The sequence below is a fragment of the Oikeobacillus pervagus genome, from assembly GCF_030813365.1.
Classification (GTDB): domain Bacteria; phylum Bacillota; class Bacilli; order Bacillales; family DSM-23947; genus Oikeobacillus; species Oikeobacillus pervagus.
Window position 1 is genome coordinate 1 of the sequence record NZ_JAUSUC010000022.1, and the last position, 53,703, is coordinate 53,703.

General features: G+C 35.6%; 44 protein-coding genes, 6 pseudogenes and 1 riboswitch. Of the genes and pseudogenes, 14 read left to right on the forward strand and 36 right to left on the reverse strand.

Annotated features, from left to right (window positions below; genetic code table 11):
- Positions 1–138: 138 nt before the first annotated feature.
- The 4 genes and pseudogenes from aceA to ligA (J2S13_RS09665) all read right to left on the reverse strand — a co-directional run.
- On the reverse strand, positions 139–1,422 hold the full coding sequence (aceA, locus tag J2S13_RS09650) for an isocitrate lyase (RefSeq protein WP_307257546.1): 1,284 nt from the start codon (positions 1,420–1,422) through the stop codon (positions 139–141).
- A gap of 26 nt (positions 1,423–1,448) precedes the next feature.
- Entirely contained in the window at positions 1,449–3,041 is a 1,593-nt protein-coding gene (aceB, locus tag J2S13_RS09655) for a malate synthase A (protein ID WP_307257547.1), read from the reverse strand.
- A 591-nt stretch (positions 3,042–3,632) separates the two neighbouring features.
- Positions 3,633–4,799 carry a CamS family sex pheromone protein gene (locus tag J2S13_RS09660; protein ID WP_307257548.1) on the reverse strand — a complete coding sequence of 389 codons (1,167 nt, stop codon included), beginning with the start codon at positions 4,797–4,799 and terminating at the stop codon, positions 3,633–3,635.
- A gap of 83 nt (positions 4,800–4,882) precedes the next feature.
- A pseudogene (gene ligA, locus J2S13_RS09665) lies at positions 4,883–6,478 on the reverse strand (NAD-dependent DNA ligase LigA); the annotation flags it as partial.
- A gap of 232 nt (positions 6,479–6,710) precedes the next feature.
- Here ligA (J2S13_RS09665) and J2S13_RS09670 point away from each other — a divergent pair.
- From J2S13_RS09670 to J2S13_RS09685, 4 genes are read left to right on the forward strand one after another with little or no spacing between them, the layout of a single operon-like run.
- On the forward strand, positions 6,711–8,045 hold the full coding sequence (locus J2S13_RS09670) for a tyrosine-type recombinase/integrase (protein ID WP_307257549.1): 1,335 nt from the start codon (positions 6,711–6,713) through the stop codon (positions 8,043–8,045).
- Positions 8,046–8,058: 13 nt separating this feature from the next.
- The gene (locus tag J2S13_RS09675) at positions 8,059–10,230 is read left to right on the forward strand and encodes a tyrosine-type recombinase/integrase (protein WP_307257550.1); all 2,172 of its coding nucleotides are present in this window, start codon (positions 8,059–8,061) and stop codon (positions 10,228–10,230) included.
- Entirely contained in the window at positions 10,227–12,107 is a 1,881-nt protein-coding gene (locus J2S13_RS09680) for a tyrosine-type recombinase/integrase (RefSeq protein WP_307257551.1), read from the forward strand. The genes J2S13_RS09675 and J2S13_RS09680 overlap by 4 nt, the downstream gene beginning before the upstream one ends.
- Complete coding sequence (locus tag J2S13_RS09685) at positions 12,095–12,631, forward strand: hypothetical protein (RefSeq protein ID WP_307257552.1); 537 nt, start codon at positions 12,095–12,097, stop codon at positions 12,629–12,631. The genes J2S13_RS09680 and J2S13_RS09685 overlap by 13 nt, the downstream gene beginning before the upstream one ends.
- A 252-nt stretch (positions 12,632–12,883) precedes the next feature.
- On the opposite strand, the gene J2S13_RS09690 is transcribed toward J2S13_RS09685, so the two are convergent.
- Entirely contained in the window at positions 12,884–13,114 is a 231-nt protein-coding gene (locus tag J2S13_RS09690) for a helix-turn-helix domain-containing protein (RefSeq protein ID WP_307257553.1), read from the reverse strand.
- Positions 13,115–13,376: 262 nt separating this feature from the next.
- Here J2S13_RS09690 and J2S13_RS09695 point away from each other — a divergent pair, with 262 nt between their 5' ends.
- The 3 genes from J2S13_RS09695 to J2S13_RS09705 all read left to right on the forward strand — a co-directional run bounded on the left by J2S13_RS09695 (position 13,377) and on the right by J2S13_RS09705 (position 14,628).
- On the forward strand, positions 13,377–13,796 hold the full coding sequence (locus tag J2S13_RS09695) for a hypothetical protein (protein WP_307257554.1): 420 nt from the start codon (positions 13,377–13,379) through the stop codon (positions 13,794–13,796).
- Between the two features lie 70 nt (positions 13,797–13,866).
- Entirely contained in the window at positions 13,867–14,193 is a 327-nt protein-coding gene (locus tag J2S13_RS09700; RefSeq protein ID WP_110113997.1) for a hypothetical protein, read from the forward strand.
- Positions 14,194–14,205: 12 nt separating this feature from the next.
- Positions 14,206–14,628 carry a hypothetical protein gene (locus J2S13_RS09705; RefSeq protein WP_307257555.1) on the forward strand — a complete coding sequence of 141 codons (423 nt, stop codon included), beginning with the start codon at positions 14,206–14,208 and terminating at the stop codon, positions 14,626–14,628.
- Positions 14,629–14,682: 54 nt separating this feature from the next.
- Here the strand turns inward: J2S13_RS09705 and J2S13_RS09710 are convergent, their stop codons facing one another.
- The 5 genes from J2S13_RS09710 to J2S13_RS09730 form a co-directional block, all read right to left on the reverse strand.
- Positions 14,683–14,898 (reverse strand): DUF6366 family protein, encoded by a 216-nt coding sequence (locus tag J2S13_RS09710; protein ID WP_253426195.1) that lies wholly within the window; start codon positions 14,896–14,898, stop codon positions 14,683–14,685.
- 80 nt (positions 14,899–14,978) lie between these two features.
- A complete protein-coding gene (locus J2S13_RS09715) occupies positions 14,979–16,016 on the reverse strand; it encodes an IS1595 family transposase (RefSeq protein WP_253426183.1) in 1,038 nt (345 codons plus the stop codon).
- A gap of 326 nt (positions 16,017–16,342) precedes the next feature.
- The gene (locus J2S13_RS09720) at positions 16,343–16,528 is read right to left on the reverse strand and encodes a hypothetical protein (protein ID WP_110113995.1); all 186 of its coding nucleotides are present in this window, start codon (positions 16,526–16,528) and stop codon (positions 16,343–16,345) included.
- Between the two features lie 64 nt (positions 16,529–16,592).
- Complete coding sequence (locus J2S13_RS09725) at positions 16,593–18,707, reverse strand: heavy metal translocating P-type ATPase (protein WP_307257556.1); 2,115 nt, start codon at positions 18,705–18,707, stop codon at positions 16,593–16,595.
- A complete protein-coding gene (locus J2S13_RS09730) occupies positions 18,700–19,068 on the reverse strand; it encodes an ArsR/SmtB family transcription factor (RefSeq protein WP_110113993.1) in 369 nt (122 codons plus the stop codon). Before J2S13_RS09730 ends, J2S13_RS09725 begins: the two co-directional genes overlap by 8 nt.
- A gap of 194 nt (positions 19,069–19,262) precedes the next feature.
- Between J2S13_RS09730 and J2S13_RS09735 the strand changes: the two genes are divergently transcribed.
- On the forward strand, positions 19,263–19,898 hold the full coding sequence (locus J2S13_RS09735) for a class I SAM-dependent methyltransferase (protein ID WP_307257557.1): 636 nt from the start codon (positions 19,263–19,265) through the stop codon (positions 19,896–19,898).
- Between the two features lie 378 nt (positions 19,899–20,276).
- Here J2S13_RS09735 and J2S13_RS09740 read toward each other — a convergent pair whose 3' ends face one another.
- A complete protein-coding gene (locus tag J2S13_RS09740) occupies positions 20,277–22,211 on the reverse strand; it encodes an AAA family ATPase (protein ID WP_307257558.1) in 1,935 nt (644 codons plus the stop codon).
- 295 nt (positions 22,212–22,506) lie between these two features.
- On the opposite strand from J2S13_RS09740, the gene J2S13_RS09745 reads away from it, so the two are divergent.
- Both J2S13_RS09745 and J2S13_RS09750 read left to right on the forward strand, forming a co-directional pair.
- The gene (locus J2S13_RS09745; protein WP_307257559.1) at positions 22,507–24,039 is read left to right on the forward strand and encodes an Eco57I restriction-modification methylase domain-containing protein; all 1,533 of its coding nucleotides are present in this window, start codon (positions 22,507–22,509) and stop codon (positions 24,037–24,039) included.
- A gap of 16 nt (positions 24,040–24,055) precedes the next feature.
- Positions 24,056–24,997, forward strand: coding sequence for a BsuBI/PstI family type II restriction endonuclease (locus J2S13_RS09750; RefSeq protein ID WP_307257560.1), 942 nt, complete (start codon positions 24,056–24,058; stop codon positions 24,995–24,997).
- A 144-nt stretch (positions 24,998–25,141) separates the two neighbouring features.
- Here J2S13_RS09750 and J2S13_RS09755 read toward each other — a convergent pair whose 3' ends face one another.
- Both J2S13_RS09755 and J2S13_RS09760 read right to left on the reverse strand, forming a co-directional pair.
- Positions 25,142–25,414, reverse strand: coding sequence for a CPCC family cysteine-rich protein (locus tag J2S13_RS09755; RefSeq protein ID WP_307257561.1), 273 nt, complete (start codon positions 25,412–25,414; stop codon positions 25,142–25,144).
- Positions 25,415–25,481: 67 nt separating this feature from the next.
- Positions 25,482–25,664, reverse strand: a complete 183-nt coding sequence (locus tag J2S13_RS09760; protein WP_307257562.1) for a hypothetical protein — start codon at positions 25,662–25,664, stop codon at positions 25,482–25,484.
- Positions 25,665–25,804: 140 nt separating this feature from the next.
- Between J2S13_RS09760 and J2S13_RS09765 the strand changes: the two genes are divergently transcribed.
- The gene (locus J2S13_RS09765; protein ID WP_307257563.1) at positions 25,805–26,164 is read left to right on the forward strand and encodes a hypothetical protein; all 360 of its coding nucleotides are present in this window, start codon (positions 25,805–25,807) and stop codon (positions 26,162–26,164) included.
- Positions 26,165–26,463: 299 nt separating this feature from the next.
- Positions 26,464–26,604 (forward strand): hypothetical protein, encoded by a 141-nt coding sequence (locus J2S13_RS09770; protein ID WP_307257564.1) that lies wholly within the window; start codon positions 26,464–26,466, stop codon positions 26,602–26,604.
- Positions 26,605–26,810: 206 nt separating this feature from the next.
- Here J2S13_RS09770 and ligA (J2S13_RS09775) read toward each other — a convergent pair whose 3' ends face one another.
- From ligA (J2S13_RS09775) to J2S13_RS09815, 9 genes and pseudogenes are all read right to left on the reverse strand, one after another.
- On the reverse strand, positions 26,811–28,802 hold the full coding sequence (ligA, locus tag J2S13_RS09775) for an NAD-dependent DNA ligase LigA (protein WP_307257565.1): 1,992 nt from the start codon (positions 28,800–28,802) through the stop codon (positions 26,811–26,813).
- A gap of 188 nt (positions 28,803–28,990) precedes the next feature.
- Positions 28,991–29,410, reverse strand: a pseudogene (locus tag J2S13_RS09780) (DNA ligase LigA-related protein); the annotation flags it as partial.
- A 34-nt stretch (positions 29,411–29,444) separates the two neighbouring features.
- A pseudogene (locus J2S13_RS09785) lies at positions 29,445–30,878 on the reverse strand (3'-5' exonuclease); the annotation flags it as partial.
- A gap of 111 nt (positions 30,879–30,989) precedes the next feature.
- Positions 30,990–32,819 (reverse strand): annotated as a pseudogene (locus J2S13_RS09790) (reverse transcriptase domain-containing protein).
- A gap of 634 nt (positions 32,820–33,453) precedes the next feature.
- Positions 33,454–34,227 (reverse strand): annotated as a pseudogene (locus J2S13_RS09795) (UvrD-helicase domain-containing protein); the annotation flags it as partial.
- Positions 34,228–34,252: 25 nt separating this feature from the next.
- Positions 34,253–34,957, reverse strand: a complete 705-nt coding sequence (gene pcrB, locus J2S13_RS09800) for a heptaprenylglyceryl phosphate synthase (protein WP_307257568.1) — start codon at positions 34,955–34,957, stop codon at positions 34,253–34,255.
- Positions 34,958–35,134: 177 nt separating this feature from the next.
- Positions 35,135–35,437, reverse strand: a complete 303-nt coding sequence (locus tag J2S13_RS09805) for a YerC/YecD family TrpR-related protein (protein WP_307257569.1) — start codon at positions 35,435–35,437, stop codon at positions 35,135–35,137.
- 26 nt (positions 35,438–35,463) lie between these two features.
- Positions 35,464–36,489 carry a DUF3048 domain-containing protein gene (locus tag J2S13_RS09810; RefSeq protein ID WP_307257570.1) on the reverse strand — a complete coding sequence of 342 codons (1,026 nt, stop codon included), beginning with the start codon at positions 36,487–36,489 and terminating at the stop codon, positions 35,464–35,466.
- Positions 36,490–36,810: 321 nt separating this feature from the next.
- Positions 36,811–38,550 (reverse strand): adenine deaminase C-terminal domain-containing protein, encoded by a 1,740-nt coding sequence (locus tag J2S13_RS09815; RefSeq protein WP_307257571.1) that lies wholly within the window; start codon positions 38,548–38,550, stop codon positions 36,811–36,813.
- 129 nt (positions 38,551–38,679) lie between these two features.
- Between J2S13_RS09815 and J2S13_RS09820 the strand changes: the two genes are divergently transcribed.
- Complete coding sequence (locus J2S13_RS09820) at positions 38,680–38,952, forward strand: YgaP family membrane protein (RefSeq protein WP_307257572.1); 273 nt, start codon at positions 38,680–38,682, stop codon at positions 38,950–38,952.
- Positions 38,953–39,023: 71 nt separating this feature from the next.
- Positions 39,024–39,137, forward strand: a complete 114-nt coding sequence (locus tag J2S13_RS16900; protein WP_370874013.1) for an EYxxD motif small membrane protein — start codon at positions 39,024–39,026, stop codon at positions 39,135–39,137.
- On the opposite strand, the gene purD is transcribed toward J2S13_RS16900, so the two are convergent.
- The 14 genes and pseudogenes from purD to J2S13_RS09890 form a co-directional block, all read right to left on the reverse strand.
- Positions 39,115–40,383, reverse strand: coding sequence for a phosphoribosylamine--glycine ligase (gene purD / locus J2S13_RS09825; RefSeq protein WP_307257573.1), 1,269 nt, complete (start codon positions 40,381–40,383; stop codon positions 39,115–39,117). The genes J2S13_RS16900 and purD overlap by 23 nt on opposite strands.
- A gap of 352 nt (positions 40,384–40,735) precedes the next feature.
- Entirely contained in the window at positions 40,736–42,271 is a 1,536-nt protein-coding gene (purH, locus tag J2S13_RS09830; protein WP_307257574.1) for a bifunctional phosphoribosylaminoimidazolecarboxamide formyltransferase/IMP cyclohydrolase, read from the reverse strand.
- Entirely contained in the window at positions 42,268–42,870 is a 603-nt protein-coding gene (purN, locus tag J2S13_RS09835; RefSeq protein WP_307257575.1) for a phosphoribosylglycinamide formyltransferase, read from the reverse strand. The genes purH and purN overlap by 4 nt, the downstream gene beginning before the upstream one ends.
- Before the next feature lie 101 nt (positions 42,871–42,971).
- A complete protein-coding gene (purM, locus tag J2S13_RS09840; protein WP_307257576.1) occupies positions 42,972–44,009 on the reverse strand; it encodes a phosphoribosylformylglycinamidine cyclo-ligase in 1,038 nt (345 codons plus the stop codon).
- 265 nt (positions 44,010–44,274) lie between these two features.
- A complete protein-coding gene (purF, locus tag J2S13_RS09845; RefSeq protein WP_307257577.1) occupies positions 44,275–45,693 on the reverse strand; it encodes an amidophosphoribosyltransferase in 1,419 nt (472 codons plus the stop codon).
- On the reverse strand, positions 45,669–47,897 hold the full coding sequence (purL, locus tag J2S13_RS09850; protein WP_307257578.1) for a phosphoribosylformylglycinamidine synthase subunit PurL: 2,229 nt from the start codon (positions 47,895–47,897) through the stop codon (positions 45,669–45,671). The genes purF and purL overlap by 25 nt, the downstream gene beginning before the upstream one ends.
- A complete protein-coding gene (gene purQ, locus J2S13_RS09855) occupies positions 47,881–48,564 on the reverse strand; it encodes a phosphoribosylformylglycinamidine synthase subunit PurQ (protein WP_307257579.1) in 684 nt (227 codons plus the stop codon). Before purQ ends, purL begins: the two co-directional genes overlap by 17 nt.
- Complete coding sequence (gene purS, locus J2S13_RS09860; RefSeq protein ID WP_307257580.1) at positions 48,561–48,815, reverse strand: phosphoribosylformylglycinamidine synthase subunit PurS; 255 nt, start codon at positions 48,813–48,815, stop codon at positions 48,561–48,563. The genes purQ and purS overlap by 4 nt, the downstream gene beginning before the upstream one ends.
- Positions 48,803–49,528: a phosphoribosylaminoimidazolesuccinocarboxamide synthase gene (purC, locus tag J2S13_RS09865; RefSeq protein ID WP_307257581.1), complete on the reverse strand. Its 726-nt coding sequence runs from the start codon at positions 49,526–49,528 to the stop codon at positions 48,803–48,805. Before purC ends, purS begins: the two co-directional genes overlap by 13 nt.
- A 111-nt stretch (positions 49,529–49,639) precedes the next feature.
- Positions 49,640–50,932 (reverse strand): adenylosuccinate lyase, encoded by a 1,293-nt coding sequence (gene purB / locus J2S13_RS09870; RefSeq protein ID WP_307257582.1) that lies wholly within the window; start codon positions 50,930–50,932, stop codon positions 49,640–49,642.
- 27 nt (positions 50,933–50,959) lie between these two features.
- Entirely contained in the window at positions 50,960–52,087 is a 1,128-nt protein-coding gene (gene purK, locus J2S13_RS09875; RefSeq protein ID WP_307257583.1) for a 5-(carboxyamino)imidazole ribonucleotide synthase, read from the reverse strand.
- Entirely contained in the window at positions 52,080–52,568 is a 489-nt protein-coding gene (gene purE / locus J2S13_RS09880; protein WP_307257584.1) for a 5-(carboxyamino)imidazole ribonucleotide mutase, read from the reverse strand. The genes purK and purE overlap by 8 nt, the downstream gene beginning before the upstream one ends.
- A gap of 174 nt (positions 52,569–52,742) precedes the next feature.
- A riboswitch (purine riboswitch) is annotated at positions 52,743–52,842 on the reverse strand.
- A 79-nt stretch (positions 52,843–52,921) separates the two neighbouring features.
- Complete coding sequence (locus J2S13_RS09885; protein WP_307257585.1) at positions 52,922–53,119, reverse strand: NETI motif-containing protein; 198 nt, start codon at positions 53,117–53,119, stop codon at positions 52,922–52,924.
- A pseudogene (locus J2S13_RS09890) lies at positions 53,116–53,316 on the reverse strand (DUF2179 domain-containing protein); the annotation flags it as partial. The pseudogene J2S13_RS09890 and the gene J2S13_RS09885, both read right to left, overlap by 4 nt.
- Positions 53,317–53,703 lie beyond the last annotated feature (387 nt).

Consider the following 53,703-nt stretch of genomic DNA (forward strand, 5'->3'; position numbering starts at 1 on the left):
ACCTCACGATAGCCACCTTGTCTTTCGCTAACAGTTCCTACTGCCAAGCCTGTAGTGGACTTTCACCACCAAGTATCCGCCCATGCAGGGCGCACCTAAAAATAGGGTCCAAATCGAACTTGGACCCTATTTCTTCTATTATTTATTTGTTTGGAATTGCTCTTCTTCAGTAGAACCTTTAAGAGCTGTTGTAGATGATTCTCCACCAGAAACAACCATCGATACTGCATCGAAGTATCCTGTTCCAACTTCACGTTGGTGACGAGTTGCTGTGTAGCCATCCTTTTCAGCATCAAATTCTGCTTGTTGAAGTTCAGAGTAAGCACCCATTCCACGATCTTTATATCCATTAGCAAGGGTGAACATGCTGTAGTTAAGAGCATGGAACCCAGCCAATGTAACAAATTGGAATTTGTATCCCATTTTACCAAGTTCAACTTGGAACTTTTCAATTGTTTCATCATCCAATTTCGCTTTCCAGTTGAATGATGGAGAGCAGTTATAAGCAAGAAGTTTGCCAGGGAATTTCTCATGAATTGCCTCAGCAAAACGACGAGCTTCTTCTAAGTTTGGTTCTGAAGTTTCGCACCAGATTAGATCTGCATATGGAGCGTATGAAAGACCACGAGCGATCGCTTGATCAATACCAGCCTTTGTACGGAAGAAACCTTCAGATGTACGTTCACCAGTAATAAATGGAGCATCAATTGGATCCACATCACTTGTGATTAAATCAGCAGCATTCGCATCTGTACGAGCGATTAATACTGTCGGAGTGCCCATTACGTCTGCTGCAAGACGTGCTGCGATTAGGTTACGAACCGCTGTTTGAGTAGGAAGAAGCACTTTACCACCTAAGTGACCACATTTTTTCTCTGAAGAAAGTTGGTCTTCAAAGTGAACACCAGAAGCTCCGGATTCAATCATACCTTTCATTAATTCAAATACGTTTAATTGTCCACCAAATCCAGCTTCAGCATCTGCTACGATTGGAGCAAAATAATCAACAGAATTGTCGCCCTCCATATGAGAGATTTGGTCTGCACGTTGTAACGCTTGGTTAATACGTTTTACAACATGTGGAACACTGTTTGCTGGGTATAAACTTTGGTCAGGGTACATTTGACCAGCAAGGTTTGCATCAGCAGCTACTTGCCAACCACTCAAGTAAATTGCTTTTAGACCAGCTTTTACTTGTTGTACAGCTTGATTACCTGTAAGTGCACCAAGAGCGTTAACAAAGTCTTCTTCGTTTACAAGTTTCCATAGTTTTTCAGCACCACGTTGAGCTAATGTGTATTCGATGTCGATTGAACCGCGAAGTTTAATAACCTCTTCAGCCGAATAAGGACGAGTAATCCCTTTCCATCTTTCATCCATTTCCCATGATTCTTGAAGTTTTTTAACGCGTTCGTTTGTCATTGTAAATCCTCCCCTAATAAGTATATTTATAGAATTTTGTAACCTGGTATAGTTAAAAATTCTTCAAAAGCATCATTTAAAATTAATTGATCAAAGAGTTGTGTGGCTTCATGAAATCTCCCGGAAGCAAATGCTTCTTCCCCAATGTCCTGTTTGATTCTTTGCAATTCTTCCTGCTTGATTTGGTTATACATCTGTCTGGTCACTTTTCTTCCGTCATGTAAAACCCCCTTCTGATGTCTAATCCATTGCCATAGTTGTGCGCGGGAAATTTCTGCAGTTGCTGTATCTTCCATTAAGCCATAAAGAGGTACAGCCCCATGTCCGCATAACCATGATGCTATATATTGAATCCCAACATAAATGTTGAGGCGGACTCCATTTTCAGTAATCTTTCCTTCAGGGAGAGCCAGCAAATCTGTTTCAGAAACATGAACATTTTCTAGTTTCTTTGTTTCAATTTGGTTTGCTTCTGGCATTTCACGATTGAACACTTCCATCGCAACTGGAACTAAACTGGGGTGTACAACCCATGTCCCATCATAACCATCCCTAGCTTCCCTTTCTTTATCAGCTCTTATTTGTTCAAACGCTTGCTGATTCTTTACTACATTGTCTTTAACCGGAATTTGTGCGGCCATACCGCCGATCGCTGGTGCCTTGCGACGATGACATGTTTGAATCGTTAACAATGAATACGCTCTCATGAAAGAAGAAGTCATTGTTAGATTTGATCGATCCGGCAAAATCATATCCTGGTGATTTCTGAATTTTTTGATATAACTAAATAGATAGTCCCAACGTCCGCAGTTTAATCCCGCAGAATGTTCCTTCAATTCATAAAGGATTTCGTCCATTTCAAAAGCCGCAACAATAGATTCTATTAACACAGTTGCTTTGACGGTTCCCCTTGGAATGCCAACATACTTTTGGGCGAAAACGAAAACGTCATTCCATAGCCTAGCTTCTAAATAGGTCTCAAGCTTAGGTAAATAGAAATAAGGACCGCTTCCATTTTCCACTGTACGCCTAGCATTATGGAAGAAGAATAAACCAAAGTCTAATAAGCTTGCCGAAACCGGCTCACCATCTAGTAATATATTCTTTTCTTCTAAATGCCAACCGCGTGGACGTACCATTAATGTAGGAATTTGATCATGAAGTTGGTGTACTTTTCTATTTGGGTCTTTAAATGAAATTGTACGATTTACAGCATCTCGTAAGTTAAATTGACCCTCTATGATATTTTCCCAAGTAGGAGAAGTTGTATCTTCAAAACATGCCACGAAACACTTCGCCCCTGAGTTCAATGCATTGATCACTATTTTTCTCTCAACGGGACCAATAATTTCAACACAACGATCTTGTAAATCTGCTGGCATTGGTGCAATCTTCCAGTCACAGTCTCGAATATGTTTGGTTTCTTCTAGGAAAGTAGGCATTAGTCCGTTATCAAGATCTCGCTGTCTTTCCCGTCTTTTCTGTAACAGGTTCCTTCTCCTATCACCAAAACGTCTCTCCAGCTGTTCAATGAATTGTAATGTCTGAGGTGTTAATATTTCTTCATACCTAGGATGCATGGGGCCAACAATTTGTATGCCTGCTGTTTGAGTAGTCATCGTAAATTTCACCCCCTTTGTTATATCACAGTCAATCACCTTTGATTGTATTATATAACAGGATTCAGAAAAATGGAACCTTAATTTTCTAATAATTTTTAATTTATTTAACTTTCTATGAGTTTTTCACTTGGTGAATTAAAATAGACCACATAGGGTGAAGGTAATTTCTCTAAGGCGTTAATCTAGTAACTTTTGTTTGACTAGGATCAATCATTGATGTAGGATGGTTTTCTATTTCTTTCATTATGCCCTTAAATCAATTATTTCTGAAAATAAATATAGAATGAGGTTTTTCTGAATGATGTTGTATATTTTTTCACATATATAGCTAGAGAGTGTTAAAAATCGTTTATTTCCAATTATTTTATCACAAAAGCACAAAAAAATTATTTATTTTTTTGAATATTACAAGTATTCCAGACGAATAAAGTGAAGCTTCATTCAGTTAGGGATGAAGAAAACCCCCACCTATCTTCTTTGTTTCCAAATCATATCAGGTGGAGGTTTTACGGCCAATTAGCCTCTGACCCAAAATAATAAAATTTGGACCAGAGGCCAAGAGTTAAAAAGGATATTGTTTCGTAAATTCTAATGATAAATATGCACGAAAGGTTCTTTCTCATTCTGTTTTTTCACAATTAAAGCTTCCGGGCCATTTACAGATGTGATACTGACTTCTATTGGGATATATGCTGGGAAATGCTCTAAAATAAGGCCCGTAACAAACTGTGTAAAACCAATGGATTCCGCTTTTCCATAAAATTGAATGGGAATCTCAATTTTCAAATCTGATAATTGATCTCCTTTATAAAAGGCACGACCAATAACCCCATTATAGTTCTGGAAGTATTTCTCCACATCTTGTTTGAAATTGAAGAAATAAGTAATGTCATCACGGTGATCTTTCTCTGCTTCTGGTGATGGGAAAAGGTAATATCTTTCGTCCATCTTCTCCCAACCGTTAATATTCACTTGCCCACTATCCAAGTGAGTATAAGCAAAAAAATGACCCGGTACTACAGAATTACTTCCTTCCTGTTGGAAAAGGGCAATCGTAATAGGAATACTTTTAAATTCCTTTCTTTCTCTAAGACGATTTGCCACTTCTTGAGCTATTTTCTTTCCTTCCTCTTCCACTTTTTTCTGGGATAGCTCAACATCAAATGTAGCACCATATTTTTCCTTCTGATAATAATGGATAGAGTTTAAAGCTAACCCAATGACCGCTCCCTTTAATAAAATTTTCTGATCATCGGATTTCATTAAATAATTATGTTCCATAATATGTGCAAGATAAATTGGATTATTCTTATTCCGATCTTCGATTGAGCCTTTTTCATCATCTATAGGATTTAACCCCAAGTTTTCAGAAGGCTTTAATTTCTTTTCCTTCAGTTGGCTATCTGTATATTTTCGCTTGAGCCAAGATGAGATCGTTTTTTCATCTAAATATTGCCCTTCCTGAAATAGATATTTTTCTGGTGAAAAATTCTCCTGGGCAATTCTCATTAATCCTGTTTCAAACTCCACAATATCATATCTTGTATTAATATTGGAGACAACCATTCCCCTCGCTTTTCCAGGGCGGAAAGGCAAAATATTCTTGTAATAATTTTTAGAAATTTGGTAATGAGGAATAATCGCCTTTTGCTTCTTTTCATCCCCACTAATGATTTCTTCTTGTTTTTTAAAACTCGGAGCACAACCGCTTAATAGAACCATTACTGCTATTGCAACCGATAACCATTTCTTCATAACGGCACCTCTTACTTAACAAAATGAGACGAAACTATTTCCCCAACCATGAAATTAAATTGGTCTATATAGCCGTCGAATGATCATTCTTTTTCCAACTCTTCTAAAAGCCGCTTCTCATTCCAAATTTCAATCCCGAGCTCTTCTGCCTTTCGAAATTTGGAACCGGCTTCTTCCCCTGCAATCACGACATCTGTTTTTTTACTTACACTTCCAGCCACTTTTCCCCCAAGCATTTCAATCTTATCCTTTGCTTCATTTCTTGATAATTGTTGCAATTTTCCTGTAAGAACGACTGTTTTCCCTGCAAAGAAAGAGTTTTCTTCTTCGATTCTCTCTCGTTTTGGACCTTTGTAAACCATATTAACATGAACTGTTTTCAGCTCTTCGATTAACTGATTAACTTCTGGTTGATGAAAATAGGAAACAATCGCATCCGCCATTTTTTCTCCAATTTCATTAATAGATGTTAATTGTTCCATTGTAGCCTCTTGTAAGTTTTCAATCGTTTCAAAATGTTGTGCTAAAGTTTTTCCCGCTTTTGCTCCTACATGACGAATTCCCAGACCAAATAAGAGCTTTTCTAACGAATTTGACTTGGATGCCTCGATAGCGTTCACTAAATTTGTCGCCGATTTATCCCCCATACGCTCTAGTTGAATCAGTTGTTCTTTCGTTAACTTATATAGATCGGCAACATCCCGGATAAGTCCCTTTTCAAATAATTGACTAATGACTTTTTCTCCTAACCCATCAATATTCATTGCATCACGGGAAACGAAATGAATCAATCCTTCTCGAATTTGTGCTGGACATTTCGGATTCATACAGCGAAGGGCTACTTCCCCTTCTAATCGAATAAGTTCACTTTCACATGCTGGACAATGGGTCGGCATCTCGAATTCTTGCTCTTCTCCTGTACGTCGCTCTTCAATGACATTCACCACTTCGGGAATAATATCTCCCGCCTTTTTAATGATAACGTAATCCCCTAACTTAATGTCCTTCTCTCGAATTAAATCTTCATTATGCAGGGAAGCTCGTTGTACAGTCGTCCCTGCTACTCTTACCGGATCTAATATAGCCGTTGGAGTAATTACCCCTGTCCGCCCAACGCTCAGCTCAATTTTCAGCAATCTTGTCACAACTTCTTCAGCCGGAAACTTATAAGCAGTTGCCCATCTTGGACTTTTGGCTGTATTTCCGAGCTTAAGTTGTTGTGCGAGCGAGTCGACTTTTATCACGATTCCATCAATTTCATACGGAAGATTTGGACGCTTGTCCACCCAACTGTTTACAAAGTCAATCACTCCGTCGATATTCACAAATGTTCGACGTTCTTTATTCGTTTTTAGCCCTAAATCATCCAACAAATCTAATCCTTCACTATGCGAGAGAACCCCCGTTTCGCCGATCTCTCCAATCCCATATAAATAAGTATCTAAATTTCTAGAAGCAGCAATTCGAGGATCTAACTGCCGCAGGGAACCTGCCGCAGCGTTTCTCGGATTAGCAAACGGTTCTTCTCCTTTTTCCTTTCGTATTTTATTCAATGATTCAAAGGAACTTTTCGGCATAAATGCCTCTCCCCGTACTTCCATTGAATACGGTTTTTTTAGACGTAATGGAATTGACCGCACTGTTTTCAAATTGTTCGTAATATCTTCCCCAATATAGCCTTATCAGTAAAATGTTTTTTGTACAAACGTAACAAAAGCCTTAAAATACTACACTTTACTAAATCATTTTACATTATAACGATTTAGACAACCAAATGAAATACGTTATATACTATTTACCGTAAAAATACGACTAATTCCTACAGAAAAATTTTATGGGTAAAAGATAAATTGTCAAATTATATCGAGGATGCTAATATTATTTACAAAATATTCTTTAAGGTGAAAATTTATGTATATGATAACTGAATTTAATTCTCTGGATGGTATCTATTATGAAAAAAGATTTATTACAGAAGGTGGAGAGGTAATTTTAAAAGATAAAGTACATTTTCAAAATGCAAAAATTCATTATGAAGGTACAGAATATGTCTTCCTATACGACATAAAAATGAATCCAATACCTGAAGTTTTTGATTACTTAAATTTTGAACTTGAAGGTGCTTCTCCGAACCATCGATATACCGCATTAAATGCCTTGAAATTCTTATATTCTTTTTTAGAACTGTACGATTTGAAATTAGATTCACTTTCAAAAAATGATATCCTGAATCTATTTTCTTTTCTTGAAGGAATCTCAAGAAAGGGAACATTATATCAGTTAGAACTTTGTACCTTACGAAGTCCTTCAACTATTAATACTTATAATGCTATATATAGGAACTTCTTTTTGTATTTAGGTTATGATAATTCTCCTATCCTTAAGAAAAGTACAAATTATAAACTTATATATAATGACGAAACAGATTCTCCAATGAAGATATATAAGTATGATGTAAGTCTTGAAGATTACAAACCTGAAATTAGCACTCCAATGTACATACGTGTTGATGAATTTAAGAAAATTCTGGAGGTAATTAGAAACGAATATACGCTCAAAGAGGAATGTATTGTACGTTTAATGTTTGAAAATGGGTTACGTCTTGGTGAAGTTCTGGGAATTACAAATGAAGACATTGTTGTAAATGATAGAGGTAATTTTTTATATTTACGTAACCGTTGTTCGGATTCATCTGACCAATTAGCCAAAGGGCGTATGATTCCTAAAAATAAAAAAGAATATCAAATGAAGAAATATAAAACAAAGGACATAGGATATCAAGTTGTTAATTTAAGTGATGTTTTATTGGATAAAATTAATGATTACGTAAACGAATATCATTTAAATGACAGTGTTAAATTTCAAAAAAATTATCTGGAATACACATATGCTGACTCGGTTGAAGACGAAAATACAGATAATTTCTACATATTTATAAACAGTATAGGAAAACCTTTAAGCCAGAATTTATGGGGTAAAACATTAAGAAAGATTTTCAAAAAAGCTGGATTAAATGTCGACAAAGAACAACGAGAAAATAATTTAAGTCATCGATTTAGACATGGGTATGCCATGTTCATGGTCCAATACAAAAATGTTGATGCACTTACCTTAAAAAATCTTCTAAGACATAATAACATTAATTCTGTTAAACATTATTATCGCCCAACCGATGAAGAAGTTATAAAAAAGAGAACAAGTTTAGTTGAGTCCATTTATGAAGTAATACCAGAACTAACCATTTGAAGGTGAATAAGAAATGACTACGAGTCCCCCAAGCGTATTTGCTTTTAAAGATAAAAAGATACAGAAAGTAATAGATTTATTTTTCAATAAAACAAGAGCTAAAGGAAATATAAAATATTCCAGTTTTGACGTTCAAATTGTGAATAAAGTTATAGACCTTATTCCACAAGATATTGATTGTTCATCTATCACTTGGGAGTTTTTTCAGGAACTATTTAATAAAAGTATAGAGAAAGAGATGCAAGATTGTACATGTAGGTTAATATCGGAATTAATAAAAAATGATTGCTACAGTGGCGATTATATAGAAATAGTAGAAACATTCAAAACTGTACACACCAAAAATTTGGTCGAGGCACTATTCTTGATTTTCTCTAAATCCCTATTACCGCATAATTTAATTGTTTTTAAGAAGAATACACGTACCTCTTGTTATGTAAATGATTGTACGAATCTCTTTCTATCATTCTTACTCAGAGATTTTGTTGTTCATAATACTACAGCTCATAGTCATGAGTTTTATAGAAATTTTCAAGCAAGTCTTGCTGATACCTTAATAACTAAGATAACTGATTTCAATGCAAGAACTTTTAAAACACAATACTATTTTTATAAGAATTTCAAAGAAAGAGTTCCTCTGCTAACTTTACTAAAAAAGTTTTATCTTAAACTACTAAGTTCTCCTGAAGGGAAAGACATATTGCATTGGAGAGACGGTATAGATGGTAATATGCTTCAAACAGTAAGTTTTAACAGGAATTACGAAGAGGGATTTCTCCCTATCCCTTTAAATCCATTTGACCCAGTTCCAGCATTTGATAAATGGTTAATAATGCCAAACGGTGCTGAAAATAAAACAACTAAAATAAACAGCTTTTCATATAAACCCATCAACTTCTCCTTATGTGAAGATGAAATTTTAAAAGATTGTGTAAAACATTGGTTTTGGAATTCTAAAGTTAGTTTAACCGCAAGAATTGACCAAGCGTATGTAATTATTAAATTCATAAACTTCATATATGATTTGAGGAATAAGTTCAGCATTAAAAGAATGACACAATCATTTGATGAACAAGATTCTATTAGTGTAGAAGAAATATTCTCCTACGTACAATTTGTAAAAAACAATAATAAAAATGTTCAATACATTTCAAATGTAAAAAAATTCCTTGATTACCTTAATGAAAACAATCTTTATTATGTAGAGCCAAGTGGATTTAAATATTTGGTCTCTAAACCAAGGGAAATGAGAAATTCCGCAAGAGATATTTCAAATGAAAATCTAATGAAAATCGAAGCAAAGTTAAAAGAGAATGCACATGACAATTATTTAAATACCCTTTACTATATCGTTTTCCATATTGCTATTGCCACAGAATTTAGGATTTCTCAGATTATAAATCTAAAAGTGAATTGTTTAATAAAGGGTGTTAAAAAGGATTATTACTTGGAATCGAATACGAAAGTTTCAAAAGGAAAAAAAGTAAAAATACCTATTACCCCTTATACTCGGAGATATATAGAAACTGCTATAAAATTCACTCAAGAAGTAAGAGATAAATGTCAAGATATTTCCATTAAGGAACACATTTTTATTCACGAATATTCAAATTTGTATTTTAAGGTAATAAATGTCCGAACTTTCTCTGATTACCTAAAACGAATCTGTTTAGAATTAGGCATTGAACCTTTTACAGCACAAAATTTAAGAGATACTTATATGACTAAATCATTAGAATATGCCATCAAGAATAACTTATCAGATTTGGAACTAAAGGCTTTGACTAACCATAAAAATATTAGCACAACCACTAATCACTATGTTGCTGAAAAGATTAATGATTATCTTGAAGCAACACATATGGTTGTTATAGGGAATCCAACTATAAAGGGAAATATAGTAACTGAAACAGACCATAAGCACGAAGACCTTGTAAATGACCAATGTGGATACTGTCCTTACGAATCTTGTATCAGAAGAGATGATAATTTAGATTGTTTAATGTGTTCAGGTTTCATAGCTACTGTTGATAGGATACCTTTTTATGAAGAAAAGATTAGAAGTATCGATAGTGAAATTAAATCAGCTAAACTACCTACAGATAAAGAACGTTTAGTCACCATAAAACGACTTTATCTTGCTTATTTAAGGAAGTTATTGGAGTTAAGGGAGACTACAGGATGAATGGTACTTTAAAAGAGATTAACAATATCCAGTGGCTATTTTCAGATGAATATGATGATTCGGTGTTAAAAGGTGTAACAACGAATAGAATTTTCAATCATATAAAAAGAATTGATAAACTACCAATTGTTTCGGGAGAAATTTACTTTTCAGATGATGTATGGGATTTCAATTCAGTCACACTTAAACGTGTTCCAAAGAGAAAATCTACATATGATTTTACAAAGGTAGATGATGCTTTTAAAGAACAAGTAAAGTTCTTTGCTCTGACTAAAGTGTGGGAAGATAAGGATAAGATTCAAACTATCTACAAAACTCTTGGGAATATAAAAGATTTTGTAAAGTATCTCTCAACAAATGATATTTATTCTCTTGAATATGTAAGCCTTCAATCGGTTAAAAAATACTTTGATTCTAAAAGTCACCTCGCACCTAATACTATTCGGAGTTATAAAAATTGCATTAATGATTTTTTTCAATTCTATTCAAATAACTACCATAAAATTGATTGGATTGAAATAAACAAATATCTTAGTCTTACCAAAAGAGACAGTCAAGAACTTAAAGCACAAAGGGAATCTAACAAATGGGATACCATTCCAGATGACTATTTTAACAATTTAATATCTTGTCTCAGTAATATCATGGATAACGAAAATGCCCCAATTGACGATAGAGGGATTTCTGCAATGGTCATCATATTATCTCAAACTGGACTAAGAAATGGAGAGATTTGTGATATTCCATTAAATAGTTTAGAAAGCGTAAAAATCCTAAATGGAACGAAAACAGCCTATTACATGCGATATAAAACAACAAAAGGTGTAAAAGGAAACGGTAATTTTAAGGAAGTAAATACAATCATGACAGATTTAGCTTGTCGGGCTTATTACACTTTAGAAAAAATTTATGAGGACAGAAGAAAAGAAATAAAAAGTGGTCTGCTATTTGTACCTCTAAAGGCAAGAACACTTCCTGTAACTGAAAATGCTTTATCCAGAATGTTAGTAAATATCTCCTTAAAATATGGTGCGGAAATCGGTTGTATTAACGTAAAAGATAAGTACCCAAAACTAAGTCATCAAAATATTGGAGTTTTGATGAAGCGTAATGCAGTAAGTAAAGAATATCTTAAAAACTACAAACCGACAGATACAATAAGCACCCCTCGCCCACATCAATTCAGGGTGAAATTGTGTAATGAGTTTATTAATCAGGGTGTTTCAATATTTTACGTTCAAAGACACATGAATCATTTAACAAAGGAAATCACCTATGGTTATTATAGACAGGAACAGGACTTAGCCAAAGAGAAGGAATTAGCTGAATCTGTAATGAAAATGCTTGTTACAGGCGAATCACAGGTTATGGGCGAAGGTAGAGATACTTTAATGCTACGTATAAATGAATATATTGAAAAGTCTAATTTAAATGTAGCTACAGATTTAGATGAAATCATTAGTGGATTAACAAAGAAGATGCCCATTAGAGCGAAGAATGGGGGTATCTGTATAAAGAGTGGTCCTATTAGAGAGTGTAGTAAAAGCGATGGAACGGATAACTTGTATTGTGCATACGGTATGTGTACTAATCTATTTCACTCTTTTTTTATGATAGATATAAATTATGAAAAATATACTACTTTATTAAAAACCATTAAATACAATCAAGACAAAGGATTCAAAAAGGCAGTTGAGAAAGAAACCAATAAGTTGAAATATATTGTAGAGAAGTTTCTTATTCCAGAACTTGAAGAGTTGGCTAAAGAGACCAAATTAAAAGGTGAATTGCCCATCAAAGAAAAGTTCCCACAAGTATCCTTTTTTATTGATAACTATGAAACTATCTATAAGGAGGTTAAGGCATGGTTGAATTAGTTGATACTATCACTCTTACCTTAGAAAAAATGAATGTCGATACTGAATTAGTTGAACCGAAAAGTTGGGAACAACTAAAAAAAATAGAAAGTGTGTTAAGTGAAGCATTCAAAGTACAAGAAGAATTAAAAAATGCTATCAAGGACACCAGACCTTCCGTTAATAAAACAGCGACAAAGTCAAATATCGCTCGACAAACTTTTTATAATAATAACCTTTTAAAACAATATACTGAATTCAGAATAAGTGAATACAATAACTCTGACCCTATTAAAAAAAATGAAAAACTTTTGGAGAGAATCGCAGAACTCGAAAATAAAATAAAACTTATGTCAGAGAGAGATGTCAGCCTGGAACTCATGCGAAGAAAAATCACGTTGTTAGAAAATAATTTAAAAAGTATTAAGAAGGAAAACAAAGAACTTCACGAGAAATACAACAACTTAAAATACAAGAATAAAAATGGCAATAATGACCTAAGTCCAAATAACTCCAAGGTTACAATATTTCCTAATTTAAAATAGTATCAAAAGCCATTTAAAGCTATTTAGAAGAAGAATAACATATGTTGTAATACTTTTTTATTCGAGAGCTAAAAATCTCGTTATATCGGCTTGTAGAGGCTGTGAAAATGTCCTAAATTATAAAATACTAAACTCATAAAGTAGAACCGCTCAAACTTAAAATTTGGGTGGTTTTTTACTTCACCAAGAAAGAAACCTTTGAAAGACGCTCAGGCTGCCGAAAACATTCGGCAGTCTAAAAAAGAATAAATTCTATACTTTCTTTTCTATTTTACAGAAAAGTTCTGAGGTCTTAATATCTAAGCCTTCGGCTATTTTGACGATGTTTATCAAAGAAACATTTCTTGTTCCTCGTTCCACCTCACTAATATAAGTTCTATGAAGACCTACAATTTCTGCAAATTTTTCTTGAGAAATATTTTTCGAGAGTCTTAGTTCTTTTACAGCAAGTCCAAATTTGATTTTGATATATTTATCTTCCATAAAATCAATTTAAGAAAATGCACACTATATATCTACAGACTATGAGTGACATTTTGTAAAAAGTTGACTATAATAGATAAGCATTATAAAAATATCTTTTCCTGAAGTAAGAGGTTGATTATATGAATAGCATAATGCTGATTATCGTAAATGATATATATTTTAACAAAAAACACTTTATTTCCTTCGGGGAGTAAAGTGTTTTTTGTTATCCTATCTTGCTTGAAGGAATAAGTAAATTATTTTTTACAGGAGGATTAATTTGAAAATAGAAAAATGGGCAATAGAAAAGGAAAATAAAAACACAGCATATTTGTGTATTTCTATGAGTGGAGAAGGAAGAAATTTCAACTCACTTATGAAAAGTATTGAAGCAATGAAAATCCAGAGGAAAATAGGAGAACTTTGTTCTTATTATTCTGATGATGGGAAGTTACAATGGCACAGAAACAGAGTATATATTGATAGGAGACATCAAATCAATATCTTTATGATGAACGGTAATTTGCAGATTGTAATTGGTGAAGTTACCTTAAGTATTCATGGCTTTGAAGCTAAAAGTAAGGTTAAAGAATTTGCAAGATTAACAATAGCAATTACTTTTGAAGCAATAAGTCCTTTGTTGTGTGTTAAACCTTCAGAACTACTTAATTTTATCGTCATTAAAGACATAAGGAAATAACTATGTAACGGATATGAGACTGGATTTCTTATTTTGAACGATGATGTCATTAGAAGAGGGGGAAATCTTTTTGGACAGGATGGATGAATTACTTAATTCATGGCAATTAAATCGTGCCTACAATAAGTTTTGGGAAGACAAAGGTGACTCTATCCAAAGCATATATGAAACAATTGAGAATCAATTTAAAGATATTTTCTTTACTGGTTATGAGACAGGGCACGAAGATGGCTACTTTAGTGGTAAAACAGATGCTAAGGTTAAATTAATGGTTAAATTGGCGGTTCATACAAATTTAGACGATAACACAATACTAAAAGTCCTGGAAAAAGAAAATGAAGCACATTTCATAAATGGACTAAAAGAAATTAGAGAAAAACAGAAGAATGAAGGTTAAGGAGAGTTGAAAATGGAACTTATTCCTCGCAGAGAACCACAAAAAATAACTTATCAACAATACGAAGAAAATACCCCAGAAAAAACAGAAATGTACCAGAACGATATCTTCTTTGACGAAGCAGAAAGAATAAAAATGCTTAATCTCCTTATGACTAATGTTGGAATGGAAACAATGGTTAAAAACTTGTCCAGGGAAACCCAAAGGGAATTGATAGATATTTTGGAAGAGGTAGAGATGGAAAGAAAATGTGTGGAAATGGTTGAACAAGAAGTATTAAAATTTGGTCGTCAAATCAAAACAGACCATGAGTACAAATTTGATAAGCAAAATAACACTTTATATATCTTTTTTCGTGTGTTCGACACTAACTCCATTTGGTCTATTAAATACACTTTTAACAAGGCTCTGTTACAGCATACTGTTGTTTTATAGTAAAAATAAAAGAGATTCAATCTGAACGAACCTCCTTTCGTAGAAATTATGAAATTAATTGAAAAAGAATTTGTAAATACTGTAACCTACAAAAATAATTAATAAAAACAATATCAAACCGCCTATTTCTTTCCAAGTCATTCCACTGGTGTTAGGCATACCACTTTGAGTTTGATTAAAAGAATCATTAAATGTTCCAGTAGGATGATTTTTTTGTTCTTCTTGCTGTAATCTCTCTTGTTCTTTTATAAATTTATTGTGTTTAGACATTTCGCCACCTCCTATGTGTTCTTATATTAATTATACGGATGATTAATAATTTAGTTTCATTTGAATTGTTAATTTTTAAATTAACTAACTGCTCCGAAAGAAATGTTTGAATTTGTTTTATTAATCGGATGAATACAACTTTCCACAGCAAATTTTCGAATACTATGACTATCCGTTGAAAATGATAGTATGTCTAAGAAATTGAAGTACGCCAAATAGTGTTGCAGATACTTCGTCGCAACACCTTTAAACCGTAATATCCATTGTTTTAAACGCTGATGATAATTGTTTACATTTTGTATATGGTAAATCCCCTTAGTTCTTTCCAAACCTGTTTTAAAGCGATAGTGAGGTAAACCAATTTCAGTTGCGTAGGTTTTAAATGCTCTCCACGCATCAGTACAAAGAATATTTGTGTCGTTCAATTTTGGAGAAATTATACCCCCTAATTGGGATTTTTGAATACGACCACGACCAAGCACCCCAACGAAAGTATTTTTCGTTCGGTCACGAGCAACTAAAACACACACTTGTTCTTTACTAATCCCTCTATATTGAGAACTTCCTCCACGTTTACGAGGCTTACGTCCTTGAATGTGACGACTACCTTTCTCTGAAAACAGGAAATACGTTTCATCTATTTCCACAATCCCATTGAATACATTAATATCAATTTGAGCAAGAGCAGACAGTATTTTATGTCGCCAAAAGAATAGAGTTGTATGAGAAATATCTTTCATTCTTTTAGCAGACTCACGAAGGCTTAAACCTAACAGCATACATTCAATAAACTCTAACCAACGATTCGCCTTCTTTAAACGGTAAATAGGTGTTGCATTCGTTTCGGTAAATGTCTTTGTACATTCTTTACAACGATACCGTTGACGCTTAATTTTTCGCAATCCATTAGTTGCTTCAAATTTGCCAAAACGAATAACATTGTTGCTTTGACAATGAGAACACACTAAACCTTCCTTTGTTTTAGATTCATTTATTTCTTGGAAAACAGGTCTTGTATCGAACATAGGTGTTATCAAGTATTTAAGATGATTTAAGACACGTTCTTTATCGTGTGCAGATAATAATTGAATTTCACGAATAATATCAGAAACTTTCATATTAAGCACCCCCAAATTGATAATTACATTAATTATAACAAGTACATATGTTCTGGTCAAAAAACAACAGTTTCATTAAACAGAGCCTTTAACAAAGAAAAAGATGAATTTATAGAAGAACAGCGTTTCCAGGCGTTTGCATGTGCGGATACTTTACTTAGATTATTAGAGAGAAAATAAAAAGAACAAATCATGGTATAAAACACCTGTTTTAGCAGTTTAATTGATTATGAAATCATATCGAAATGGGCACGAAAAAAGGTAGTGGATACTAATCCACTACCTTTAGTTTTTTATGACTTCTCTCTCGTATTACTCAACAATTATTATCTATCCCATTCATCTCCGCAATCAGGACATTTCCATTTAACCGTCTGGTCCTTCAAAAGGTCGTATATGCCAATTTTTCTTGTGAAATGAGTCGCTCCATAGGATTCCTGTTGCTCTTTTGGTATTAGTTCCCCTTGTAGATTAGTATTACAGTGTGGGCAATTTTCCATATTATCCTTCATATAAACTACTCCTTAACTGATACGGAATAAGCGACTTTTCTGCAACTATTTTATCCCAAAAACGCTATTCCTTTACTCTTAATAGTCTTAAACTATTTAAGGTAACAATTAATGTTGCACCCATATCTGCAAAGATGGCTAACCATAATGTCAACCAGCCAGGAACAATAAGTACCAAAGCAAGTAACTTAATGCCTAATGAAAACGTAATGTTTTGCTTGATGATTGCCAAGGCTTTTCGACTAAGTTTAATTGTATATGGAAGTTTACTTAAATCATCAGACATTAAAGCAATATCCGCTGTCTCTAATGCAGTATCCGTTCCAGCTCCACCCATTGCTATACCCACTGTTGCAGATGCAAGGGCAGGGGCATCATTTACTCCGTCTCCGACCATTGCTACTTTATCATATTTGTCACGAAGCTGTTTAATATAAGCTAACTTATCTTCTGGTAATAGTTCAGCCTGTATTTCCATAACACCAACTTCTTTACCGATTGCTTTGGCTGTTCCTTCATTATCTCCTGTAAGCATGACAGTCTTTTCAATACCGATTTGATGAAGTTTACGAATTGCCTCTATAGAACTCTCCCTTACTTCATCTGCCACTGCAATAAGAGACATAATTTCTTTAGAAGTTCCTAAGACCATTACTGTTTTTCCTTGTTCTTGCAGATTAGTTATTCGTTGTTTAATATTCTCTTCTACACTATATAATTCCTCGAACAAATTTGGGCTACCGACATAATAAGTTGTTCCATCGACATCTGCTTTTACACCTTTTCCTGTAATCGACTGGAAATTCTCAACATTTACATCTTTGTAAGGTAGATTATCGGCATCGGCTTTTCTGATTATGGCTGAAGCTAACGGATGCTGTGACCCTTTTTCAATTGCAGATGTAATCGTCATTATTTTTTGTTCTTCATCATTGAAAGGGACTATATCTGTAACAGAAGGAAGACCTTTTGTAAGTGTTCCAGTTTTATCAAATGCAATAACTTTTAATGCCCCTGTTTCTTCTAAGTGAATTCCGCCTTTAATCAAAACACCATTTTTTGCTCCATTTCCTATGGCTGTTACAATGGATACTGGTGTTGAAATGACCAACGCACATGGACAACCTACAACAAGAACTGCCAAACCTCTATATATCCACTCTTGCCAATCACCGTTTAAGAGTAGGGGAGGAACTACTGCCAGTAATAGGGCAATAATAATAATTCCTGGTGTATAATACTTTGCAAATTTGTCTACAAACGCCTGGGATGGGGCTTTTTCCGCTTGTGCTTCCTCCACCATATGAATGATTTTAGAAAGAGTGGTATCCTCAACACGTTTCGTGACTTTTACTTCTAATAATCCTTCTTCATTTAACGTACCAGCATATACCTCTTCATTGACTTTTTTTACGACTGGTACAGATTCACCCGTAATGGCCGCTTGATTGATAGTAGATGTTCCTTTAACAACAATCCCATCCATTGCAAGTTTCTGACCTGGTTTTACTATCATTATGTCGTCAATTTGAATGTCATCAACTTGAACCATAATCTCTTTATTTCCTCTGCGAATAAGAGCTTCTTTTGGTGCAATATCCATTAGGGATTGAATAGAATTACGAGCTTTATCCATTGAATATCTTTCTAATGCTTCACTTATTGCAAACAGGATAACTACAGTTGCTCCTTCGCCCCATTCTCCAATAGCTGATGCTCCTAATATGGCTACAGTCATCAAGGTATTCATATCAAACTTTAAACGTATTAGATTTTTAAGTCCTTTGATAAATAGGGAATAGCCACCAATCAAAATAGAAAGTGCATAACCTATAGTCGGAAGAAGGCTTTCCTCACCATATTGTTTTGTCATCAACCAACTAATCAAAAGTAGGAATGCTGAGATATACACTTTTATGTTTTCTTTTTGCTTCCAAAATGGTTCTTGCTTAACGAGTTGTTCTCTTTCATTTCTTATCTTTAAATTTTCAAATGCCCCTGCTTTTTCTAACTCTTCAATAGTTGTATTTCCAATAACTTCAACTTTTGATGCACCAAAATTTACTTTTGCATCTTGAACTCCTTCAAGTGCTTTGACGTTGTTTTCAAATATTGATGCACAATTTGCACAAGTAAAACCTTGTACTCTATACGTTTTCGTTTGTTGTTGTTCAGACATGTGTCTTCACCTCCTGATTATGCTCCAAAGCAATAAGGATTAACTGTTTAATATGGTCATCGTCTAATGAATAAAAAGCCAATTTTCCTTCTTTTCGATGCTTTAATATAGCAAGTTTATGAAGGGTACGAAGATGGTGGGATGCTGTTGCTATAGATGTACCTAAGATATTGGCAATATCACAAACACACAGTTCATCTTCTCGGCAAAGAGCATACGCAATCTTAGTACGATTTTCATCACCAATTACTTTAAATACTTTGGATATATTACTGATATCTGCCTTCTCGATTTCCTCTTGAACTCGATTCACTTTCTCTTCATCGTAACAATAAATTTCACATGTATCCTTTTTACTCACATTCATTTCCCCTTTCTCATTCAAATGTATATTTGAATATATTATAACTCTAACCCTTTTATTATTCAAATGTAAATTTGAATGAAGTGTAAAAAATTAATCTTCTTTTATGAAAATTCCACAAAATAAAGGATTTTATTAGTATCCCAAAGAATACAGATACTCAGTAAAGTTGTTAGGTGAGGAGTCCTAAAATGAATAGCTCATGGAATCAAATTATCTATAAGGTATGGTCGCCATTTTATGACCAATTTTTCAATAAAGGAATTTTTTTGAAAGCAAGAAGAGAGGTATTTAAGGATTTAGAATGGGTTCAGGGTGAAAGGGTACTCTTAGTAGGTTGTGGTACAGGTGCAGATTTAGAGTATGTCCCACATAATGATATCGACATAACAGCCATTGATTTTTCCAGTGACATGCTGGATAAAGCAAGAGAAAAGTTTCATCATACAGATATTACATTCATGCAAATGGATGCACAGGATTTAACATTACCCGATGAATCTTTTGACATTGTAATAGCAAGTTTACTTCTTTCTGTTGTCCCAAATCCTCATAAGTGTATGGAAGAGATGATTAGAGTAACGAAACCTAAAGGGAGAATATTGATATTTGATAAATTCGTTCCTGAGAACCAAGAACTATCTCTTTTCAAAAGGGGAATAAGACCGCTTATCTCCTTGTTGGGTACAGATATTGGATTGAGATTTGAACAAGTGGCTAACCCATTTTCTAAGCAATTATCCATACAAACGGATTCACCTATTATGCTAAATGGTATGTACAGAAAGATTATTGGAATTAAGACCCAGTATAATGAAGTTAATTAGGAAGTTCGATTACTTTTCTTTCAAATAAAAAGAAAGAGCAGGATACTCCTGCTCTTCTCATTATCATTAAATCTAATGACGAGGGCCCCAAAGCATGATGGAATCCCCGATTAATAACTTTCTTATCGATGTTTTCAAGGGGGAATTGCCTTATTATGCTGTAGTACATTCACAGGATTGGCAATTAGATTAACTAATGCTCAGAATTAATGATAAATAAACGCAAAGTACCAATAGAACATAATCAATCTTATGTTTCAGACGTTTTTTATCAAAGCCATTATCCCACGAGATAGAAAGAATAATAAACACTCCAATAATTTCAGTAATTCCTACAAGAATAAATATAATTATCCTATTATTTATTCAATAATTGACTTATTTACCTACTATAGAGTCAATTATTTCGCCTAAATGACTTATCACTTCATTCATTTTAGAACTAACAAGAACTGAATAATCTAATTGGTTGATAAAGTATCCTATCGGGTCACTTTGATTATTCCAATCATCTATAAGTCTTTTTCTTAATTCCTTGAATTCAACATCTGCACTATAGTATTTATCTAAAATAAGCTCGATAATCTCTTCTGGCTTATCTAAATTAGAGAACATTATTTTAGGCTTATAGTTACTCCTAAAGGTTTTCTTATTTATAATTCCTTTTCCTTGCCTTAGACTACATAATACCTCTTCATATTTTTGAAAATATGTATCATGTAAAAGAGAGGATTCCTTTTCGTTAAACCCAAATACATGTTCCAATAATATAGGAGCTAAAAAATAGGATTCTATTGCATATTCTGATAAGATTTTAAACTGTTCTTCATTTATATTCAGACCATTTGCTTTTCCTTTTTCCATTAAATCCTTTTTTCTGTCTTCGATATACTCTCCATCCGAATCAGTAATTACCCAATAAGGAGCTTTCACAGCATCCTTATGCAATATTTGAGCGTTAGCGTAAAAACTCATTTTATCAAAGCCATCAGTCTGAATCATATCAATGTACTTTTCAGTAAAGTCCGTCTCCAAACCTTTTTGTTTTGCAATTTTATTGATAAGGAGACTAAACAATCGAGCATCATCTTTACCCTCTACAAATATAACAGCCTGTTTGTTTAATATATCGGATATTTGCACACCTAACTCTTGTATGATATTTTCTACTGACGCTTCTACCAATAAAGTGACTCCCTTATCCTTATTAACGCAATGTATGTTTCCTTTATCAATCTTACTTATGATTATTGGCGAATGAGTAGTTAAAATGATTTGATTTTTTTCACTGATTTTTAGCAATGTACTAATCATTTTTCTTTGTAATGAGGGGTGCAAATAAACTTCGGGTTCTTCTATCAATAAAATAAAGTCGTCATCTTTCTTAAGTTTTATATAAGTCTGTAAAATGGACAATATCATCATACTTTGTAAACCAGTTCCGCAAGAGAGAATATCTATCTCTCTACCTGGTACATCCTTATCCTCTAAAACTGTCTTATATTTAAAATCAAATTTGAAAGAGTTATCAATCTTAACTTTTACAGATAAAGAATCAGTATTAATAGCATTTTGAAAATTCTTCGTTAAATCTTCCGATAGGTATTTACATTTTTCTTCTTCTTTTTTGGATATCAGTGTCTTTATTTCTCCATATGATAGCTTACCATCTATTTTAGGCATTTCTATGTAATCCTCAGAATCATTTTCGCTTTGAAGTAAAGATATTAGTTCTTTTAAATTGGATTTTGTACCTGCTGTAGTTTCTTTGTCTGGTGTTCTTATTGCAGAAATGACTTTAATAGGTGGTAAAAATTTAAATAAATCAGATTTAGCGATGTTAGTATTTTCATTTATCTTATAAGTTGCTTTTCCTTTTTTTGAATATGAAAAAGTAACTGTAATTGTGCATTTATTCGGGTAATCAATATTATACTTTTCATTTACTTCTTTGAATTTCCTATCTCTATCACTCTTTAATTTTTCTAATTGTTTCTTTGCAAACTCACTATCTTCAATTCGCTCTTTTATTTTTAAATTTGTTTTTGCAACCATAGTTTTATACCCAAAGCATCTTTCAATATCGTAATCAGAAATGTCATCAAAGATAATTGTCACTTCAATGTCTTCATCAGTTCCTAAATGGAAATTATCTGCCTCAATAGCCTTTTCTCCATAAAAGCATTGAATAGCATCTAAAATTGTTGATTTCCCAAAGTTATTTTTGCCAACGATTGCTGTCAATGAGTCTATATGAATCCTTAAATAATTAACTGATTTATAATTCTTTATTTCTAAATAGCTCAGCCTCATTTAAAACACTCCTTCAAAACTCAATTTCTTAGTAGTATTGTAACATATTTCCTTCTATTTCACTTTTTCTCTCAAACTCCTTATCACTATAAAAAAGAAACAAGACCTCCAATCTCATTTCTCTTTTTGAAATTCATTTTATACATTATTAGGAGTTACCATTTACTGACCGTCAGCAGAAGGTTGTCCCACTTGCTTTTGGAATTTTGAAGCAATCGTAAGTTCTTTTAACTGCATGTTTTTTCTATGTTAAAATAAGAAGATGTTAGATTATGAATCATTTTGAGGTGCAGTTATGTTAGTTAATCAAATTTATGATAAAACCATCGACTATGGAAAAAGAGTAGGAAAGAACATCCGAAAGAAAATCGGACAGTTCTTCACTCCCCCTTCGATTGCAAACTTTATGGCAAGTTTGATGGATTACAATCAATCAAGTATCCGAATTTTAGATACAGGGGCAGGAACGGGAATACTTGCTGGTGGATTATGTCAAAGGATTTTGGAGCATAACACCATTACGCATATACACATTGACTTATACGAAAATGATGAAAATGTTCTCCCTCTCCTAAGAGAGAATATGGAACTTATTCGTACAGTTTTGGAGCAGAATGGAAAGACCGTTATTTATACCATTTATGACCAGAATTTCATTTTAAGTAATGACGACTTCTGGAATGGTAGAGAAGAGAAATCAGAAGAAGAATTATACGATGTCATAATCAGTAATCCTCCATATAAAAAAATTGCCAAAGCCGAACCTGAATCAGTTGTTATGAGTTCAATTGTACATGGTCAACCCAACATATATTTCTTGTTTATGGCAATGGCCGCAAAATTATTAAAACCTAATGGAGAGATGATTTTTATAACTCCACGTAGTTTTACCTCTGGTCTATATTTTCGGAAGTTTCGTGAGTATTTCTTAAATACCGTTCGGCTAACCAATATTCACCTTTTCCATTCCAGATTAGATGTATTTGAAGGAGATAAGGTACTTCAGGAAGCGATTGTATTAAGAGCTATTAAAACCACAGAAGTAACTGATATGATTACTATTTCTGCCTCTGAAAATATGTATATGGAAGAGAATTTTATCCAACAAGTGCCTTATGGCACTGTCGTAGATATGGATTCGGACAACTTGTTTATGCTTATTCCATCAACAATAGAAGAGATTGAATTACTAACCCTTGTTCATTCTTGGGAATATAATTTGATATCATTAGGATTTCGTTTAAAAACTGGGCCAGTTGTTGATTTTCGAGCATTAGATTTAATCAAAGAAGTGCCAGAAGAAAATACAGTTCCACTTTTATGGGCGAATCACTTTATTAATAATAGAATTTCTTTTCCTGTTCCAGTATCAAAGAATCCACAATATATAGTGGATACAGAAGAAAGTCAAAGCGTATTATTGGATAGCAAAAACTATTTATTGGTTAAGCGATTTACAAGTAAAGAAGAACGAAGAAGAGTACAGTGTTCCCTCTATTTTGCTGATGATTTTGTAAATGCAAAGGTTGGAATTGAGAACCATTTAAACTATATTACGAAGTTAGAAGGAGAAATGATAAAAGAAGAAATGTATGGATTATTTGTTCTTTTTAATAGTTCATATATTGATACGTACTATCGAATATTAAATGGCAGTACCCAAGTAAATGCTACTGAAGTAAATGCTATCCCTCTTCCTTCCTTAAATGATATTAAAAGAATGGGTAAAAGAATATTGGAAACAAACTCCATTACAACAGAAACTTGTGATACGATTATAGAAGAAATGTTTTTAGTCAACACAAGACAGGGAAGAAACGCAGGATAAAAAGGGAGTTTTTACAATGGGAAAGCTACAAGAAGCTAAAGACATATTAAAACAATTAGGTATGCCACCAAAACAATACAACGATAGAAGTGGATATGTATTTTTGGCATTGGCTGGAGTAAAAGAAGAGGACAGTTGGGCTGATGCCTCTATTAATTCCTTACGGATTGTAGATATGATGGAGTTTATGGCAAAGCATTACGGAAAAATATACAAACCTAATAGCCGAGAAACGATTAGAAAAGAGAGTATCCATCAATTTGTAGACGGTGCGATTGCAGTTTCAAATGATGATGATGACGAAAGGGCTACTAATAGTCCGAAGTATTCTTATCGTTTAGCTGATGAAACTTTGGAAGTCATTCAAGCATATGGAACGGTTGAGTGGGAAGAAAAGTTGGGTGAATGGTTAGAGAACCATGAAACCTTAGTAAAGAAATATACACAAGTTCGAGAAATTGCCATGATTCCTGTAAAAGTTAATGAAACGGAATTACACTTCAGCCCAGGAAAACACAATGAATTGCAAAAAGCGATAATCGAAGAATTTGCTCCAAGATTTGCCAAAGGTGCAGAAGTTTTATACGTAGGTGATACAAAGAAGAAAGACCTGATAAAAAATCGTAAGAAGTTGCAAGAGTTGGGCGTTCTTATTACCGACCACGATAAACTTCCTGATGTGGTTCTTTATGTAGCCGAGAAGAACTGGCTTTATTTTATAGAAGCGGTCACTTCTGTGGGACCAATTTCAATGAAGCGAATTAATGAAATCCAAGACATGTTAGAAAACTGCAACTGTGGAATTGTTTATGTTACTGCCTTTTTAGATATGTCTTCTAAAAATGGATTCAAAAAATTTATCGACCAAATAGCTTGGGAGACAGAAGTTTGGGTAGCAGATGCTCCTGACCACCTGATTCATTTAAATGGAGATAGATTTTTTGGTCCTCGTAGTTAATCAACCGTAAGAGGCTTTTTCTTTTCATAACTATATTATCTAATAACTTTAATGTGATTTTTTAAAACCCCCCTATTACCAATTATTCTTGTCCTCTTGGGACAATATGTAGTTGAAAGAGTAGGTAATCTCTAAATGATTAGCCTACTCTTTTTTATTTTTAAATGGTTTCCATTTTGGGTCTCTTATATCTTTTTCATTTGGTTTGCGAACAACCTTTAAAAATGCTTTTTCACATGCACCAAATTCAGCAAAATTTGATTGGGCTTGGCGAAGTGTTACATTACCATTAGCTCCACCTACAAATTCAGGTTCAGTTCTGGATATAGGCTCGTCTTGCCAATTGCAGATACTGCAGATATCGTGAATTTCACTATCAAGGGAAATATAACCACAACAAGGGCAAGTATATTTCATAATACACCACCATATTGATTTCTAAGTAGGGAATAAAGGTAAAAAGTTGGTCGGTTCTTTTATGGATTTATTTAGAAATAAACCTCTTAATCTCTTCTTTTGTTAATTCCTGTGGAGCAATGTCTCTTGCTTTGCAATACTCATACAGTGCTCGAACTTTTACTCTTACTGACTTAGGGTAGCAGAATATCCCATTTGGAAAAGCGTCATCAAACCGTTTCATTTCTTCAATCATTTTTTCACTCGGCATTTTCTCACTCACCTTTCTTATATAATAACACCAATTATTATATTTTTAACCAGAAAAGGTTTAGGCAGAAAGAGGAGAGTTTATCTTCTTGCCGAATACTTTTTATTGGAGGTATGGATAGTAACGAAAGGAAGAAATGTATGGAAGAGGTCTCATTTGAAGATTTTACTAAAGAACTAAAGAAGGAATACGAATATCAAAAGAATGGTGGGACAAGTTACAGATTATCTTCATCTTCTCTTGCATTGGTCACAGCAATTGAAACCAATAGTGTAAAAGCGTTTTTAGATAAAGATGTTGCTAAACAAACCGTATCCTATTTATTGCCGACCATTTCTAATGAAAAAGTAGAGGATGTAGCAAAACTTTTGAATATGATTGCAAAAGACATGCATCGAAAAAAGAATCTTCCGAAAGAAGTACAAGAATATGTACAACGAAAGCGTGAAAAACAAAAGCCTTTGTCATTAAAAAATCATAAGAGTAATAACAGTAGGTAAGTCTATATATAGGAATAAGATGGTTAATATACTGGAAATTTAATCCTTGTTATTGTAATCTAAAAGGGGACAATGATACTGGACATTTATCATTAGTCCATTTAAACGAACTTTAAAAGTTTGGTTCATTGAAAAAATTGGATTGTTTACGAGAACTACCAGGAAGACCACCTTTTTGCCTTTTGAGGAGCTTGGGGTGGTTTTTCCCTTTTCTAATTTCTAATCTTTACACTTAAGTATATGTAAAAGTTGATTTAGGAAATGAATTGAAGAAAATACATTTATAACGAGGTGTTCCAATGTCTTTAAAACGGAAGCCAAAAAATCCTATAGTTAATCCCAATAGAAGACCGATGTCTGTCTCACATGAATCTGATTTGGATAAAGTACGAAAAATGAATGAAAAAGCTCTTAGACTTCTTGCGAAATTAGGGTATTAAAGGGGAATTAAAATAATGGATAAAAAGAAATTTATAGTGAAATCAAGAGTGTATTGTCCTCTTCCCACTCCTTCTCCAATGACTATAAAACGAGAAAAAGAAATAACTGAGCTTCTTCGGAGATAGTTCTTTATTTATGTATAGAGACTATTAAATAACGAAATAGAGAGCGAAATAGGTTCGCTCTCTATTTTATTTACTATTTTTTATTTCAACATATCCATGAATTCTTCTTCATTAATTATCCTAACCCCTAAATCTTGAGCCTTTGTTAATTTACTTCCTGCCTCTTCTCCAGCTAAAACGTATGATGTTTTTTTAGACACACTACCTGAAACCTTACCACCGTACATTTGAATCATTTTAGTTGCTTCATCTCTTTTTAAAGTTGGAAGTGTCCCTGTAATTACAAATGTTTTACCTGAAAATCTATCGTCACTACTAATTTCTGAGGATTTCGATTTTACATTTACACCTGCTGATTTTAATTTAGCGATAAGTTGATGATTCTTTTCTTGATTAAAAAAGTTTAAAATACTTTTCGCTACTATATCCCCAAAATCAGGCAATGCTATTAATTGTTCATAAGTAGCATTGCTTACTGCATCAATATCGGGAAAATTCATAGCCAATACTCTTGCAGTTTGTTTACCTACATTTTTTATTCCAAGTCCTGTTATTAGCTTTTCTAAATCATTTTCTTTTGACTTTTCAATAGCTTTTAAAAGATTATCTGTTGATTTTTTTCTTCCAACTACACCTTTTTCTATTAGTTCATCACGATACTGTTCAAGGTAATAGATATCTCCAATATCTTTGATAAAGCCTTCTGAAATAAGTGATTCAACAGAACTCGGTCCAAGTCCTTCTATGTCCATTGCACCTTTCGATGCAAAATATACTATACCACCGAGTTGTTGTGCAGGACACTCTGTATTGATACAACGTGTATCAGCCACATTTTCATCTCTTACAGTAGGTGAATTACATATAGGACAATTTGTTGGTATGGTGTATTTCATGGCATTAGCTGGTCTCTTCTCAGGTATGCTTTTTATAACTTCTGGAATAATATCACCAGCTTTTTGAATAACTACTGTATCACCAATTTGAATATCTTTTAAATTAATAAAATCTTGATTGTGTAGAGTTGCTTTTGAAACGTCTGTTCCAGCTAATTTTACTGGCTCTAAAATTGCTAAAGGAGTTAATCTACCCGTACGACCTACCTGTATCTTAATATCTTTGATAACTGTTTCTTTTTGTTCTGGAGGATACTTATAAGCAATAGCCCATCTCGGAACTTTACTTGTACTTCCTAATACTCTTCTATCGCTTAAATTATCAACTTTAATAACTGCACCATCTATTCCAAAAGGTAATTTGTTTCTTTCTTCACCAATTGATGATACTGCTTCCCATACTTCATCTGCTGTAGAGCAAATTTTATAATTAGGTATAACCGTAAAACCTTGTGTTTTCAGCCATTCTAAAGTTTCACTATGAGATGTAAAATCTTTACCTTCTGAAATTTCAAGATTAAAGACAAACATATCAAGATTACGTTCCCTAACTATACGTGAATCTAACTGTCTTAATGTTCCTGACGCTAAATTTCTTGCTGTTTTATACTTCTTACCGCCTTTATTTTTTTCTCTTTCCAATACCATTTCAAAAGACTTATTGGACATGTAAACTTCCCCACGAACCTCTAAATATGGTAGTTCTGTTGGGATACTTTTGGGTATAGTCTTGATTTCTAATACGTTCTCGTAAACCGACTCCCCAACCTCACCATTACCTCTGGTTATACCTTCAGTTAATTTTCCGTTGTGATATCTAAGCATGACAGTTAAGCCATCGATTTTCATTTCTACTACAAATTTAGGATTAGTAATTTGAGACTTCACCTTGTTTACAAAATCATATATTTCTTCTTTTGAAAATGCATCCTGAAGACTTATTACTGGCACATCATGGGGTACTTTCCTTAGTTCACGTTTAACTGTTCCTCCTACTTTTTGAGTAGGGGAATCTGAAGTGATATACTCTGGATGTTCATTTTCTAATGTTTTTAATTCCTGCACAAGCTGGTCATATTCATAATCAGTAATTTCAGGTTGTTCTTTATCATAATACAAATCATTATGGTACTTTATTAGGTTACGTAGCTCTTCAATTCTTTCTTTTATATTCATGCTACTTTACCTCCAACTTGTTTAAGCACTATAGGATTTATTCTATTCATGTTGAAAATACGTTCATAGTTACCGCTACCCGCTACGGGACTACATCCTCCTACTTGTCTAATTATTAATGGTTGTAATTTACTCCTATTGTAAGGAATATCCCATACTAAATTAGACAAATTATATTTTCCTGATAACACTCCATCTCCACGAGTGGCTCCCTGAACGAATACACCCTCTTCATATCGAAGGGATACAGCCAGTCCATCGATTTTCAATTCACAAATATATGTGAAATCTTCCTGCAACCCCTGACGGACACGACGATCAAAATCCCTAAGGTCTTCCTCATTGAAAGCATTGCTTAAGCTTAACATTGGAATCCGATGTTCGACTTTTGTGAATGATTGTAAAACCTCTCCTCCAACACGCTGAGTAGGCGAATCTGGTGTGATGAATGAAGGAAATTTTTCCTCCATTTTGATTAGTTCTTGCATTAATCGGTCATATTCTGCATCTGGGACAGAAGGGTTGTCTAGAACATAATATTCATAGTTATATTGATTTAATAATTGATGCAGTTTTTGTACTTGTTTTTCTGCAGTTTGTTGATCCATATCGACAGCCCTTTCTTTCAATAATCCAAACTGATTACTTCTTTTCAATTGGCGCAAACTTGGCTAGAAGCCGTTTGATTCCAACAGGACTTGGAAAGGCAATATCTAGTTCCATTCCTTCACCATGACCTTTCACACTGACAACTGTACCCGTTCCCCATTTTTTATGCGAAGCTCGATCTCCCACTTTCCAATCTTCTTTTTCCCCACCAGTCGAGGTCGGTTGTGGGCGCATGACCGGACCACGGATTGGCTTGCTTGATTTAAATGAAGTTGGTACTCTTTTTTCGATGATATGTGTGTTGATTAAATCATTAGGAATTTCACCAATAAATCGTGATACAGGATTCAGATTGGTTCGCCCATATAATGTTCTCATCTGAGCGTTCGTTAAAAATAATTCTTCTTCTGCCCGAGTAATTCCTACGTATACGAGACGTCTTTCCTCTTCCATCTCTTCCTCATCCATCAATGAGCGGCTATGTGGGAAGACCCCTTCCTCCATTCCGATTAAAAATACAACAGGAAACTCGAGTCCTTTTGCAGAGTGGAGAGTCATTAGAACAACTGAATCTTTTGGATCTTCATCTTTGTCTAGTTGGTCAATATCTGCCACTAATGCAAGATCGGTTAAAAAGGCGACTAAACTTTTATCTTCACTACTATCTTCAAAGTTCTTGGTAACAGATAGAAATTCCTCAATGTTTTCCAGACGGCTTTGTGATTCTATTGTTTTCTCCGCTTTTAACATTTCTCGATATCCTGACTTATCAAGGACTTCTTCGACTAATTCTGTAACAGATAAATATTCTTGCATTTGTGTGTAATTTTTGATGAGATCTTTAAATTGTATAGCAGACTTTGTAATTTTCGGACTTAATCCGATAAAATCGGCTTCCTCTAATGCTCTATAGATGGAAATATCATTATCTTGTGCATACCGAGCCATTTTGTCAAACGAAGTGGCACCTATTCCACGTTTCGGTACATTAATGATCCGCTGCAAACTGATATCGTCGTCTGGGTTTGCAATTAAGCGCAAATAAGCTAATAAGTCTTTAATTTCTTTTCGATCATAGAACTTAATTCCGCCGACAATGGAATAGTCAATATTCGATTTGAGCAGTACTTCCTCCATAACACGTGATTGGGCATTAGTTCTGTATAGTATGGCAATTTCGGAATATTTTCTTTTGCCACTATCTGTCATCTCTTTAATTTTTCCGGCAACAAACTGGGCCTCAGACTGCTCATTATTGGCATGATAATACGTAATATGTTGACCTTCCTCATTATCTGTCCAGAGTTTCTTCGGTTTCCGATTGAAGTTATTTTGAATAACTTCATTCGCCGCCCGTAAAATCGTTTTCGTTGAGCGGTAATTTTGTTCGAGTAAAATAACATTTGCTTGTGGATAATCTTTTTCAAACGACAAAATATTCGCAATATCCGCCCCACGCCAGCGATAGTAGGGTAAGCACCCAGCGCCTTACTGTATTTCGACAGTAGGTTTCTAAGCACTCCCCTCCGAACCGTACGTACTCCTCTCAGAGTATACGGCTCTCCACTTACATCCTATTTATCCTCTGTGAATTTTAATGTGGCATTCTTGGCATACAATCAGTGTTTTACGTCGTTTACCAATCATTACTTTTTCTCATCGTTCTTTCCCTTTTAAATTCTTCATTTTATTCAAATGATGAACTTCATATTTTAACGATGGGTCGTTTTGTCCACATAATTCACATTCTTTAGCTTTTAAACGTTTTTCCATTTCAGTCGTATTCTGATATTTGTGCCAGTTTGGTATCACATCTACATCAGCTTTACCTGCTGATTCTTTTGTGACAAGAGGGTCCTTAAAGAAGTAAGCTATTTTCTTTGCCTTTTTGGTTTCATAAGGAATGCCCCAGTATTTACCATCTCTATATTTTTCTTTTACTTTTCCTATGCTTGTTTTAAATTTGCCTGCCAATGTTTTTAAACAGCTATATTCCATGACGTATCGTAGTTGCCACATTTTATGTGTTACGTTAAGAGCGAGACTATAGTAATTATATAACCCACGAAGTTCCGAGTTATAGGATTCAACTATTTCTAATGGAGTTAGTTTAAGTAATGGTGGTCTATGGAGTATTTTCCATTCCTTTGCATTAATATCTTTAACCATTTTATGTTCCGTGATCACTTTCTCAATCGTTCCAGAAGGGACGAAAAATGTGATATTGCCACGGTACATTCTTTTGGTTTTTCCATTTTTGTCTCTTTTTGTATCATGGTTCCTATTCACAGTAATTTCATAACTAAGAAATCTTGCTCTATTTTTACTATTCGTAATGAGTGTCTTTTCCTCTGATAGTTCTAGCTTGAGATGTTCCTTTAGAAATCGACTCATTAATTCTTTAAGCGATTCACAGTCTTCTTTACTACCATGTACTCCTAAAATGAAATCATCTGCATATCTAACATACGATATACTTTTGAATCCTTCATTTTTAGAATCGTAGTAAGGAAGCTTTAACATGTAGTTTCTAATTTCCTTACGTGTTTTTATCATTTCTTCCCTTTTATCAGGTTCCGTTTCTAGGTCAATTTTCTTCCCTAGCCTCCGGACCCTTGCTTCATTTGTGCGATATTCAGTATTTCTATTTCGACTTTTGGGTTTGCCAATTTGAAACTCACTTCTAAGTGTATTCATAACGAATTTATCGAACTCATTCATGTATATATTGGCTAGAATGGGGCTTATGATACCTCCTTGGGGGGTACCGCTGTACGTTTTATGGAATCGCCAATCTTCTAAGTAACCTGCCCTTAGAAACTTCCAAATGAGTCTGATGAATTTCTCATCCTTAATTCGTTTTCTTAATACATTGATTAGTGTGTGATGATCAATATTGTCAAAAAAACCTTTAATATCGCCTTCAATGAACCAGTTGACCCCTGTAAAAGTTTGTTTAATTTGTATGAGTGCTGTATGACAACTTTTGTCAGGTCTGAAACCATGCGAACACTCTAGGAAATTAGGCTCATATATCGCTTCAAGTAGCATTCGGCAAATTTCTTGTACGATTCTATCCGTGAATGTAGGAATACCTAGTGGTCTTTTACTACCATTTTTCTTTTTACTACCATTTTTCTTTGGAATATAAGTGCGTCTTGCTGGTTTTGGCTGATAGCTTTCATCTCTCAGACTTTCAATAATTCGTTCGATTCTTTCGTCTCCAAAACCATCCGCTGTTTCACTTGTTACACCCATTGTTGCACTACCATCATTATCATAGATTTTTGCATAGGCTTTATAATAGAAATTTGCATTATAGAGATTTCTGTACAAACGATCAAAAATGAAATTTTCGTCTTTCGCTTGTTTGGATAAATTGTATAAGACATTTTCAGAACTTTGCATAGAGCATTTCGCTCCTTTCTTCTTTGTTCATACAATGTAAGTTGCTTCCCTTCGCCATGTACTAGGCTTTCCCCAGCTCGGACTACTATGGAAGCTCCGTTACCATATTGGATATTCAGCGTCATCTTCCTTGTCTTCCGACTTAGAATTTATCACCTTAATGGCATTTCGCATAGCTAATTCTTTAGCGTTCCAACTTAGGTAATCCCCATTTAGTACATTACAGTTTGGCTCAATAAGTGATCGGAAGGAACGTTCGACCTTTTCTTGTTTCTACAAGCGCGTCAATCCTTTTCTGAGAACACAAGGAATTAGTATCAATTTATTACTATTCCTCATCCGTATCCGAAACCATTTATTTCGTCTACGAGGATTGATATTAGGTGTCAGATAGATTTCCTAACAGGCGATCATACTCCCGCTCAGTCTATTCTTCAAGCAGTTTAGCCTTCTTCCTTATACTTATCTTTTATATCTCGCCATTCAGTCGCAACTTTCATACCTCAGTTGACTTATGACTTTACAGACATGCTACACTCCCTTTTTGGTTTCCCGCCAAGATAAGTCTGTTGATATATTAGCTGTTCTCTGCTAATTCACCGCCAATTGGTGAAAAACTGTAATGCCCTTATAGGCGCACAATTGACTGATCCGCATCCCCAACGACACATAAATTTTGAAAACGAGACGCAAGCATCTTCACAAGCATGTACTGAGCTCGGTTCGTATCTTGATATTCATCGATATGTATATATTGAAATTTCCGTTGGTAGTACTCTAATACTTCTGGTACTCGATCGAATAGTTGGATAGTTTTCATGATCAGGTCATCAAAATCTAGGGCTTGGTTTTTCCGCAGCCTTTTTTGATATTCTCCGTACACATCACTGACGACTTGTTCGTAATAACTTCCTATTGTTTTCGAAAATTGCTCTGGACTAATTAATTCATTCTTTGCGGAACTAATCGAGCCTAAGATTGTACGTGGGTCAAATTTTTTCGGATCAATATTTTTATCTTTCAATATCGATTTAATGACGGATTGTTGGTCTGTAGAATCCAGGATTGTAAAATTACGATTAAAACCGATTCGGTCGATATCTCTTCGTAAAATTCGTACACACATGGAGTGGAATGTAGAAACCCATATTTCCTCTGCTGCTCCTCCCATGAGTTTTCCAATCCTCTCTTTCATTTCTCTAGAGGCTTTGTTCGTGAAAGTGATCGCTAATATATTGTAAGGATTTACCCCTTTCTCCACCATTAAATAAGCAATACGATGAGTTAATACTCTTGTTTTTCCCGATCCTGCCCCAGCCATGATGAGTAAGGGTCCGTCTGTTGTCTTCACAGCCTCTTTTTGTTCCTTGTTTAAACCGCTTAATAAGCGTTCGGTTAAGTATTGCATATTTTCACCACCTGAAATTTTATTTTTATTCTTTTTGTACTTGCATATTTTTTACAGCATCGACTGTTTTTAATGCTTCATTCAAATTCGTATATAATGAATTTCCTACGACAATCACATCTGCAAATTGTGCCATCTCTTTCGCTTGTTTTACAGTTTGAATTCCACCACCATAAAAGAAAGTCGTTTCTGATAATACATTACGTACTTTCTCAACAATTTCAGAGGAACCATATTTCCCACTGTATTCTAAATAAAAAATCGGAAGCCGGAACATTTTTTCTACCATCAAGGCATAGGCAATGATATCTTCCGAATCAAGTGCTGTTTGAGCTTCTGTTAATTGGGCCGCTTTACATTCTCCATTTGCAATGCAATAACCTTCAACCAAAATGGTATCCCAATCCATTAATTCTCCATATTCTTTCATCGCCTCATGATGAAGTCCTGCTACCCATTTTGTTTTTGGACTATTTAAAACGGATGGAATGAAATATAAATCAAACCCAGGAGTAATTGATTCCATATTAGAAATTTCAAGTACACAAGGGACAGTATATCGGCGGACCCTAGCCATTAAGTCTAGGACATTTTCTAATGTGACTCCATCCGTTCCTCCGATGATCACAGCGTCAGTGCCTGATTCACATATTTTTTCTAATGCTTCATCACTTAGTGGCTTATTGGGATCTAATTTAAACACATGGCGCCATTCCTGTACATCATACATCAACATCCCTCCTATTCATTCTCTCGCCATTACATCATTATAGCATTAGTTTTCCTTCCCTAAAAACCATATCCATGAGAGAGAAGATGCTTTCGTAAACAATAGGACGAATAATTTTTTTAAAAGAAAGGAAAGAAAAAAGGACCCCCTATTGGAATCCTTTTGGTATTCTTTAGATCATTTCGATTTCTCTTCCTTAATTCGATCAAGGACTAGCAGGTAGGCATCATTTCCAAAGTTTAAGCAACGTTTTACTCGGGAAATGGTAGCGGTACTAGCTCCCGTTTCCATTTCAATTTTATGATAGGTTTTTCCTTCATGAAGCATTCTTGCAACCTCTAATCTTTGCGCTAAAGACTGAATTTCATTTACCGTACAAAGATCATCAAAAAAGCGATAGCATTCTTCTAAATCTCGAAGTGAAAGAACCGCCTCAAAAAGTTGATCTAACCCTCTTCCACGCAATTTATCAATTTGCATAATTATTTTCGAACTCCTTTTAGTTTTTAATTATCAAACATAACTGCCTCATTCAATCCATGTGAAGACGGGATAATATGTATCCATGTTTTTCCTGGAACTAACCCCGCCGGCTTTCCATCTAAATAAGGGAGAATTCGTCCATTTACATTAGACCACTCAACTTTATTCATTACGCCTTTTTGAAATAAAAACCCTTCTCCGCCTTGAGTTAAGTCAATATCTAACCGACCTTCCTCATCAATAATTTGATGGTTTGTTTCCACAATAAAAATATTGGACAATTCTAGAGGCATTTTTGATTCTCGGTCGATCGTCTTTTCCTCTCCCGAAAATCTCTCATATACATTCTTTTCAGGTATGTATTGATATTTTGATTGGAACTCAGGATGATTCGAATATGAAACACGGAATGATTCTGCCTTTTTCCCAGATAACGTCTCTAACTGTTCTTTCTTAAGGAAATATAATTCTGATGGCGGCTGATCAAGGACATATCCCTTTTCATTTGACCCCTGTTCCACTTTATCAAAAGAAATATAGGAATTGTGAGGAGCCTTTCGCGATGAGTCACGTTTAAATAAGGTGCCATCGTGCTGAATCCCGTTGATTTGATCAATCTCTCCTCTTCTTAACATCTCTTTTGCTTCTGGACTGTACCCGTGAGCAATAAAGATACTGTCATACCCTTTGGCAAGATCAATAAGGTAATCTCTAGCACTTCGAACAGGTCCTACTTGTTCAGGATGCTCACTTTGAAAAATCGCAAGAAACCTTGTCAGCTTTCCTTCGGCCGATACTTCATAAATGATATCTGCTTTATCTAATCCCGTCTGCGGGCGAGCTTTCACATGATTATTAATAACAACGGCAATCGCACGTTGATCGGGCTTTTTATTTGTTTTTAAACCTGTTAAAGGTGTGGTATAAAAGGCTTCTTCCTTCTCTTCTTTTGAATGGTGATTTTTCTTATTTTTTTCACTTTCCGCACTTTTTCCACAGCCTGAAAAAATTAATACAAACATACATATTAACAGCAGAATCTTCTTCATATATTTACTCCTATCCGAAAAAATCAATACGCTTGTCCAATCATCATAAGCTGTTTCTTTTTTCCATTAGAAAAGTATGATTTTCTATCGTCACAGTCGTTTGTAGGTGAATAGGAAGGTGTAGGAACAACAGAAATCGTTAAAACATCCTTACAACATAAACAACTGCCATAGAAAATGCCTATACATATTGGACATGACCGGCTCTCGCTGAAATCTTTCTCTGTTGAATGAACAATCACTTTTCCATTTTCCGTAAAAGGAAATATTCCATCATTGAGAGGCTCCACTCAATAATGGAATCATTGCTCCTTTATTATTTTAACGCATTATAGTTGGAAAGAGTATTGTTTTCTTCATTACATCGTACATTCCTTTAGGAGTAATGCGAATATATGGTAAATGTGTAGAGGATAGGAATAATAATGTGTAGATAGGATCTGAAAAACGGAAGCCACGTCCCATAATGAGCTCCTTCATTTTCTTCTCCTCTTCAATTAGTTCTACCATCGGTTTGTCGGACATTAAGCCAGCAACATGAAGAGGAATTTCATGAATGACTTCATTTTTTTCACATAAAACAATTCCGCCGCCGATTTCCTTCAGCCGATCAAAGGCATGCTTCATTTCCTTTTTACATTTCCCGATTAAAATAATATCACCAGTATTAGAAAAAGAAGAGGCAAGTCCTTGTACATTTGTTGCGAAACCTTTAATGGTCGAGTTAATTCTCCATTTCCCATGTCGATCTAGAAGCACTAAAAAGCTTTCATCATCATGATTTCCAAGATCCTCCACCGTAATATCCTTTTCGATGGAGTAAGGTTTTGTAATGACTGAATTCATTAATTTGATTCCAAATGGCATCGAAAACTGTAGGTCATCTGCCGTTAACTCCCAGTCTAAATGGAGAGGTCCCATGCCAAAGTTTCCCCATTGAATGGAAATGTTTTGTTTGATTTCCTGACTTTCTTTCCGCACCCATTGCCCTTTAGACAAGACCGCAACTGGACTTGGATTCATTTCATCCTTTAGAAAGTTAATATTCGCTACACGTCCAGGTGCAATGACCCCGTGAAGATGATCAATCCCATAATACTTCGCCACATTGTAACTTGCCATATGATAGGCATCAATGACTGGAATTTCGTGTTCAATCGCCTTTTGGATCATCCAGTCCAAAACACCCTTTTCATAAAAGGACGGGGTAGATCCATCCGTATTAAACATCATCATATCATATTGATCGATACCCATTTCTTTCATGTCCTTTAATAATACTTCTAAATCTGGTCGAATAGAGGAGTTTCTTAAAGAGACCATATAGCCTTGCATTAAACGTTTATAAACATCCTCCCCATTTAATGCCTCGTGATCTGCATCCACACCTAACAAAGTCATCTTTGTCAAAGTTTTTTCACTGGCACCAGGAAAATGCCCTTCAACCTTTTTACGTAAACGCTTTGCCTCTTGAATCCAATGAAGCATCATATCGTCACCATTTAGAAGCTTGGGCCATCCGGTAAGCTCTCCACCTTGAATCACTGCCTCATGTTCTAACCATGACTTCACTTCAGAATTAGAAAATATGTTCTCTTCATCCACTAGTTCTGTCTGTGAATCAAACCGACACCACCAATACATAGTAGCTGGAATATCCTTCAGTTCATTCAATAAAGAAAACGCTTTCTTTTTCTCTAATAATAAAAATAACATTAAGTTATCATTAATAACTGTTGTTGTCCCTGTTTGTGCTGCATATTCAGCAAGTGTTTGGGGATTATAAAGTTGAAACGGGTGAACATGAGGTTCTATATATCCTGGAACTAATGTATAGGGCTCACAATCCATGATCTCGCCAGATACTTTTTTAGGCATTTGATCACCGACATAAATAATTCGATCTTGGTAGATCCAAATGTTTGCTGTCATCCATTTTTTTAAAACAGAGTGTAAAAACCGAGCATTTTTTAAAACAAGTGTAGGGAAAACATCGCCATCTAAAACAGACACATGTGTTCTAAGTTGTTTACTTTTCCATCGATAACGTTGTGCTAACATATCCAATGCCTCCTAAAAAGGGCTCTCATTTCAATTTTTTAGGTTAGTTATTATAGTAACATATTTTATCTTGTAATTGAGAAAAGAATGAAAATAATTTTTTAAAAATTAGAAAGCGGAGGAAATTCTATGAAGGTTAAACCAAATATAGGGATCATAAATGCACTGATTCGAATTACATTAGGTCTCACCATTCTTGTATGGAGCACAGCAAAATATTCAAAAAGACCGACTTGTGATTCTTATTTACTTGTAGCACTTATGGGCGCTATGAAAGTAGGGGAAGGGATCCTACGTTATTGTCCTTTAACAGATGTGTACAAAAACCAAATGGAAACAACCAACTCGCAATCTGAGCAAACGCAATCCGAAGAGTCGAATTTATCGATTAATCCATCTTAAAAAATCAATTAAGTCGCAAGGTGTGGGCTTTGCCCACACCTTGCGTTAAAGAAAAAGGAGATGAATATCCCATGTTTTTAGAATATTTAACAGATATGTCTTTTGTTCTTGTTATGTTAATTGGAGGCATTATAGCGATTGGATATGCCTACTTCCGAAAGACTAGAAAGAAGCGCGTTCAATAGCCCGCTTTCCAATATCTTTACGGTAGAAAAAGTCGTCTGATTGGAAGTTCGCCATTTGCTCATAAACCTTTTGTTGTGCTTCTTTAATCGTGGCTCCTTCTGAGGCAACTAATAGTACTCGGCCACCATTTGAACATATTTGTCCATTTTCGTTCTTATATGTTCCTGCATGTAATACAGAAGCATCTGTTATTTCACTCAATCCTGTAATTTCCATTCCCTTTTCATATGCGTTTGGATAACCTTTCGCGGCCAAAACAACACCTAATACAGAGTTTTGCTTCCATTGTAATTGTGGATCTTGGTTCTTTAAGACATCTAAAAATACTTGAGCTAAATCTGATTGCAAACGCGGAAGGACCACTTGTGTCTCTGGATCACCAAAACGGGCATTAAATTCAATTGTTTTTGGTCCTTTTTCTGTTAACATTAACCCAGCAAAAATGACTCCAGTAAAAGGTCGTCCCTCTTCAACCATAGCCTTTGCGATAGGCTTTAATATTTTTTCAACAGACTGATCGATGATTTCTTGTGAAATATGTGGGATGGGTGAATAAGCTCCCATTCCCCCTGTATTTGGTCCTTGATCTTGATCATAAGCACGTTTATGATCTTGAGCAGCCTGCATTGGATAGACATTTTCCCCATTCACAAAGGCCATAAGAGAATATTCTTCCCCTTGTAAAAATTCCTCGATAACCACTTTCGATGATGCGTCACCAAATTTTTTCCCAACAAGCATTTCTTCAAGTGAACTCAATGCTTCCTCGACTGTCATGGCGACCGTTACGCCTTTCCCTGCTGCAAGGCCATCAGCTTTTAATACAATAGGTGCACCTTGTTCTTCAATATAATCCTTAGCTTGTTCATAAGAATCGAATGTTGCATAATGTGCAGTCGGAATATGATATTTCTCCATCATATCCTTCGAAAATGATTTACTGCCTTCCAAAATAGCCGCTTTTTCATTCGGACCAAAAACGACAAGGTCTCTTTCTTGGAAATAGTCCACAATCCCCGCTTCTAATGGGGCTTCCGGTCCAATAACCGTCAGATCAATCTTATTCTGTTTAGCAAAATCAGTAAGCTCTGCAAAGCTCATTTCATCAACATTAACAAGTGTGGCAACTTGAGCAATTCCTGCATTTCCAGGTGCACAAAATACCTCTTTAACAGATGGACTTTCTGCAAGCTTTTTACAAATAGCATGCTCCCTTCCACCACGACCAATAACAAGTACTTTCAAGCCATTTCACCTCTTATCATTTTGACAATTAAACAGGAGGCCATTGTGTGAAAAACGAATAAATGATTCCCTCACAATGGCTTCCAATAAAACATGATGTTCATGTTTGGTTCTTTATTAAGTTAATTAGGTTATAAAATGAAACTTTATTTAGTGCGAGGTTCTTCATCCCCGACTGAATATTAGTTAAACTTATCGGACCTTTAGGGGCCCGTGAATCCTCTACCTATCTTCTTTGTTTCCAAATCATTTTGAGGTGGAGGTTTTACTGCCCATTAAGGTGGGATAAAAATGACTAATCACCGATATTGTAACCTTTCACTTCAAAAAAACCTAATTTTGTGAAAAGATCTTAATGTTTAAAATGGCGGACTCCAGTAAATACCATCGCAATTCCATATTCATTCGCTTTTTTAATTGAATCCTCATCACGAATGGATCCACCTGGTTGAATGATTGCAGTGATTCCCGCTTGTGCCGCTGCTTCTACTGTATCATCCATTGGGAAAAAGGCATCGGAAGCTAAAGCCGCTCCTTTTGCTTTCTCACCCGCTTGTTCTAGCGCAATTTTTGCAGCACCAACGCGGTTCATTTGCCCTGCACCAACCCCTAGAGTCATTTCATTATTAGTAACAACAATCGCGTTTGATTTAACATGCTTCACTACTTTCCAACCAAGTTTCATGGCATCCCATTCTTCAGCGGTTGGTTCACGATCTGTTGCGACCTTCAATTCCGCATTATCTAATGAATACGTATCAAGATCCTGCATTAATAATCCACCTTCAACAGATGTTAGGACTCTTTCTGCTTTCCCTTGTTGATCAAATGGAACAGTAAGAAGGCGAATATTTTTCTTCGATGTTAAAACTTTTAGAGCTTCTTGTGTAAAAGAAGGAGCAATGACAATTTCTAAGAAAATTTCATGAAGAGATTCAGCAAGTTTGACATCTACTTCTCTATTTAAAGCGATAATTCCTCCAAAAATGGAGACCGGATCTGCTTTATACGCTCTTGCGTAAGCTTCCTCAATCGTACTAGCCGTACCAACACCACAAGGATTCATATGTTTAACTGCTACAGCTGCAGGGTCTTTGAATTCTTTTACAATTTGAAGGGCTGCATCCGCATCGCGAATATTATTGTACGATAATTCTTTCCCATGTAATTGTTTTGCACGAGCAATCGAAAATTCTGAACCAAGTGGCTTTTCATAGAATGAAGCTTTTTGATGTGGGTTTTCCCCATAGCGTAAAGATTGCTTCAATTCATATGTAAAGGTAACTCTTTCTGGTTGTTCTTCTCCAGCAAGATCTGTCATATATTGTGAAATTAAAGCATCATATGATGCCGTATGACGGAATACTTTGGCAGCTAATTTTCTGCGTGTTTCCAGACTAACTTCACCTGTTTCTTTCAGTTGTGTAATCACTTTTTCATAGTCTTGTGAATCGACTAAAACCGTTACATATTCATGATTTTTCGCTGCTGCACGAAGCATTGTTGGTCCGCCGATATCAATATTTTCAATGGCATCCTCTGGTGTTACATCGGGCTTTGCAATCGTTTGTTGGAATGGGTATAGATTCACACAAACGATATGAATAGGGGAAATATTTTGCTCTTCTAATTGTTTCTTATGATCTTCTTTATCATGTTTGGCAAGTAATCCCCCATGAATAAATGGGTGAAGTGTTTTTACACGTCCTTCTAAAATTTCTGGAAAACCAGTTACAGCTTCTACCCCAATGACTGGAACATTATTTTCCTCTAGTGCTTTTTTTGTGCCACCTGTAGATAGGATTTCATAACCTAATGCTACTAATTCCTTTGCAAAATCAACGATTCCACTTTTATCCGATACACTAATTAAGGCACGTTTCTTCATTTGTTTTGCTCCTCCTCTTTCTTAGAACGATCCAATTGTTGAATCATTTGATTCACCACTTGAGGGTAAAGACTATGTTCTACTTGTTGAATTTTCCCCTGCAAGGTTTCATGTGTGTCATCTGGTGTAATTTCGACTGCCTTTTGAGCAATAATCGGGCCAGTATCCATCCCTTCATCAACAAAGTGAATCGTAACACCTGTTATCTTTACTCCGGCTTTTAGAGCTTGACCGACCGCATCTTTACCAGGAAAAGATGGCAATAAAGATGGATGAATATTGACGATCCGATGAGAATAAGCTTCAAGAAGAGTAGGTCCAACTAATCTCATATACCCCGCTAAAACAATGAAATCCACATCTCTTTGTTGTAACTCGTTAATAATTTCTTTTTCAAAATCCGCTTTTGATGGATAATTTTTTGCTTGGAAAGTAAAGACAGGAATATGAAGTTCATTAGCTCTTTGAACGACAAAAGCATTTGGTTGGTCACAAACGACTAATTCAATTGTTCCTTCAATTAAACCGTTATTGACAGCTTCCGCCAACACTTGAAAGTTACTCCCATTTCCAGAGGCAAATACGGCAAACTTTTTCATGATATCCTCCACTTTAAAAAACTTATCGAACCATTTCCTTTCCCACCCAGTCCTCAAATCAATCAAGTTAAAGGTGAAGCCCGTTTCCTTTAAAGACAAGATTAGAATGAACGTTTGGAAAAGGTAAGTCCCTCTTCATTTTTTACGGTTCCAATTTTATATGCCTGTTCTCCTAAATCAGAAAGTTTCTGTAATACTTGATCCGCCTCATTAGGTGACACAATCATGACGAACCCGATTCCCATATTGAAGACATTATACATTTCACTTCGTTCTAATTTTCCGTATTTCTCTAACACATTGAAAATAGCAGGTATTTCCCAGCTGCCCTCTTCAATTTCAGCTCCAAAACCACTTGGCAATCCTCTAGGAATGTTTTCAATAAAGCCCCCACCTGTAATATGAGCCATTCCTTTAACATCAAAGTTTTTGATGATTTCCAGTACAGGTTTCACATAAATTTTGGTCGGAGTAAGTAATACTTCTCCTAATGGCGCATCTAAACCTTCAACTTGTGAATCTACTTTAAAATCATTTTGTTCAAAGCAAATCTTTCTCACTAGTGAATACCCATTACTGTGAATTCCACTAGAGGCGATTCCAATGAGAACGTCGCCTTGTTCAATCCGATCGCCTGTGATCATTTTTGACTTTTCCCCAACACCAACAGTGAAGCCAGCAATATCATATTCCCCATTGTCATACATTCCAGGCATTTCAGCTGTTTCTCCACCAATTAACCCACAATTGGCTTGTTCACAACCATCTGCTACCCCTTTGACAATTTGTTCGATTTTAGCAGGCTCTGCATGACCGCAGGCAATATAGTCTAGAAAGAAAATAGGCTCTGCACCTTGAACTACAACATCGTTCACACACATAGCCACACAATCAATCCCTATGGTATCGTGCTTATCCATCATAAATGCCAATTTCAGTTTTGTACCGACTCCATCCGTTCCAGACACTAAGACAGGCTCGCGCACATTTAATTGGGATAAATCAAACATTCCTCCAAAACTCCCGATTGATCCCATTACTCCTAGACGCTTCGTTCGTTCAACATGTTTTTTCATACGTTCAACTGCTTCGTATCCCGCTTCGATATTTACTCCAGCTGATTCATAAGCCTTTGACATGAATGGTCCTCCTACTTTATAGTTCATTCTTATATTTTGGAACAGCTCGTCTCTTCTAAAAAAAGCTGTTTTTCTAATGGCTTCTTTAGAAAGCATCACCACTATTATGAGGTAGAAAGATTTAAACGTTAGTATGGACAATGGGCGAATTACCATTGCCCCAAATCCCGCATGAATCTTTCCACCTCAAGTGGTGAACAAAGAGAGCCTCACTTTGTTCTAAAGTTTATGAAAACATTCTTACAATATATCATCCACACCATTTTTATGATTTTACCGTTTTGGATTGGTCATTTTCCGCTGGATAAATTTCGGTTGGATACTTTCCAGAGAAACATGCTAAACATTGTCCACAGTTAGAATCTGTACTTTCACGACCAATGGCCTTTAACAGCCCTTCTTCGCTTAAAAATGTTAAGGAGTCCGCCCCAATAATTTCACATAACTCTTCCGGTGAATGGAAAGCAGAGATTAATTCCTCTTGAGTCGAAGTATCAATTCCATAAAAACAAGGATGCTTAATTGGCGGTGAACTTATACATACATGGACTTCTTTTGCTCCCGCTTCTTTTAATAGCTTGACAATACGTTTACTTGTTGTACCACGTACAATCGAATCATCGACCATAATGACCCGTTTCCCTTCGACTACTTTTCGAACAGGAGAAAGTTTCATTTTGACCCCTTGTTCACGCATTTCCTGAGTAGGTTGAATGAAGGTACGGCCCACATATCGGTTTTTAATTAATCCCATCTCATAGGGAATTCCTGATTCTTCCGCAAATCCAATAGCAGCAGAAATACTTGAATCTGGCACACCTGTCACAACATCCGCTTCAATATTCGTTTCTTTAGCAAGTTGTTTACCAAGACGTTTTCTGGCACTATGAACATTTATTCCATTAATATCACTATCTGGGCGGGAAAAATAAATATATTCCATCGAACACATCGCCTGATTTGTTGGGGTAGCGAAACGTTCAGAATGGAGTCCCTCCTGATTGATCACAACTAATTCTCCTGGCTCTACATCACGGAGATATTCTGCGCCAATTAAATCAAACGCACATGTTTCAGATGCGATGACATAAGCATCTCCAAGACGAGCTAAGGATAATGGACGCATTCCGTTCGGATCGAGAGCAACCATTAATTCAGTTTCAGTCATGACAAGGAAAGCATAAGCCCCTTTCAACATAGGAAGGGCATATTTCACTTTGTCTTTCATGGAAGTAAAGCCACTTTTTCGAATCAAATGGGCAAGTACTTCTGTATCTGAAGTTGTTTGGAAAATGCTCCCTTGGCTTTCAAGTTGACGTCTTAGCTGTGATGCATTCACTAGGTTTCCATTATGAGCTAAGGCTAGGCTACCGGTTTGCGAATGAAAGAGGAGGGGTTGAATATTTTCGAACCCTCCACCACCAGCTGTGGTGTAACGAACATGACCAATCGCACCCGTACCCGTTAAATCATTTAATTTTTCTCCATCAAAAACTTCATTTACAAGGCCATGCCCCTTAGTCCCCTTCAATCTTTCACCATCAGTGACGACAATTCCTGCACCTTCTTGTCCACGATGTTGTAGACTATGGAGTCCGTAATAGGTCATCTGCGCTGCATTTGAATGGCCCCATATTCCAAATACGCCACATTCCTCGTTTAATCCCTTGATTTCAGCAAGCATGGGATAGCTCCTTTCCAAGCATGTTCAAGCTCTTCAACTTTTGCTGTTAATACTGCACAAGCTTTGGAATCCTGAATGTTTAACGTTCGATCTGCTGTCGTTTTCCCAATTAAAACTGCCTCTTGTACGATTTTTTCAAATGCTTCTTTCGCTTCTGGTTTAACGGATAAAATAAAGCGAGATTGTGTTTCACTGAATAATTCAGTTGTTAATTCTCCAGAAACTGAAACTTCTGCACCTAATTCTGTACCCATTAAACATTCTGCTAAAGCAACGGCGAAACCACCTTCAGAAATATCATGAGCAGATTGAACAACTCCCTGTTGAATCGCTTTTAGGATAGCTTGTTGTCTGTTGGCTTCAACAGTTAAATCGATGGCTGGGGCTTTTCCGTAAATATCCCCTTTTACAAGCTTTTGTAATTCGCTTCCACCAAATTCATTTTCAGCTTTTCCTAGGACATAAATATAGTCGCCTTCTTGTTTAAAGCTTTGTGTTGTAATATGTTGTAAGTCTTTTACTAAACCGACCATTCCAATGATTGGTGTAGGGTAAATAGCTGTTCCGTTCGTTTCATTGTAAAGTGAAACATTTCCCCCAATTACTGGGGAATTTAATGCTAAGCAAGCGGCACTAATCCCATCAGCCGACTTCTCTAATTGCCAGAAAATTTCTGGATTTTCAGGACTTCCATAGTTTAATCCGTCTGTGATAGCAATAGGCTCTCCACCTGAACAAACAACGTTTCTGGCAGCTTCTGCTACAGCGATTTTCCCACCTGTTTCAGGATCTAAATATAGATAACGAGAATTACAATCCGTTGTGATCGCAAGAGCTTTATTCGTTCCACGGACACGGACAACCGCAGCATCAGATCCAGGAGAAACGACTGTGTTTGTTCTCACTTGATGATCGTATTGTTCATAGACCCATTCTTTACTTGAAATCGTAGGTTGTGATAATAGCTGAACCAATGTTTCTTTATAATCAGAGACATTCGGAACTTCATTTTCCATTGATTGGAAATTTCTGAAGTATTCAGGTTCTTTTGATGGTTTATGATAAACAGGTGCATCTTCTGCAAGAGCATCAACAGGAACATCTGCTACCACTTCTCCTTTATGGATTAAGCGAAGCATTTTATCATCTGTAACGTGTCCGATCGCTGCTGCTTCTAATCCATATTTAGAAAAGAGGTCATTAATTTCTTGCTCACGGCCTTTTTCAACGACAATTAACATCCGTTCTTGTGACTCAGAAAGCATCATTTCATAAGGTGTCATACCCGTCTCACGTTGAGGAACTAAATCAAGGTTCATTTCAATTCCTGAACCCGCTTTGCTGGCCATTTCAGCAGAAGAACTCGTTAAGCCTGCAGCACCCATATCTTGAATTCCAACAAGTGCATCCGATTTTACTAGTTCTAAACAAGCTTCAAGAAGGAGTTTTTCCATGAACGGGTCACCAACTTGAACAGCTGGACGCTTTTCATCAGACTCTTCACTTAATTCTTCAGAAGCAAAAGTCGCTCCATGAATGCCATCACGGCCTGTCTTGGCACCCACATACATAACCGTGTTGCCAACTCCTTTTGCTTGTCCCTTCTTAATATCCTCATGATTAATTAGGCCAACACACATCGCATTGACAAGTGGATTTCCATCATAGGAAGAATCAAATTGTACCTCCCCACCCACTGTTGGAATTCCGATACAGTTTCCATATCCAGCAATCCCCGCAACTACTTCTTCGAATAAATATTTCACTCTAGGAGTCGTTAGTTCTCCGAATCGAAGAGAGTTTAATACGGCAATTGGACGCGCTCCCATTGAGAACACATCACGGATAATTCCCCCTACTCCTGTTGCTGCTCCTTGGTATGGTTCAATAGCTGAAGGGTGATTATGACTTTCAATTTTGAAAACAACTGCTTGATTGTCACCGATATCGACAATGCCCGCTCCTTCTCCAGGTCCTTGCAGTACTCTTTCACCCTTTGTTGGGAATTTTCTTAAGACTGGCTTTGAGTTTTTATAACTACAATGCTCTGACCACATGACGGCGAATAGCCCTGTTTCTGTGTAATTTGGCAGACGTCCAAGAATGGATTCGGCCTTTGCAAATTCCTCGTCAGTTAATCCCATTTCACGATAAATCTTATTTTCTTTAATTTCTGTTGGATTTGGCTCAAGCATTAACGACATAGGATTCCCTCCAGTGTTTCACAATTGATTGAAATAATTTTAAACCGTCACTGCTTCCTAAAAGATCATCTACCGCTCTCTCAGGATGTGGCATCATTCCGAGAACATTCCCTTTCTCATTTGTAATGCCTGCAATGTTCTCAATACTTCCATTAGGGTTGTTCTCATAAGTAAAAGCAATTTGTCCGTTCTCTTTTAAACGTTGCAATGTCTCATCATCACAGTAGTAATTCCCTTCCCCATGGGCAACAGGAATCGTAATAGCTTCTCCCTTGTCATACTCTGTTGTGAACATTGTTTCATTGTTTTCGACAATTAATTGAACAGGTTTACAAATAAATTTTAAGTTTTCATTGCGTCTCATCGCACCTGGTAATAAACCCGTTTCTAATAAAATCTGAAAACCATTACATACACCTAAAACTGGCTTTCCTGCCTCCGCTGCTTTCACAACCTCTTTCATGACGTTTGAAAAGCGAGCAATAGCCCCCGTACGAAGGTAATCACCGTAAGAGAAACCACCAGGTAATAATACGCCATCAAAACGACTCAAATCATCAGCATCGTGCCAAACGTACTCGACCTCTTCACCCAATTCATCTTGAATTGCGTGAAACATATCGACATCACAGTTGGAACCTGGAAAAACAATCACTGCGAATTTCACTGAACAACACCCTCCTCAATTTCAAAACGGTAGTCTTCAATCACAGGATTAGCTAATAATTTTTCACACATCTCTTTGACAACTTTTTCAACATTTTCAGTCTTTTCATCAAGGAAAAGCTCCATATATTTACCAATTCTAACCTCTTCTACAGTTCCATATCCCAAACTGTGTAGAGAACCTTTTACCGCTGCCCCTTGTGGATCTAATACACTTTCTCTTAACGTGACATAAACTTTTACTTTGTACATATTGATACTCCCCCTAATCTTTTTAAAATTTCTTCATAAGCTTCTAACAAATTACCTAAATCTCTTCGAAAAATATCTTTGTCCAGCTTTCTATTCGTATCTTTATCCCATAATCGACATGTGTCAGGTGAAATCTCATCTGCAAGAAGAATATTTCCATTTCCATCTTTTCCAAATTCCAGTTTAAAATCTATTAATTCAATATTGATTTGATTAAATAGATTTTTTAGAACATCATTGATTTTAAGCGCCTGTTCTTTTATCTCTTGAACTTCTTCCCTTGGGGCTATGTCCAATATTTCAATACGATCTTCTGTTATTAAGGGATCTCCAAGTTCATCACTTTTCAAATAAAGATCCACAATCGTTTGTTTAAGTCGTGTTCCTTCTTCTATTCCAAATGTTTTTGAAAAGCTTCCCGCTGCTATATTGCGAACAACCACTTCAAGAGGAATAATGCTCATCTGTTTGACAAGCTGCTCATGATCCGAAATTTGTTTAATAAAATGGGTTGGAATTCCTTTTTCATGTAATTTCATAAAAATCAAGCTACTAATTTGGTTGTTCAAACGTCCCTTCCCAGTGATTTCTGCTTTCTTTATTCCGTTAAATGCAGTTGCAGAATCCTTATATTCAACATGAACGACATCTTCTAGATTTGTTGAAAAAATTTTCTTTGCTTTACCTTCGTATAATAATGAGCCTTTTTCCATAAGTAGCTCCTCCAATTTTAAAGAATGGGAATGTTCTGCCTAAACTGAATAAAAATTAGTATTTTACTGTTTGAAAGAAGGAAGAAGAGCAATTGCCCCCCTCTACTTTTCTTATAGTCCTAGTCGTGAAAAGATCGTATCAACATGTTTTAAGTGATAATTGTAGTCAAAACAATCATCAATCTCGGCACTGGACAATTGATTCGTGATCTTCTCTTCTGCTTCAACTAGTTGTCGAAATGGAACTTGTGTCTCCCATGCTTCCATCGCTTTCGGTTGAACCGTGTCATAAGCTTCTTCACGTGTTAACCCTTTATCGATTAGAGCAAGTAGAACTCGTTGGGAGTAGATTAAACCTAATGTTCGATCCATATTACGTTTCATATTGTCTGGGAATACCGTTAAGTTTTTAACGATATTTCCGAATCGATTTAACATATAGTTCAGTGCAATCGTTGCATCTGGAAGAATAATACGCTCAGCTGATGAATGGGATATATCACGTTCATGCCAAAGCGGAACATTTTCATAGGCCGTCATCATATACCCACGAATGACCCGAGCCATCCCTGTCATATTTTCAGATCCAATCGGATTTCGTTTATGAGGCATTGCGGAAGAACCTTTTTGTCCTTTTGCAAAGAACTCCTCGACTTCACGCGTTTCGCTTTTTTGTAAACCGCGTATTTCGACGGCAAATTTCTCGATAGATGTCGCAATCAAGGCAATCGTTGCCATATAATGAGCGTGACGATCTCTTTGTAATGTTTGCGTTGAAATCGGGGCTGGTTGAATTCCAAGTTTCTCACAAACGTATTTTTCTACGAATGGATCAATATTAGCATACGTCCCGACAGCACCTGATATTTTGCCAAATTCAATCCCTTTAGCTGCCTGCTTGAAACGTTCTAAATTGCGTTTCATTTCTTCATACCAAAGTGCAAGTTTTAATCCAAAGGTTGTTGGCTCCGCATGTACTCCATGAGTTCTTCCCATCATGACGGTATATTTATGCTCTTTCGCTTTATTCCGAATAATTTCGATAAAGTTCTCCAAATCTCGCAGTAAAATTTCATTTGCTTGTTTGATTAAATAAGATAAAGCTGTATCTACTACATCAGTGGAAGTTAATCCATAATGGACCCATTTTCTTTCTTCACCTAAAGTTTCTGAAACAGCTCTCGTAAAAGCAACAACATCATGTCGTGTATCTTTTTCGATCTCTTTAATACGATCCACATCAAATCCAGCATTTTCACGAATTTTCTTTACATCTTCTTTCGGAATATCTCCAAGCTCAGCCCATGCCTCACAGGCGAGAATTTCTACTTCAAGCCATGCTTTAAAGCGATTTTCCTCTTTCCAAATCGCTCCCATTTCCGGACGTGTATAACGATCAATCATCGTTTGGTTCCTCCGATTCTATTCGACTTATTTATTCCAAATCCCACTATTGTCTACTTCATAAAGAGTTTCATTTATATTATTGGTTAAAATCGTGATATGTCCCATTTTTCTTTTCACTTTTGCTTCTGATTTTCCATATAAATGTACTGACCAATTAGGACGATCTTCAATCTGACTTATGACATTTTCGACATGTTCACCTAAAATATTCACCATTATAACCGGTTTTAAAAGATTTGTACTTTTTAACGGCCAATTACATACTGCACGAATATGTTGAGCAAATTGAGATGTTTCACATGCTTCGATAGAATAATGGCCTGAATTATGAGGTCTTGGTGCTAATTCATTAATATAAATCTCTCCATCGGCTCCAACAAACATCTCAACAGCTAATGTACCTACTAAATCAACAGCATCCGCAATTTTAGATGCAAGCTCAATTGCCTTTTCCCTCGTTGACTCAGAAATTCTTGCCGGAACAATGGTTTCATGAAGAATATTATCCACATGAATATTTTCACCGACAGGGAATATATTTATTTCTTTATTTGGATTTCTTGAGACGATGACGGAAATTTCCTTTTCAAAAGCAATCCATTTTTCCAAAACACATGCGCTATGTTTTAATAATTGAGAGGCTTCTTCAATGTCTTCTTCTGATTTAATGACAAATTGACCTTTTCCATCATATCCTCCTCTTGAAGTCTTCAAGACAGAAGGATAGCCAAGCGCTTGTATATGATCATAAATTTCTTGTTTTTCCTTAATTACAGCATAGGGTGCAACATCAACATCCGCTTTCGTTAACGCTTCTTTTTCCAAAATACGATCTTGAGTGATTTTAATGATCTCTGCACCTTGTGGAATATACGTCTTTTCACATAGCCATTTCAATGCATCATAATCGATATTTTCAAATTCAAAAGTGACGACATCACTGACCTCTGCTAAATGTAATAAAGCATCGCGATCATCGAAGCTCGCTGTAATTTCAATATCAGCCACTTGACCACATGGTGAATTTTCTGCTGGATCAAGAACGGCGATTTTGAATCCGGCTTCCTTTGCTGCTAACGCCATCATTCTACCTAATTGGCCACCACCGATGATTCCAATTGTTTCTCCAGGCATAATCATTTTTTTAGACAAGCTGATCACTACTCTCTAATACTTTATTTCGTAATTCCTCACGTCTAAGATTAAGTTTTTCGGCTAGCTCTGAATCCGCTATTGAAAGGATTTGTGCAGCTAATAGTCCTGCATTTGTTGCGCCGGCATTTCCAATAGCTACAGTAGCTACTGGTACACCACCTGGCATTTGAACGATAGACAATAAAGAATCGATCCCATTTAATGTTCTCGATTTCACTGGCACTCCTATGACAGGTAATGTTGTCTTCGCTGCAACCATTCCTGGTAAATGGGCTGCACCACCTGCACCAGCAATAATCACTTTGATTCCTCGTTCTCTTGCATTTTCAGCATATTCGAACATTAAATCAGGTGTACGATGGGCAGAAACGACTTTTTTTTCATATGGAACTTGCAATTCATCTAGTATTTCACAGGCAAGCTTCATCGTTTCCCAATCTGAAGTACTTCCCATAATCACTCCAACCTGTGCACTCAAAGATTATCCCTCCAGATTTATTTGTTAAAATGCAATATATATCTTAAAATTATCATTTACTTTAATCAAAATGATAATCTTTTTTTGGCAAAAATAAAAACCAGATAACAGCCTCCGGAAAGAAAGCAGTTATCTGGGTGTAATAGGCGGTAAAAAGCCTAAAGAAAGCTAATGACCAGATGCCACTTTCCTCATAGTCCATCATTTACGGTGATGGGTAGATACTCGCAGGCCGTATTCCCACTATTATATGAGGGTTTATGTTTTGAACATCTTCATCTTATCAAGTGACACTGAAAATTGTCAACATAAAATCGAACATTTAATATATTACCAAACTAAATGTTCGTATTTCATTCGTCTTTCTTCCCTTCAAATATTATTTTTCTTTTAATAGGGGTATAAATCGGTTTCCCGTTTGCCTTTTCCTCAAGAAAAATAGGCTTTTCAATCCTACGAATAGGAGTATACCCTTCCACCTTCATTCTTTCTAGACATTCATCAATCGTTTCATTTTCGCCCAATTCAAATGTTTTTTTGACTTTACTCATAGCAACTTTCCCTTTTTAACAGATTTAACCCAAAAGCCACCGTAAATCGTTTTCGGTTCATACGCAATAATAAACGCCTTTGGATCAAGTTCCTTTATAGTTGTGTATAATTTTAACTCATACTTTCACAGAGTCAATATTTCAATCGCCATTCAGTCCCCTTCAAACCCTATTGCAACCCATGTAGTAACAACATATCATTTTTTCGGGTGGTTCCTGGATTTTTTTGGATGGTGCCTGGCACCTGGAAAATTTAGATAAATGGGGGGATTTGCGTATTTCCCAGGATGATTTGCGTATTTCCCATGCACTTTTGCGCTACTTCTCCCTGGATATGCACTTATATTTTGGAATTTTGATTATTTCCAGGAATATATGCATATTTCCCAGACATATTTGCACTTCTTGGAGGACCTCTTGAATAATACATTTGGAATTTCCTGGATGGTGCCTGGCACCTGGATATTCATTCCATTCAAAGTGCACAACAAAAAAGAGAATAGCTATATCTCGCTATTCTCTCGTTTGCTTGGCAACGTCCTACTCTTGCAGGGGGACAGCCCCCAACTACCATCGGCGCTGAA

Excerpts from the sequence above, each read along its gene's own strand:
- aceA (WP_307257546.1), bottom strand. The coding sequence starts at position 1,422 with ATGACAAACGAACGCGTTAAAAAACTTCAAGAATCATGGGAAATGGAT.
- aceB (WP_307257547.1), bottom strand. The coding sequence starts at position 3,041 with ATGACTACTCAAACAGCAGGCATACAAATTGTTGGCCCCATGCATCCT.
- J2S13_RS09660 (WP_307257548.1), bottom strand. The coding sequence starts at position 4,799 with ATGAAGAAATGGTTATCGGTTGCAATAGCAGTAATGGTTCTATTAAGC.
- J2S13_RS09670 (WP_307257549.1), top strand. The coding sequence starts at position 6,711 with ATGTATATGATAACTGAATTTAATTCTCTGGATGGTATCTATTATGAA.
- J2S13_RS09675 (WP_307257550.1), top strand. The coding sequence starts at position 8,059 with ATGACTACGAGTCCCCCAAGCGTATTTGCTTTTAAAGATAAAAAGATA.
- J2S13_RS09680 (WP_307257551.1), top strand. The coding sequence starts at position 10,227 with ATGAATGGTACTTTAAAAGAGATTAACAATATCCAGTGGCTATTTTCA.
- J2S13_RS09685 (WP_307257552.1), top strand. The coding sequence starts at position 12,095 with ATGGTTGAATTAGTTGATACTATCACTCTTACCTTAGAAAAAATGAAT.
- J2S13_RS09690 (WP_307257553.1), bottom strand. The coding sequence starts at position 13,114 with ATGGAAGATAAATATATCAAAATCAAATTTGGACTTGCTGTAAAAGAA.
- J2S13_RS09705 (WP_307257555.1), top strand. The coding sequence starts at position 14,206 with ATGGAACTTATTCCTCGCAGAGAACCACAAAAAATAACTTATCAACAA.
- J2S13_RS09710 (WP_253426195.1), bottom strand. The coding sequence starts at position 14,898 with ATGTCTAAACACAATAAATTTATAAAAGAACAAGAGAGATTACAGCAA.
- J2S13_RS09715 (WP_253426183.1), bottom strand. The coding sequence starts at position 16,016 with ATGAAAGTTTCTGATATTATTCGTGAAATTCAATTATTATCTGCACAC.
- J2S13_RS09720 (WP_110113995.1), bottom strand. The coding sequence starts at position 16,528 with ATGAAGGATAATATGGAAAATTGCCCACACTGTAATACTAATCTACAA.
- J2S13_RS09725 (WP_307257556.1), bottom strand. The coding sequence starts at position 18,707 with ATGTCTGAACAACAACAAACGAAAACGTATAGAGTACAAGGTTTTACT.
- J2S13_RS09735 (WP_307257557.1), top strand. The coding sequence starts at position 19,263 with ATGAATAGCTCATGGAATCAAATTATCTATAAGGTATGGTCGCCATTT.
- J2S13_RS09740 (WP_307257558.1), bottom strand. The coding sequence starts at position 22,211 with ATGAGGCTGAGCTATTTAGAAATAAAGAATTATAAATCAGTTAATTAT.
- J2S13_RS09745 (WP_307257559.1), top strand. The coding sequence starts at position 22,507 with ATGTTAGTTAATCAAATTTATGATAAAACCATCGACTATGGAAAAAGA.
- J2S13_RS09750 (WP_307257560.1), top strand. The coding sequence starts at position 24,056 with ATGGGAAAGCTACAAGAAGCTAAAGACATATTAAAACAATTAGGTATG.
- J2S13_RS09755 (WP_307257561.1), bottom strand. The coding sequence starts at position 25,414 with ATGAAATATACTTGCCCTTGTTGTGGTTATATTTCCCTTGATAGTGAA.
- J2S13_RS09760 (WP_307257562.1), bottom strand. The coding sequence starts at position 25,664 with ATGCCGAGTGAAAAAATGATTGAAGAAATGAAACGGTTTGATGACGCT.
- J2S13_RS09765 (WP_307257563.1), top strand. The coding sequence starts at position 25,805 with ATGGAAGAGGTCTCATTTGAAGATTTTACTAAAGAACTAAAGAAGGAA.
- J2S13_RS09770 (WP_307257564.1), top strand. The coding sequence starts at position 26,464 with ATGTCTTTAAAACGGAAGCCAAAAAATCCTATAGTTAATCCCAATAGA.
- ligA (WP_307257565.1), bottom strand. The coding sequence starts at position 28,802 with ATGAATATAAAAGAAAGAATTGAAGAGCTACGTAACCTAATAAAGTAC.
- pcrB (WP_307257568.1), bottom strand. The coding sequence starts at position 34,957 with ATGTATGATGTACAGGAATGGCGCCATGTGTTTAAATTAGATCCCAAT.
- J2S13_RS09805 (WP_307257569.1), bottom strand. The coding sequence starts at position 35,437 with ATGCAAATTGATAAATTGCGTGGAAGAGGGTTAGATCAACTTTTTGAG.
- J2S13_RS09810 (WP_307257570.1), bottom strand. The coding sequence starts at position 36,489 with ATGAAGAAGATTCTGCTGTTAATATGTATGTTTGTATTAATTTTTTCA.
- J2S13_RS09815 (WP_307257571.1), bottom strand. The coding sequence starts at position 38,550 with ATGTTAGCACAACGTTATCGATGGAAAAGTAAACAACTTAGAACACAT.
- J2S13_RS09820 (WP_307257572.1), top strand. The coding sequence starts at position 38,680 with ATGAAGGTTAAACCAAATATAGGGATCATAAATGCACTGATTCGAATT.
- J2S13_RS16900 (WP_370874013.1), top strand. The coding sequence starts at position 39,024 with ATGTTTTTAGAATATTTAACAGATATGTCTTTTGTTCTTGTTATGTTA.
- purH (WP_307257574.1), bottom strand. The coding sequence starts at position 42,271 with ATGAAGAAACGTGCCTTAATTAGTGTATCGGATAAAAGTGGAATCGTT.
- purN (WP_307257575.1), bottom strand. The coding sequence starts at position 42,870 with ATGAAAAAGTTTGCCGTATTTGCCTCTGGAAATGGGAGTAACTTTCAA.
- purM (WP_307257576.1), bottom strand. The coding sequence starts at position 44,009 with ATGTCAAAGGCTTATGAATCAGCTGGAGTAAATATCGAAGCGGGATAC.
- purF (WP_307257577.1), bottom strand. The coding sequence starts at position 45,693 with ATGCTTGCTGAAATCAAGGGATTAAACGAGGAATGTGGCGTATTTGGA.
- purL (WP_307257578.1), bottom strand. The coding sequence starts at position 47,897 with ATGTCGTTAATGCTTGAGCCAAATCCAACAGAAATTAAAGAAAATAAG.
- purS (WP_307257580.1), bottom strand. The coding sequence starts at position 48,815 with ATGTACAAAGTAAAAGTTTATGTCACGTTAAGAGAAAGTGTATTAGAT.
- purC (WP_307257581.1), bottom strand. The coding sequence starts at position 49,528 with ATGGAAAAAGGCTCATTATTATACGAAGGTAAAGCAAAGAAAATTTTT.
- purB (WP_307257582.1), bottom strand. The coding sequence starts at position 50,932 with ATGATTGATCGTTATACACGTCCGGAAATGGGAGCGATTTGGAAAGAG.
- J2S13_RS09885 (WP_307257585.1), bottom strand. The coding sequence starts at position 53,119 with ATGAGTAAAGTCAAAAAAACATTTGAATTGGGCGAAAATGAAACGATT.